Source organism: Corynebacterium glyciniphilum AJ 3170 (assembly GCF_007673095.1).
GTDB lineage: Bacteria > Actinomycetota > Actinomycetes > Mycobacteriales > Mycobacteriaceae > Corynebacterium.
On the sequence record NZ_VDYZ01000009.1, the window covers coordinates 112,845 to 170,515 of the forward strand.

Here is a 57,671-nt window from a genome sequence, read left to right on the forward strand (position 1 = left end):
CCACCGACGCAGGACGCGTCGACGCAGGGGACCGGGATGCTCGACGAGTACGCCGACCGGGAGAACTGCCGAATCACTCCCGCCGACCGCGGACAGCACCCGTCGTGCCTGGTCGTCGAGCAGGTCAGCGTCCTCCCGGAGCAGCCGGGCCGAGCGCGCCAGCGCGTCACCGACATGCTCACCGAGGATCTCCCGCGCCAGGGGCAGCAGCTCGTTGCGGACCCGCGAACGCAGCACGGTGGCACTGGCGTTGTGCGGGTCGTGCCAGACGTCGATTCCGAGCTCGGCACAGCTGCCGAGGGTGTCGGCGCGGGTCGCGTGAAGCAGCGGACGTCCGAGCCACCCGGCTCCCGCCGAGACAACGGGGTGGTCACCGGCGACCTCCCGCAACCCGGCGAGGCTCCCCGTCCCCGACCCCCGCGCCAGCGCCAGCAGCAGCCCCTCAGCGTCATCGTCGGCGGTGTGTGCCACGAGGACGGGACGTCCTGCCGCGCACTCCCCCAACGCGCGGTACCGTGCGTCCCGGGCGGCCGCCTCCCCCGGACCTGTGACCTGTACCCGCACTGTCCGTGCCGTCGCCCCCAGCGCCCTGCAGGTCCGCGCCGCCTCGCGGGCCACCTGGGCAGAACCGTCCTGCAGGCCGTGGTCGACGGTCACGGTGGTCACGTCGAGCCCCGTATGCACACACGCCGCGGCCAGTGCCAGCGAGTCCCCTCCGCCCGACACTCCGCAGACGACGGCGTCTCCCCGGGACAGGCACGGAGCGTGTGCCGAGAGGAAACGCCGCAGGCTGTGACGGACCTCGAGGGTGTGGGGCGTGTCAATCATGCGCCGCTCTCCGGCTCATGTCGCCGAACGCAGGGCGGCCGCGAGCCGGTCCAACGCCGCCCGGCCCTCGTCGGCATCCGAGCCGTTCGACAGGAACGCGAAACTCAGGGTCCGGCCCGACTCGGTGGTCACCGTGCCCGCCAACGTGTTCACCCCGTCCAGGGTTCCGGTCTTCGCACGCACCCACCCGGCGCCACCGGTGGCACCGGAGCCGTCTCCGTACCGGTCGAGCAGGGTGCCGTTACCCGCGGCGACGGGTAGTCCGTCCAGCATCACCCGCAGATCGTCGTCCGTCCCGGCGGCCGTGATGATGCCGTCGAGGATGCGGGCGTTGAGCCGGTTGCTCTCGCTCATCCCGGAGTTGTCCCGCAACACCACCTTGCTGACGTCCAGCCCCTCCTCCGTCAATGCCGCGAGGGTCGCTTTCGTCGCCCCGTCGAACGTCGGATCCTCGCCACGCGCCTGCGCGACCTCCCGACCGACCGCCTCAGCGAGCAGGTTGTCACTGTGCAGGAGCATGTCGCGGATTCGCGTGCTCAGTGTCGCGGAGTACACCGTCGCCAGTGCCGACTCGTCGCTGACGTCGACTGCGCTGTCGGTCACCGAGACTGTCGCCCCGTCGGCCCCCAGCGCCGACGCCAGAGCATCGCCCACGTCAGAGGCCGGGGTCGTCGACCGCGGCGAGTAGGAGTCCGTGGGATCCAACCGCCCGGCGTCGAGCATCACCGCCGACAGCGGGGCCACGTTGCCGGCACCGATGTCGTCACGCGACCAGGTCCTGTTGAACAGCGACCCGGCGCGCGCCGAATTATCCACGACGATCTCGGTGATATCGGTGCCGCCCAACGCATCGGTGACCTGTGTAGCAAGGTCATCGATATTGGCCGGGGACGTGAAGAAGCCCGACCCCTCGGACCGTTCGAGGGTGATGTCCCCGTCGCCCTTCAGGACGATCTGGCCCGGCTTCGCCCCCGGGTACACCGTTGTCGCGACCCGTTCGTCCTCATCAAGGGTGACGAGGGCTGCGGTCGCCGTCGCCAGCTTCGTGGCGGAGGCGGGCACCAGCATGGTGTCCGGGTTCTCCGACCACACCTCCTCGCCTGTGGCGATGTCCGTGACGTGCCCGGACAACCGTCCCAAGGCGGGATCAGACGCCGGCCTCGCGAGCTCGTCGCTGACGTCCGGAGCGGGGCCGTCCGTCTGTGCCGGTGCCAGGACGGGCGACGGCTCGGGCAACGGTTGCGCATCCGCCACGGTGTAGGCGTTGCGCTGGTGGATCACCAGCGCGGCAACCACCACCACGATGACGGCCACGAGGAAAGCCAGGATGCCGTACAACCAACGGCGCGAGGCGGACTTGCTCATCGGGGCATCGATGCCTTCCTGCGAGGGAGCTGAATGCATGTAGGACCACACCAGAGTATCCGACGACCAGAGGAGTACCGAAGGACCGTCCGGTCCGTCCCCGGAGGTTCCCCTGTATTCTCCTGCGCCGACCGGGTGACGGACCGTAGTGTCAGAACCATGACGACCGAGCTGCTCACCACCACCCGCACGATCAACGCCACCCCCGAGAAGGTCTGGGCCGTTGTCTCCGACCTCACGGCCATGGGCGACCGCAGCCCCCAGTGCAAGAAGATGTTGGTCCTGGGCGGCACCCCCGGAGTCGGTACTACCACGCTGAACCTGAACCGCCGCGGCGTCCTGTTCTGGCCCACCTGGTCGAAGATCACCCGATGGTCGCCGAATGACGGTCTCGAGTGGCGCGTCCCCATCAACGGCTCGAGGTGGCGGTTCGAACTCACCGACAACGGCGACGGCACCACCGAGCTCACCGAGTCGCGCATCGTCGACGGTGACACATCCCTGATCTCGCGCGCCATGGTCGCGACCGCCCTGGGCGGAAACGAGACGTTCGAATCCGAGTTGAAGACGGGGATGGACCGGACCCTGGCGGCAATCGCCGACTCCGCTGAGCGGGCAGGGTAAACTCACGACCCATGAGCATCGAAGTCACCATCGAAATCCCCAAGGGTTCCCGCAACAAGTACGAGGTCGACCACAAGACCGGCAAGGTCTACCTGGACCGTTACCTCTTCACCCCGATGGCCTACCCGGCGGACTACGGGTTCATCGACGAGACCCTCGGCGAGGACGGCGACCCGTTGGACGCCCTGGTGATCCTGCCGGAGTCCGTCTTCCCGGGTGTCATCGTCGAGGCCCGCCCGGTCGGTGTCTTCAAGATGACCGACGAGGCCGGCGGCGACGACAAGCTGCTCTGCGTCGTCGACGACGTGCGCTACGAGAAGTTCCAGGACATCAACGACATCGCCCAGGACGTCAAGGACGAGATCGAGCACTTCTTCGTCCACTACAAGGACCTGGAGCCCGGCAAGGAAGTCAACGGCTCCGGCTGGGGCGACAAAGCCGAGGCCGAGCGGATCCTCGCCGAGGCCGTGGAGCGCCACAAGTAGGACAGGCGGGGACCGCAAGCACGTTTTATGACTCTTTATGAGTCGGGCAACTCATGAAGAGTCATAAAACGCAGTAGTCTCGGAGGTATGCAGCCGAGCCCCTTCACCCCAAGTTCCGTGAGTACGAGCGTGCCGGGACGACAGAAGAACATCGAGGACTTCCACCAGCAGCTCGCCTATACGTCACAGTTCCGCAAGCTGGGTGGCCAGATCAACGTCACCGTCGGCCCCCGGGGTATCGGCAAGACAAGTCTGCTTCGTTACCTGCAGACCACCGTTGGGACGGCAGGTTTCCAGACCGTGTGAGTCACCGCAGGCGACGGCCCGTTCCTCCAGTCGCTGAGTGAGTCCATCGACCGTTTGTCCTCCACGTGGCAGGAGGCGCTGCGTAAGCAACTCTCCGGGTTACTGCGTAGACTGTCTGTCACCATCGGCGGTATCGGTGTGACGGTCTCGTCCGATCCGTCTTCCGCGGCCACCCCTGCGAGTACCGGACGCGCACTTCAGGATGTCATTACCGCCGCGACCGACGGGTCGTAGACAACGGAGCGTCCGGGCTAGGTCCTGTTACGAAAGTCGTTGTTCTCAGCGTCGGCGTGTCTGACCACCACAAAGAAGGTTCCCCCATTCACGATTGTTGGTGTCGAATCAGCAACGTGAACAAGGAAACCTTCCATGGACACCCTACCCGCCAGCGCCAGACACGATCTCACCGACGACCAGTGGAACCTCCTGAAACCACTCCTGCCAGCACAACGGCACCTCGGCCGACCCCAGCACTGGTGTCGACGGCCACTGATCAACGGCATCTTGTTCCGGGTACGCACCGGTGTCCCGTGGCGTGATCTCCCCGAACGCTACGGCCCCTGGTGGCGGGTCTACGACCTGTTCACCTGCTACCAACGCAGTGGTGTCTGGTCGAAGATTCACACCCAGCTACTGTCGCAAGCACATCAGAATGACCGACTGTCGTGGGAGTTCAGCGTGGACTGACACCACCAGTCGAGGACACGTTCATGCCACTGGAGCTCGTCACGACAGTCACCACCGCCACCGTGATGAGCCCACTGATCACTGTTTCGGTCGGTCCCGGGGTGGGTGGTCAACGAAGATCCACCTCGCCGTCGATGCCGGAGTGGGTCCGGTCTCCTGCGTGCTGACCCCGGGGCAGGCCGGCGACGCCCCGCAGATGCCAGAGGTGCTTAACCGTGTCCGGGTACCGACACCGGGGCCCGGCAGACCCTGCACCACGCCGTCACAGGTGTTGGCTGACAAGGCGTACTCGTCGCGCAGAAACCGCAGCTACCTGCGGGGCAGAGGAATCGCCGCGATGATTTCGCAACCTGTTGACCAGGTAGGGCACCGTCTACGCCGCGGCTCTGCCGGTGGGCGGCCGCCCGCATTCGATCCGGAGGTCTACGCCCGCCGCAATGTCGTTGAGCGTTGCATCGGGTTCCTCAAGCACAATCGGGGGTGTGCGATGCGGTTCGACAAGTTGGCTGTGCAGTTCTACGCCTCAGTGCAGGTCGGTTGTATCCGGCAGTGGCTGAAACGACTTTCGTAACAGGACCTAGTCCTGTTTATCGACGAGATTCAGGCAGCCGACATGGACGGCCTACGTGCCCTCGCCTACGCCTGGCAGCATCTTCAGTCGGAAGCGCCCGACCTGCCTGCGATCGCCGTCGCCGCAGGTCTGAGCCATTCCCAGGACGTCATCACCGACGCCGTGAGTTTCGCGGAGCGCTTCCGTTACCCGAGGCTGAAGGACCTCGATGATGTGGCTGCCCGCGCAGCCCTCACCGCTCCTGCAACGAGTGCCGGCGTCGATTGGCACGACTCGGCCTTGGCCTCAGTCCTCAATGAGGCTCGGGGATACCCTTACTTCATCCAGCTCCTCGGAGACGAGGTATGGAAGGCTGCCGGATATCCCGACGCGGGGAGCTCCCTGGGTGACGACGACGTCGGGGGTGGGTTAGAGGGATACCACGAGGCACAGCAGGACTTCTTCCGCGCCAGGTGGATGAAGGCGACCGACGCCGAGATCCGCATGCTGGTCGCCATGGCGTCACTCGGAGAGGCTGACCTGCGTCGTCGTGACATCGCATCACAGATGGGAAGGACGACGAACGAGATCAGCATGGTGCGCAGGTCCCTCATGGATAAGGGGCTGATCCAGTCAACCGGTTTCGGCCACCTGAGCTTCACTGCACCGGGTTTCGCCGATTTCGTCCGGACAGAAGCGGACAGTTTATGACTCTTTATGAGTTGCCCGACTCATAAAGAGTCATAAATCCGTTCGTCCCACTTCCCCGTGTCACCGCGGGTGAAGCGCCGGAGTCTGTCATCGGCAAGCCACACCGTGTGCCTGCCGTCCACCTGAACCTGGGCGCGCGAGCCACAGGGTTCGCTGAAGACGACCTCGAGCGTCTCAGGGTCGACCAGGGACATCCGCAGGCCAGGCGACTCCGGCCCGCTGTCGACCTGAGAGACGATGACCGACTGGACCGCCAACCACGGCCCTGCTGTGTCGACCTCCAGGTACTCAGAGCCCAGTTCAGACGGCAGCCGAGCCTCAGCGACCACCTTTAGTTCAGGATCCAAGAACTGCAGCACGTTGTTCTTCCAGGTCATGACTGCGTCGTCGGTGGAAAGTATCCGGGCACACCTGGTCGACCAGTTGGAGTCGTCCTTGTTCAGCCAGCTCAGAGACCCTTCGTCGCTGACACGCCCGAGATGCAGGAACCCCCGCTGTACCGGACCGTGCCAGGTGTCGTCCACCGCACCGGGCGCCTGCAGATCAGCTTCCTCATATCTGCCGACAATCCAACCGCCCCATGCCTCCGGCGCTTCGACAACCTGGTCCATCCTCTCAGAAAGCACCGACGGCACCGGCATCTCACTAACTGAAATACCGCTGCCATGGGCCCCGCCCTGGAGCAGGAGCCTACGGTGGCCCGTGAGTGCCACCAAGCAACCGTCTCCCTCGGGTCCCAGAATCACGCGCGGATACTGCTTGAATTCGCTGATCTTCACCGGGAGAGTCACCGTCTCTGACTCTCCACTGTGCAGGTCGGTCATCCAGACCAGGGGAAGCGACTCATCAACACGCCAGAGAGTCCCCGACAGCCCCGACATCTCGAACTGATCCACGGAGTTGTCTAGACTGACAGCGAACCCGTCGAACCAGGTAGGTGTCGCCTTCCAAGGCTCCGGCGCAGATGCCTCGTCGAGATCCAGTGTGAACCGTACTGACCGAACGCCGACATAGCGGCGTTTGGCCCTCCCGGACGGGAATGGCAGTCGCACAGCTCCGACATCGACCTCTACGTCGTCACCTGCCAGCTGGATACGGCATACCCGGCCCCTCGTCGGAGATATGTCGGGAAGACCGATCCGGTAAGGATCGTGGTGCAGACTGCCGGTCACTCTCACATAGCCGACCACGGGCCGCGGTGCCGCCCACTGCGCCGTCCACCCGTCGCCACGCAGAATCGTCCACCACTGCCACGTGCCACCCTGCTCGACGCGCCAGGTCGGCGAACGGACCTCCTCCGCCCAGGCATCCAGCGTCACGACATCGGCACCACCGTGGTCCCCGTCGGCAACCTCCGCGAACACCAGGAGAAACGGTTCAGTGTCACCGAGCGACGGCAGCGGATACCCGTCATCCTCGATCATCCAGGTCCACATCTGCACCGGCAGAATCCGATGGCGGGCAGGCGGGGGTTCAGGCTGAGGTACGGCCACCTTTTCCATCTCCGCCCGGAAAGAGGCGGCCGCACTCCTGCCAGCGTCCAAGACCTCGTCAGCGTCTGCCATAGGCCCGACCGTACCGTGCAACCGGTACCGGATGCCTCAGGTACCAGGGACGGCGTAATATGCGGCACCATGAGTGATTTCGAGACAGTGACACCGACCGAAGTCCCTGAGGGGGCACAGCTCATCGACATCCGCGAGCCGGACGAGTTCAACCAGTGGCACGCCGAGGGTGCCACCAACCTGCCGCTCTCCGAACTGCAGTCACGCTACGGTGAGTTCGACCTCGACCGCGACGTTTACCTGATCTGCCTTTCCGGCGGTCGGTCCGCCAAGGCCGCACAGTGGCTGGAGATGAACGGCATCGACACCATCAACGTGGGGTCCGGGACCATCGGCTGGCGCGACGCCGGACTGCCCATCGTCGGCACCGAGGGGTAGAAACATCACCTTCGCAATAGCGGGGGACCCCCATAGTTCGTGTATCCCATTCGGAAGACGATAGGGTGGGAGCATGCCAGAAACCGCGCATCTGCCCAGCGAGCTCCTGAAGTCGCCGTCGTTCCAGCTTGAGCGGCTCCGCCGTCGCACCCGCGTCTTCGTGGAGACCGCGTTGATGCAGGAAGGGTTCAATCTCCGGGAATACTGGGTGTTGACCTACCTGGTCGACGGAGATGCCGCCAGCCAGGCCGAACTCGGCGAGATCATCGGGGTGGACCGCTCTGACATGGTCCGACTCGTCGATTCCCTGGAGAAGCGCAAGTTGGCCAAGCGGGACAAAGACCCCAATGACCGGCGACGGCAGATCATCTCCGTCACCAAGAAGGGCAGGAAGGCTCAGCTGGTCCTGTCCCCCATCGTGCAGAGCGCGGAGGACGAGGCGCTTGACGAATCGACCTCCAAGCAGCTGAAGCACCTGAAGAAGCTGGCGAAGTCGATCATCGCAGCCGAGGAAGAGGGCGACGGGGTGGATGGCGACGGCACGGACAGTTTGCCGGTCTCGGATTCCCAGTAGTCGCTGAACGGGCGTTGCACCCCACAGGAGCCGCTGCGTCAACGAGCCATTCAGGTGACATTGAGCGGAGAGCTCTCTAGCAGCGGCACTATCTCCGAAAGCAGCCACTCCATACTCCTAGGACCAGCTGTGAGCGCCGCATCGATCACCGGCCGATCAACGAAGAACAATGAATCATTGCGGGAGGCCGGCAGTGATCTAAACCTGGCGTCGCTTTCCAATGCAGCGCGCCCCTCATCGTCCGCCTGAACGAACGCGATATCCCCTGCGAACTGACTCAAGTTTTCCCGGGCAAGGTTCTTCGCCTGTTCGCCCTCCCCAGGCTGATTATCAGCGTTTCTCAACCCAAGATCCTCGACCCAGTGGAACGCCGGAGGCATCCGGAGCCCTTCCGCGGTATACCACCCCAGGTTGAAGGTCCTTCCCTGAAGGCCCGCCAACGCGCCCCTGGCCTCAGAGAACCTGTCGTCCACGTCCGCGATGGCCTCTTCCGCGGCTTCCTCTTTGTCGGTGAGTGTACCGAGGTCCCGGAGGTCATCTGTCCAGTCACGATCTGGCGAGAAAACGCTGACGTACGTCGGGGCAATTGCTGAAAGTTGCTCGAAATGTTCTTCTTCGATGTAGTACGGCTGGCCAACGATGAGATCCGGTTCGTACTGTGCGATGACCTCTGGATCAACCTTGTAGTCCGCTGTCACTACCCGAGGGTCAAACTGTCCCGTCCGCAGGTCCGACATCCATGGGGTTGTCGACAACAGTTCTTCCTCATCCTGCTCCCCCGCTCCCGCGAAAGCCACTGGCTCTTCTTCTATTGCCGCCAACATATCAACATACTGAGCGCCGATGACGAGGATAGTTTCTGGCTTCTCATCAACGACTATCTCGCCGTACGCCGAATCCATCGTGACAGGGTAGTGCCCGGCACTAGAACGACCGTCGGAATCGACACCATCACTCGAGTCAGAGCTCTCCCCGCTACAGGCACTCATCACCACCGAGAATCCGAGAACAATCGCTAGAAACCACCATCGGTCACGTGTTCGATTGACATTCACCATGCAACATGAACCTTCCTCGTTACTCGCCTGCCTGCGTTACGCAGTTAAGGTTAGGTGAGGCAATGGCACGAAAGGGTGCGTAAAGTACCAACTACTTATCACCAGCCCACCTCCGGAGACGGCCCAGATCATGTCACAACCTCGACCCCCTACTTCTCCCCCGTCGATACCCTCGTGCAGCTTCCACGAATCTGGTGACACCGCCCAGCATCACCTGTTGTGGGTCCACACAGGGACGGCACACATTCACCTCCCCGATGAGGAGCGGCCTCGTGACCTGTCGCTCATCCGGGGCACCGGGGTCTGGATCCCGACCGGAACGCCGTATGCTGTCTGCACGGAGCCTGGCACCGTAGCTTTCCCGACTCTCGTGCCCCTGCACGTTGCCCCATCCTCATCACGAACGCTAGCTACCTTCGACGTGCAGGTCGAACACTACGACTGGCTCATCGCATATTTCGCTCACGCCTACACAACCTATAACCAGACCGTCCACGGCGATCTTTTCACTATTCTCGATGGCGCTACTGGTTCAACTGACATGGACGCCCCGGCTCTGCCGAGGAGCAAGGCGGGACGCAGAGTCGCCGAGGAACTGATCCGAAACCCCTCGATTGATCACAGTCTCGCCCACTGGGCTTCACTCGTGGCGTCAAGTCAGTCGACATTACGCCGTCAGTTTTCCGAAGAAACCGGACTGACATTCGCACAATGGCGCACTAAATGTCGAATATCAGCTGCGAAGGAGTTCCTGCGCGCAGGGTACAGCGTCACTCAAGTGGCTACACGTGTCGGGTTCAGAAGCCGGAATGGCTTTACTCGCGCTTTCCACGCAGAGACCGACCTGCCCCCTCGCGAATTCGCTAAATCTATTCTGGCAGCCCCGTCAGCTGCCTCCCGGCCGCGTATCGTTGCCGACCGTGAAGCCGCTCGCGTCGCGAGCTTGCGGCAAGGTCCATCCGGCCCCGCCCGGGCGCTTCCCTCGGGACGGTCCGGAGCGCGCCGCATCCCGTATCATGTACTGACGTGGATGTACCGCGGGACAGGTTCAGCACGTGTCGGAGACGATTTTGTCCAGCGGAAGAAGGGCGACACTCTCTGGCTCCCTGCACATGTCGAGCGTGACACCCACATCGACGGCGGGTCCCTGTCCCTGCCAATTGCTGTCCTCACCCCCGACGAAGCGCACATAGAAACCGCCGATGCAGCGACGTTTCCAGCGAACTGGGACCGGTACTTCCTCTACTGCTGCGTCAGCGCGAACAGCCCGCTACGCCCCTCAGACTACGACCCCCGCTTCATACTCAAGGTATTCCGCGAACAGGTCACCCTCGGCAACGGCCTCGCTGTACCTCAACCAGTCAGCGGTGCCGCACGTGAGTACAGCAGGCTCTTCCTGAACAGCATCAACGATGGGCTGCCTGAACCCCGCGTCTCTTCCCATAACGCGCTCCATCGTGACTTTCTCCAGCAGACGGGAATTGGACTGAACCAGTGGAAACTAGCTGTGCGAATGCACGTCGCCCGAAGACTCCTGGAAACCGGGATAAGGTCCGTACAAGTAGCCAGACGGCTCGGTTACTCGGCCCCCTCAAACTTCAGTAGGGCCTTCACTCGTTTTCACGGGCAGAATCCAACCTTTTTCCGAGTCAACAGCACTGATCCGGGAGGCCTTCCCGGCGCCAACTGATCAGTCGCCGATCTGGTCGCGTCCGCGCTTCACGATCTTCGGGTCCGGCTGGCCGACCACGTCGTAGTCTTTGCCTGTGTAGTTGAACTTGCTCAGCACATACCGCATGGCATTGAGCCTGGCACGCTTCTTGTCGTTCGACTTGATCGTGATCCACGGCGACTCATTGGTGTCGGTGTAGCGGAACTGCTCCTCCTTAGCACGGGTGTAGTCGTCCCACTTGTCAAGGGACGCCAGGTCCATGGGCGAGAGCTTCCACTGCCGAACCGGGTCAACCTGCCGGATGGCGAACCGGGTCCGCTGCTCCTTCTGCGTCACCGAGAACCACAACTTCGTCAAGCTGATGTCGGACCCCATGAGCATGTTCTCCAGCATCGGCACCTCCCGGAGGAACTCCGCGTGCTGGTCGTCGGTGCAGAAGCCCATCACACGCTCCACGCCGGAGCGGTTGTACCAGGACCGGTCGAAGAAGACGATTTCGCCGGCGCACGGGAAATTCTGGATGTAGCGCTGGAAATACCAGGACGTCGACTCCCGCGGACTCGGCTTCTCCAGGGCGACGGTCCTCGCACCACGGGGGTTGAGGTGTTCGTTGAACCGTTTGATCGTCCCGCCTTTGCCGGCGGCGTCGCGGCCCTCGAAGAGGATGATGTGCTTCTGACCGGTGTCTTTCGTCCAGTTCTGCCACTTCAGCAGCTCGATCTGGAGAGACCGTTTCGTGGTCTCGTATTCCTCGCGGCTGAGACGTTCCTCGTAGGGGTAGTTCTCCCGCCACGTGTCGACGCGGTGCCCGTCCGGCGTGATCAGGACCGGATCGTCCTCGTCCGAGTCGTCGACGATGTAGCCCTCAGTCGCCGCCAGGTCGACGATGTGGAAGTCCTGCTCGTCCGGTGCGCCCTGATCGCTACTGTCCTTGGTCATGCTCCCATGTTAATGGTTCTCCGACATCACCACACGGCACCTGGGACGAGTCACCCCCGCCCACGACGAGACGGGCGGGGGTGGACACAGGTCGACCCCGGCTCTCCCCACGGATGTCGCTGCGGGAGGAGCCGGGGTCAGACGACTGGACGAATCAGAGACGGATCAGAATCCGCCCATACCGCCCATGCCGGCCATCTCGTCGGCACCGGCGCCGGCAGCCTCAGGCTCCGGCTTGTCGGCGACGACAGCCTCAGTGGTGAGGAAGAGGCTGGCGATCGAGGCAGCGTTCTGCAGTGCGGAACGGGTGACCTTGACCGGGTCGGAGATGCCCGCGGACAGCAGGTCGACGTACTCGCCGGTGGCGGCGTTCAGGCCGTGGCCTGCATCCAGACCCGCGACCTTGTCGACGACGACGCCGGGCTCGAGGCCGGCGTTGAAGGCGATCTGCTTCAGCGGAGCGGACAGTGCGGCACGGACGATCTGGACGCCCGTGGCTTCGTCACCCTCGAGGCCGAGGTTGTCGTCCAGCACGTGGGCGACGTGCAGCAGCGAGGCGCCACCGCCGGCGACGATGCCCTCGTCAGCGGCAGCCTTGGCGTTGCGCACGGCGTCCTCGATGCGGTGCTTGCGCTCCTTGAGCTCGACCTCGGTGGCTGCACCGACCTGGAGGACCGCGACACCGCCGGCCAGCTTGGCCAGACGCTCCTGCAGCTTCTCCTTGTCGTAGTCGGAGTCGGCGTTGTCGATCTCCTGACGGATCTGACGGACGCGGCCGGCGAGCTGCTCGGAGGAACCGGCACCGTCGACGATGGTCGTGTCGTCCTTGGTGACGACGACCTTGCGTGCGGTACCCAGCAGGGGCAGGTCAGCAGTCTCGAGGGAGAGTCCGACCTCCTCGGCGATGACCTGGCCACCGGTGAGGATGGCGATGTCCTGCAGCTGGGCCTTGCGGCGGTCGCCGAAGCCCGGTGCCTTGACCGCGACGGACTTGAAGGTGCCGCGGATCTTGTTCAGCACCAGGGTGGACAGGGCCTCACCCTCGATGTCCTCGGCGATGATCAGCAGCGGCTTGCCGGACTGCATGATCTTCTCCAGCAGCGGCAGGAGATCCTTGACGTTGGAGATCTTGGAGGAGACCAGGAGGATGTAGGGGTCCTCCAGGACAGCCTCGCCGCGCTCGACGTCGGTGGCGAAGTACGCGGACAGGTAGCCCTTGTCGAAACGCATCCCCTCGGTGGTCTCGAGGGTGACGCCGAAGGCGTTGGACTCCTCGACGGTGATGACACCGTCCTTGTTGAGCTCACCGTCGCCGACGGCGTACATCGCCTCGGCGATCAGCTCACCGATCTTCTCGTCCGCGGCGGAGATGCCGGCGGTCGCGGCGATCTGCTCACGGGTCTCGATCTCCTTGGCTCCTGCGAGCAGTGCCTCGGTGACCTTCTCGACACCGGCCTGGATGCCGCGCTTGATGCCCATGGGGTTGGAGCCGGCCGCGACGTTGCGCAGGCCTTCCTTCACCAGGGAGTGCGCCAGGACGGTGGCGGTGGTGGTGCCGTCGCCCGCGACGTCGTCGGTCTTCTTGGCGACCTCCTTGACGAGCTCCGCACCGATCTTCTCGTAGGGGTCCTCGAGGTCGATCTCCCGGGCGATGGTGACACCGTCGTTGGTGATCATCGGGGCACCCCACTTGCGCTCGAGCACAACGTTCCGGCCCTTCGGGCCGAGGGTGACCTTCACCGCGTCGGCGAGGGTGTTGAGACCCTTCTCCAGGCCGCGGCGAGCTTCCTCGTCGAATGCAATCATCTTTGCCATGTGGCTCTTGATCCTCCGTTGTAGAGATAGGAGCGACACGTTCGGATCAGATCCAGCGCCCGCGACGGCACGGATGGACGCATGCCGCGACGTCCACCCTCACTGCACCTGAGTGAGACTTCATTTCTGTTGTTCGTTCTGGCACTCAGCATGAGCAAGTGCTAACCCCGTTTCTAGCAGTCTCCCCCGCCGAGTGCAAGGTGCCGGACAGGGCTACGCTGTAGCACATGACCGAGAACAACACTCTCACCGCAGAATCCGCACGCGCGGCGGTCGCTGAACAGATGCCGTGGCTGCAGCAGGCACTCACCGACCTCGTCGCCTTCCGCTCCGTGCACTCGACACCGGGCCTGGAGCAGGACAACGCCGGAGCGGCTCAATGGGTCACCGACGCATTCCGCGCCGAAGGGGTCCCCGTGGAACCGCACACGACCACCGACGGCTCGGTGTCGGTCATCGGGGTCCGCGAGGCCGCCGAAGGCTGGCCCACCGTGCTGCTCTACTCCCACTACGACGTGCAGCCCGCCAGCGACGTCGACAACTGGACGTCCTCCCCGTGGTCGCTCACCGAACGCGACGGACGCTGGTACGGGCGCGGCGCCGCGGACTGCAAGGGCCACGTCGTGATGCACCTCGCCGTCCTGCGTGCACTCAATGCGCTCATCGACTCCGGCGACCTGGACGACGAGACGACGACCGCCCTGTCGAGCATCGGTATCCGTGTCGTCGTCGAAGGCTCCGAGGAGCGTGGCGGCTACGGCCTCGAGGACCTGCTGTCGTCGAACCCTGAGCTGTTCGCCGCCGACACCTTCCTCATCGCCGACTCCGGCAACGACGCCCTCGGCGTCCCGGCCGTCTGCACCGCCCTGCGCGGCACGGCGCCGGTCACCGTCCGACTGCAGACTCTCGAGCAGCCCATGCACTCCGGGCAGTTCGGCGGCGCGGCACCGGATGCACTGCTGTCCCTGATCCGCCTGCTGTCCACCCTGCACGACGATGACGGGCTCGTCGCCGTCGACGGGTTGACCTCCGAGGCCCGCTGGGAGGGACGCGGGCCCGACGAAGCCACCTTCCGCGCCGATGCCGGCGTCCTCGACGGCGTGGACGTCCTCGGCTCCGCGCAGGGGCTCAGCCCCAACGACCTCACCATCTCCCGTCCGTCGATCACCGTCACCGGCCTGGACTCCCTCTCCGTCGCCGACTCCGTCAACGCGGTCGTCGCCGAAGCCGGCGCCGTGGTCAGCCTCCGCATCCCGCCGGGAATGGACCCGAAGGACGGGCAGGACGCCCTGGTCCGGCACCTGGAGGCCCACGTGCCGAACAACGCCCGGATCAGCATCGAACGTGAGTCCCTCGCCTCCCCGTTCTCCGCCGACACGTCCGGGCCCGCGCTGAAACTGCTGTCGCAGGCGCTCGCCGACGCCTACGGGGCGGACGAGACCGCCGAGATCGGGTCCGGCGGGTCAATCCCTCTGAGCAATGCACTCCTCGAGAAGTACCCGGACGCCGAGCTCGCCCTGTTCGGTATCGAGGAACCGTCCTGCCGGATCCACTCCGCCGACGAGTCCGTCGACCCCACGGAGATCGCCGCGATCGGCACCGCCGAACTGCTGTTTCTCGCCCGCTCGGGAGCACTGGCCACCTAAAGTTCACCCCGAGGTTGCCTGTCTGCAGTGATACAGATAACATCATCGGCATGATCAACACCCTTAAGCGAGTAGCCCACCCGGGTGGAGGCGCGGACTGACCCCTCCACCACGGGGAAGTCACGCTACTCGCAAGCGGTTGCGTCGGTCCACATCCCACCGACGGTAACCAGCACAAGGGAAGACCCACTCATGTTCGAGTCACAGGACAACCGGATGCCCACCACCACGATGATTCGCTTCGCCCGCCCCGAAGAGGCCCGCGACGAGCGACTCGCCCCCGTCTACACCGACCGCCCCGGCCTGCGCCGCTCCACGGCCGTCACCTACCGGGAAGGCAACCAGTCCCGGCTCGAGAAGCGTCGCAGCCGCACGCGGGTCTTCGCCGAGGATCCCTTCCGCGCCCGTTTCGGCCACCGTCTGCCCGCCGGGATGCGCGAGGAAGCGCGTGGTATGGAGTGGCGGAAGTTCATCACCACCTACGCCCCCTCCACCTACCGTGTCGAGTCGATGTCCACCACGCGACGCACGGCCGGCCGGCGGGACTTCGACATGACGATCTCCGGGCTCCGCGAGGATGCCGGCACGCAGGTCTCGATCACCTCGATGGGCGCGGCATCGGCGATGACGCAGATCCTCGCCGACCATGGACGCCGGGTCGAGATCCTCGAGTTCCACCAGTACGACATCTTCGAGGCGACCGTCACCTTCGTCTTCGCCCAGCACCAGACGAAGAAGGTCTGGGCCATCGGCTTCGGCGCCGACCGTGACCTCTCCATCGCCAGCGCACTGGCCTCTGCTGCGGGTCGGCTGCACGGGTAATTCCGGACCGGTCACGCCCGTAGGACGCCCGGAGGACGCCCGGAGGACAACTCCAGGGTGGAATTTCCGGTCGCCGCCACCCTGGAACGTCCGTGTCAGCCCGGCCGTGGTGAGGCCACACGCGCCAGGGCCCGGTCAATCGCATTGAGCACCCGCTCCCGGACAGCCCCGGGCGACCGGAGCGACTCCTTGTTGAACCGGAGCACTTCCCAGCCCAGGTCCCGCAGCGCATGGAACTGGTCGAAATCAACGTCCGTCTGCCCGGCGGCGTCGTGGTGGGCACCGTCGTAGTAGATGGCCAGCTTCAGCTCTTCATGCCCCAGGTCCGGCAACGTGCGCGGTGACCACTCCGAGGATGCCCCGGGTGCGAGGTCCACCCTGATCTGTGACTGCCACCGGAACGGCTGCGGCAGCAGGTCATGGACGATCAGCCGCAGAATGGTCTCCATCGGTGACTGCGCCCCGTCGTCCTCCAGCGCGAGAAGATGTTCCATGACACCGCGGTCGACCTTTCCCCTCGTCTCCTCCAGGATCTGTGCCCGCGTTACCCACGTGCACTGGCAGAATGCGTCGAGGAACTGCACGGCCCGCACCTCCTCCCTGGTCATTCCCGGAACATCATGGACCCACCAGGTGTGGCGCCCGGTGAGTATCGTCCACAGGCAGTGCGCCGCGGCCGCCTCTGGTGCGACGACGCGCAACCGCGGGAACCGCGCACTCGGGTACCGGATATCCGGTGTGGCGCTCAGCGGCCTGATCACCGGGCGTAACGGGTGTCTCGCCGCCACCGTCGAGCGGGTCGACCCACTCGACGTCCCCTGGCAGAGCAGCAGCACCGGGGCGGAATCACACCAGTCCGGCCGCAGTCCGTAGACACCGGCCGCGGCCCAGCCTGCCAGCACCGCGTCCGGTCGCAGGAGATGATTGGCCCACGCCCTTGTCACACAGTCCACACCGAATCCCCCGAAGGCCGCGGGGTCGTGCTCCTCCGGCGTCGGGATGACCACGCCGGGCGCAACCTGGGTGTAGTCGCGTCTGAGCTTCCAGTCGGTCACCGTCCCCGTTGCCGCGAGATCCCTCCTGACCACCGGCACTGCCAGAGGCATCCGCCTCCACGTGTATGACGGCCCCCGCCCCTGTGCGTTCGCGTTCTTCCCCATGACATCCCCCTCGACTCCGGCATCCCCCTGCGCGAAGTACACCAGAACTGTTCCGTCTCTGTCCATCCCCTCCCCGGTGCTTGTGGATAACCCTGGACTCCTCTATCTCACAGGTTGGAACGGAGACTCCAGGGTGACAGCACCAGGATTTTCCATCCCCTGATGCCCGTCCCAGCCCGGCATCGGCGCCGGGAAGGCAGCTGGCTGACTAGGACACCGACCTTTTCAAGGTGTCGACCGTGAGATCCACCGCGGCAATCCAGGACTCGGGCTGGGTGAACCCCTCCTCGGCACCGACGTCACCCCGGGTGCGCGTCCCCGGCTCCAACGCGGCCCCGGCTTCACGTGCCGCAGCCCGCTGCAGTGCGTAGTCTCCACCGCGTTCCATGATGTCGCGCACCCCCTGCAGTGCCTCGGCGCAGCCGAACTCCTCGGAGATCGGTGCAAGGATGTCCAGCCAGTCGGAGATGTCCTGGGTGACCCACCGTTCCGTGGTGTCCCGGTCGGTGATGATCAGAGCTTCCAGGCCGTAGCGCGCAGCCCGCCACTTGTTCTCGGCGACGTGCCAGTGCTGGAGGGTCGGCAGCTCCCGGCCCGCCTCCCACTCACGTTCGTAGTAGACGACGAGGCAGTGGATGAAGGCGCTGATGGCGGCGACTTCGCGGATGTCCATCGTGGCGTCGGCGAACCGGACCTCCACGGTGCCGTACTTCGACGGCCGGACGTCGAAGTGCATGGATCCGGTGTGGTTGATCACCCCGGAACGGTCCTGGTCCTTGTTGAACGCCTCCCACTCGTCCCAGTCGGCGAACTGGTACGGCATGCCGGCGGTCGGCAGCTGCTGGTACAGCAGCGTCCTGTTCGAGGCGTAGCCGGTGTCGAGTCCTTCCCAGGCCGGGGAGGACGCCGACAGGGCCAGGACGTGCGGGTACTGCGTCATGACGGCGTTGATGATGGGCCAGACGCGGTCGCGTCCTCCGACGCCGACGTGGACGTGGATGCCCCAGATCAGCATCTGGCGTCCCCAGTACTGGGTCCGCTGGATGATCTCCTGGTAGCTGCTCTTGTCGCTGAGGAGCTGGTCACCCCAGTGCGCGAAGGGGTGCGTCCCGGCGGAGAAGACGTTCACGCCGAGGTCGTCGGCGACGGCGAGGATCTGGGTCAGCTGTTCACGCAGGTCCTCCACCGCGTCCGGGATGGTCTTGTGGACACCCGTGACCATCTCGACGGTGTTCGCGAGGAACTCACGGGTGACCCGGTGTCCCGGGAAACGCTCGTCGAGGGCGTCGACGAGTTCGGGGGCACGCGGAACGAGGTCCCTCGTCTCCGGGTCGACAAGGGCCACCTCCCACTCGATACCGACCGTCGGGGCGGAGGACGGAAATTCCATGGGGAGGATGTTACTGCATCAGTGTCACAGTGGACCGGTCAGCACAACGACCACTCCGTCGGCACGGGGGCCGTTGCGGACATCCGCTTCGCTGAAGCGGTCATAGTAGTCCGGGTTGCCGGCGGCGGCTGTGATCCCCAGGTCGCTCGCGACCTGTTCGGCCGCTGCCTGGGACTGCGCGTTGCCCTCGGGGTAGTACACCCGCGACTCTTCGCTGATGCCGTCGATCCGACCGCGGAGGTTGCCGTAGCCGATGTTCGTCCACTGTTCCCCCCGCAGCCGGTCTGCGGTGCTCTGGGCGACGGGCTCACCACTGTTGTTCAGGACGGTGACCGCGGTGGCTCCCCGGTCAACGCCGGGCGCCGCTGGTTCACCGCCCCCGGCGTCCCCTGCTGCGGTTCCACCGTCGGGACTGCCCTCCCCGTCCCCTGCGGGGTCGTCGGCGGCTGCGTCCCCGTCACTGGCGGACGGGGAGGCGTCATCCCCGGCGGCGTCGGTGCCGTCCTGCGGTGAGGCAGGTGAGGCCCCACCCTGGGGTGTGGTACCCGCGCCGGCCCCGCCCTGGCCGGTGGTGGTGTCCTGGGCGGTGTCCTCGGTATCGTCCCCGTCGCCACCGACAAAGGAGTAGACACCCCAGGCGATGAGCACCACGGCGACCGCAGTGAGCACCATGGCCAGGCCCCGGAGAGGCGGGCCTCCGGTGCCGTTTGCGCCGTCCGGCCCGTCGGCCCCGGCAGCGGCCCCTGAGGCGGCTCCGGCGGTTCCTCCTGCGGCGGCCGCGCCCATGGCGGGGTCGATGGCGTACTCGTCATCGTAGGCCGTGTCCGGGTTCGGGTCGTAGACGGAGTCGTCTCCGTGGCGGGGTCCGTTCTGATCAGTCACGCCCCAATACTAACTACAGTCACACCAGTCACGTCCACATGACACCCCGGGAGAACGCGATCAATCAGCCTTCCCGTCGCCGCAGCAGCGCCCCCACCACCACCGGGGCGACGTCCAACGCCTCCGGTCGCGAGATCAACGCATTGAGTTGCTGGTAGTACCGGACCGGGCTCACCCCGAAGCGACGTCGGATCTCCTCCCCTTTCGCACCTTCGTCGCGCCACCACAGGGCCTCGAAGTCGAGCATCTCCCGGTCCCGCTCGGAGAGGCCCGCTCCCGCCCCGTCAGTCAGTTCATCCACGGTGAATCAGTTTAGCCGACCCAAGATGGTAGTTTCGCTCCATCACGGCACCACCGTTGCGTAGAGTACTGCTGCCCGGACGATTTCCTTTTCCACCTTCCCACCCTTTCACCGGTGGATCGTCCCCTCATCCCGGAGAGACCCAGAGAGACACACATGAGCACCTCCCCGTCCACGACATCGACGCCGAACCCGCCGCCTTCGACGGCCCCGTCCGACTCCCCGAAACAGACCCCTGAGCAGAGGCGTGTCCTGGCGGGCACTCTCGTCGGGACGACCATCGAGTGGTACGACTTCTTCATCTACGCGCAGGCCGCCGCATTCGTCTTCGCGCCCCTTTTCTTCGCGCCACTGGGTGATTCTCCTCTCGCCCAGGTGATCTCCTGGGCCACCATCGGCATCAGCTTCCTCTTCCGTCCGCTCGGCGCCGTGGTCGCCGGACACCTCGGTGACCGCTACGGGCGCAAGATGGTCCTGGTGGTCACCCTGTTCGGCATGGGTGTGGCCACCGCGCTCATCGGCCTGCTGCCCACCTACGAGACGATCGGTGTCGCGGCGCCGCTGCTGCTGATCCTGCTGCGCATCCTCCAGGGCCTCTCCGCCGGCGGCGAGTGGGGCGGCGCGGCCCTGATGGCCGTGGAGCACGCTCCCCGCGACAAGCGCGGCATGTTCGGCTCCTACCCGCAGATCGGCGTGCCACTGGGTCTGATCCTGGCGTCCTCGTTCATGTTCCTGCTCACCAACGGCCTGTCCGACGAGGCCTTCCAGAGCTGGGGCTGGCGTATCCCGTTCATCTCCTCGGTGGTGCTCATCGCCGTGGGCTACCTGATCCGCCGCGCCGTGGACGAGTCCCCCGTGTTCCTCGAGATGCAGAAGCGTCGCAAGGAGGCCTCTGCACCGCTGGGCAGCCTGTTCAAGAACCACTGGCGCCGCGTGCTGCTCGCCGCCCTGATCTTCGCCGGCAACAACGCCGCCGGCTACATGATCATCGCCTTCTTCTCGTCGTACAGCTCGAACGAGCTCGGTATGGCGAAGTCACAGACGCTCATCGCCACACTCATCGGTGGCGTGTCCTGGCTGGTGCTGACCATCTGGTCCGGGCGTATCTCCGACAAGATCGGACGACGCGAGACGTTCATCATCGGCTACCTGCTCATCGCGGTGTGGGCCGTGCCCATGTGGTTCTTCGTCGACAAGGGCGAGCTGCTCTGGCTGGTCCTGGTGATCGTCGTGCTCACGATCGGGCTGGCCCCGTCCTACGCCCCGCAGTCGGCCCTCTACGCCGAGATGTTCCCCGCAGAGGTCCGGTACTCCGGCACGTCCATCGGTTACGCCCTCGGCTCGATCCTCGGCGGAGCCTTCGCCCCGATGATCGCCCAGCTGCTGCTGGACTCCACCGGGAAGTCCTGGACGATCGGCCTCTACCTGGCCGCCATCGCCATCATCTCCGCCATCGCCGTGTGGCTGGTGCCGAAGTCCGTGGAAAAGTCCGACCTCCACGTGTAGTTCCGCACCCGGCGGTTATTCTGGAGGGCATGTCAGTTCTCCCCGTCGTCATCTGCGGCGACCCCGTCCTCCACCACCCCACCGAACCCGTCGCCGAGGCGGAGGTCGGCACCGAACAGCTCGGCGACCTCATCGCCGACATGTACGAGACCCTCGACCTCGCCCACGGTGTCGGCCTGGCGGCGAACCAGGTCGGCGTCTCCAAGCGCCTGTTCGTGTACAACTGCCCCGACATCGACGGGCCGGACGGCACCCGTAAACCCGGCGCCGACATCGACGCCCAGGGCGGCCCCATGCGCCGCGGGTGCCTGATCAATCCTGTCCTGGAGACCTCCGAGATCCCGGAGACCATGCCGGACGAGGAGGACGACGTGGAAGGTTGTCTCTCCGTCCCCGGCTACGACTTCCCGACCGGACGTGCCGACTGGGCCAGGGTCTCCGGTCTGGACGAACACGGCGAGTCCGTCACGGTCGAAGGCTACGGCTTCTTCGCCCGGTGCCTGCAGCACGAGGTCGGCCACCTGGACGGCTACCTCTACATCGACACCCTCATCGGCCGCAACAAGCGTGCCGCGAAGAAGGTCGTGAAGCGTGAGGGATGGACTGTCGCAGGCAACTCCTGGACACCCGGCGTCGATCCCGACCCCTTCGGCCACGATGAGTGACGTCTCACCTGAACCGTCCCCCGACACCTCGTGGTCGGCTGCGCATGCCGGGGCACTGGCGCCGGAGACCACCGGGCTCCCCTTCCCGGTGTCCCGCCGCACCGACCCTCTCGGCGTGCGGGTGGGGGTGCGTGCGACGGTCCGTTGCCTCGTCACCGGCGGGGATCCCGGAGGCCCGGTGATGAACCCCTCGACAGGGCGGCCCCTGGTCACCGACCTCATCGGTGTCATCGACTCAGTGGAACCGTTGCAGATCCGCACGACGGACGGGGTCGTGCACACGGTCCCTGCCGACCGAGTCGTCGTCCTCAAGACTCTCGCCGACCGTCCGGTGCGCACCTCCGACATTCGCGCGGTGGAACAGGCCACCGCCGCCGCCTTCCCCGGTATCACCAACGACACGGTCGCCGGCTGGCTGATGCGCGCGGGGGACGGGATCACCGAACGGTCGAACTCAGCCGTCCCGCTGGGGCCGGAGACCGGCACCACCCCGGTGCCGCTGGAGGCCATCCACGCGTTCTACCGGCAGCATGGGCTCCCCACCCGGATCCTGCTCCCCGACCGGGTCGCACGGCCTGCCGAGCATCTTCTCGGGCTACCCGGTGCTCAGGCGGGCCCGGAGATCATCGTGATGACCCGTTCGCTGGGAGGCGAACTTCCACCGGTCCCGGAGGGGCCTCCGAACGTCGAGTTCTCCGTCTCTGAGGAACCCGACGACGAGTGGCTGAGTCTCTACCATTTCCGTGGAGAACCCCTGCCCGAGCACGCACTCCGGCTTCTCGCCGGACGGATCGACGGCACGCTGGGCTTCGCCCGCCTCACCGTCGACGGTGTGCTCGTCGCGGTCACGCGTGGCACGGTCACCACTGGCGGACGTGAGCAGTACCTCGGGTACTCCGCCGTCGAGGTCGCGCCCGCTTGGCGGCGCCGGGGGCTCGGACGGCTGATGGGCACCGCAATGCTCCACTGGGGGCGCCGGCATGGCGCGACACGCAGTTACCTGCAGGTCATCACCACCAACGAGGCAGGGCTGGGACTCTACCGTTCCCTCGGTTTCACCGAGCATCACCGACACCGTTGCCTGACACTGCCCGACGATGCCGGGGCCGGCGCCTGAGGCCGCGGTCTCACCGGTGATCTCACTGAGGTGCGATCGTCGCGGAGTGGATATGGTGTAGGGCATGAGGATCGCCACCTGGAACATCAACTCCGTGCGTAACCGGGAACAACGTGTCCGGGACTTCCTGGAACGCTCGGACGTCGACGTGCTGTGCCTTCAGGAGACCAAATGCACCGACGACCAGTTCCCGGATTTCTCCGACACCGGGTACCGGCACGCCCACGTCGGCGAGAACTCCTGGAACGGAGTGGCGATCCTGTCCCGGGTGGGCGTCGAGGACGTGCGCTCGGATTTCGGTCAGCCCCGCTTCGACAAGGATCCGGCCGCGGAACCCTCCCTGGAGCCCCGGGCGGTCGGTGCCCGCTGCGGCGGGGTCGAGGTGTGGAGCCTCTACGTCCCCAACGGCCGGGAGATCTCCGACCGGCACTTCACCTACAAGATCGACTTCCTCGACAGCATGGCGTCCTACCTGGAAAAGGGGAAGGACGCGAGCGACCCGGTGGTTGTCGTCGGTGACTTCAACATCGTCCCCACCGACAGGGACCTGTGGGACCGCTCCTGGTTCGAGGGCAAGACGCATGTCACCCCGCGGGAGCGTGCAGCTCTGGAAGGTCTCGTGCAGCGGGGCGGCATGACCGAGTCCACTGCGCCGCTCGAAGGTACGTACACCTACTGGGACTACCAGGCGATGCGGTTCCAGAAGAACCAGGGGATCCGGATCGACCTGCAGTATTCACGGGGGCTCACCCCCTCCTCCCCGGTGGTTGACAGGGAAGAACGGTCCGGGAAGGGGGCCTCCGACCACGCCCCCGTCATCGTGGACTACGAGCTGTGACCGCCACAGTGGCCGCATCGGATTTCTGGTCGTTCATCACCCCCGACAACTTCGGTTTCCCCCTGTTCGGCAATGTCGTCGGCGGTGGGCTCGAATGGTGGCAGTGGGTCCTGGTCCTGCTGGACTACACCCTGAAGATCATCGCGCTCGGATACGTTCCCTCCCAGCGCAAACCCACCAGCGCCATGGCATGGCTGCTGGCCATCTTCCTCATCCCCTTCGCCGGGGTGATCCTCTTCCTGTTCATGGGGTCGCCGTACATCAACCGGCGCCGCCACAACATCCAGAACCAGGCCAATGAGCTCATCCGCACCGTCAGCGAGGACGAGCCTGACGTCCCCCCCGGTTTCGAGGTCTCCGACGAGATCATCAGCATGATGCATCTCAACCGGCACCTGACGTCGATGCCTGCCGCCACCGGCCGCCTGGTGGCGCTGCACTCCGACTACGGGCAGTCGATCCAGGCGATGGCGGACGCCGTCGACCACGCCGAGAACTACGTCAACGTCCAGATCTACATCACCGCCTGGGACGACACCACCGGGGTCTTCTTCGATGCCCTGGAGCGCGCGGTGAAACGCGGGGTCACGGTACGCCTGATGTTCGACCACGTCGGCAGCTGGAAGTATCCCGGCTACCTCAAACTCGGAAAGCGGTTGACGGCGATCGGCGTCGACTGGATGGTCATGCTGCCACTGAAGCCGTGGCAGTGGCGTTTCAGACGCCCGGACCTGCGCAACCACCGCAAGATCGTGGTCGTGGACGGTCACACCGCGTTCATGGGCAGCCAGAACATGATCGACCCGAGCTACCTGCTCTCCAAGAACCAGAAGAAAGGACGGCACTGGATCGACGTCATGGTCGAGGTCACCGGACCGATCGTGATGAGCCTGGACACCGTCTTCGCCGTCGACTGGTTCACCGAGTCCAAGGAGGAACTCGATCTACTTTCTCCGTCGCAGGCGACCCACTGGCTCAACGCCGACACCGCCCCGCAGGTCCCGGACTCCGGTAACGAGATCCTGCAGGTGGTCCCGTCCGGCCCCGGCTTCACCACCGAACCGAACCTGCGTCTGTTTACGTCGGTGGCCCACCACGCCAAGGAACACCTGGCACTGGTCAGCCCCTACTTCGTGCCGGATGAGTCCCTTCTGGACGCTGTCACCACCGCCGCATACCGTGGGGTGGAGGTCGAACTCTTCGTCTCGGAGAAGGCTGACCACACCATCGTCGACTTCGCCCAGTCCTCCTATTACGCGGAACTGCTTGCAGCCGGTGTGCGGATCCACCGGTACCCCTACCCTGCCGTCCTGCACACCAAGCTGGTCATCGCCGACGATGAGGTCGCGGTGATCGGGTCGTCCAACATGGACATGCGGTCCTTCGGCCTGAACTACGAGGTGACCATGCTCTCCGGGCACGGCGACCTACTGGATTCGATGACCGAACTGACCGACAGCTACCGTTCCGCCTGCACCGAGTTGACCGAGGAGGAGTGGGGGAACCGGCCGTTGATGCGACGATATGTCGAGAATGTTGCCCGGCTTACGTCCGCGCTGCAGTAAATGGCTTACAATGGCATAAACAATAGGTCGAAGAAACTACCACGGGTCGACTACCGTGTTAGCTGACGGGACCGATACACCAGTCAGAAGCTAGTCAGTAGCAGACAAGGAGCCCACCATGGCCAAAGACATCCGGGACACCACGGACTCCACAGAGTCTGCCGACGATTTCGCCGATCTCATCAATGACCTGGGCTCCGACCCGGTCCAGGACCAGATCCGCGGACACCGTGCACCGGAGATCCTGCCCGAGATCGATGTCGCGGAGATCGCGACCGCCGTCTACGACTTCCTCTCCGCCCTGCGTCGTCTGATGGATCGACCGAATCACAAACTGGCGATCTCCCAGTCCGAGATCGAGGTTCTGCACTTCATCGCCCAGCACCCGGGGTGCGGCGTGTCGGACATCGCCCGCCTCCGGTTCCTGCGCGCATCGAACGTCTCCGCCACCGTACGTCGCCTGATCAACTCCGGGCTGGTGCTGCGACAGGCCAATGACCAGGACCGACGCGCGCAGGACCTGTACCTGTCCGACGAAGGTATCGAGATGCTGAACTCGATCACCGACGAGTGGGCGATGCTGATCGCCCGCGCGGCACGTCGTATGGACGGGCGCGACCTGGCGAAGCTCCGCCGCGGCGTACCCGCGTTGCGCAACCTGTCCATCGCCGCGGAGAGCCTCATCGAGGACATCCAGCGGAGCCGCAACTAGCCGCAACTAATCTGCTGCTCTGCTCAGTTGCCCGGCGTTTCAGGGGAACAGGTACGCCGGGCGCCACGGCGGCCGTAGAGACCGCTGAGGACGGCGACGGCGGCACAGGACGCCATGACCGTCGCCATGGTCAGCAGACCGTCCTCCCCCAACCCGACGATCGGGGCGACGATGCCGGCCGCGAGAAACTGTCCGGCGCCGAGCAGTGCCGACGCAGCTCCGGCACGACCGGGTGCGAGGTCCATCGCCAAGGCCGTGGTGTTGCCCAGGTTCAGACCGGTTCCGATCGTCGCAACGAAGGTGAACAGGATCACCGGGACCAGACTGTGCGCGGTCAGGGCGATAACCAGCAGACTCAGCCCGCCGACGAAGAGCAGCCCCTGGCCGATGGCCTGCATCCGCGCGGGACCGACTTTCTTGACGACGCGTGCATTCACCATGTTCGCCAGCACGAGTGCGACCGCATTACCGGCGAACACCAGACTGAACTGGGACGCGGTGAGGCCGAACTGTTCCTGCATCACGAAGGACGAGCCGGAGACGAAGGCGAAGAATCCACCGAATCCGATCGCGAACGCCACGAGATGTCCGACGTAGGGGCCGACGCGAAAAAGCCCTGCCATGCGCCGGTACACCACGAGCATCGCGCCCTCGGTGCGCCTCTCTGCAGGATGGGTCTCCGGAAGTGCGAGGGCGACGATCACCTGGGCGACGGCGATGGCGGCCAGCGTCCAGAACACCGCCCGCCATCCAGCGAGACCTGCGACGGCGCCGCCGACCACGGGTGCGACGATGGGGGCGACGGAGGTGAAGATCATCATCGTCGACAGGGCTGCCGCTGCTGCGGCACCGTTGAGCCGGTCGGCGATCATGGAGCGTCCCAGTGTCACTCCGGCACCACCGGCGGCGCCCTGGAAGAAGCGCACGACGATGAAGAGCCAGATCGACGGTGCGAGTGCGCAGATCACGGAGGCCAGTAGCCCGACGACGGTCGCGGCGACAAGCAGTCGATGGCGTCCTGCACGGTCGGAGAGTGGGCCGACGACGAGCTGTCCGACGGCCATACCGACCATGAAGGCGGTGATCGTTAGCTGGGTGAGCGATGCCGTGGTGCCGAGATCGTCGGTGATCTCCGGCAGGGACGGCAGGTACATGTCCGTACCGAACGGCCCACCGGTGGAGAGCAGTGCGATGCCTGCGAGCATCGCGAGGGATACTGTCGCGGTCGACGTGCCCTGGACCCGGGAGGGTCGGTCACGCATCACGACGACGCAGTATGACCGTGCCGAGGATGAAGATCACCAGGCAGATGACAGCGAAGTAGATCACTGAACCGGTCTGACCCCACGGGGCATTGGCGAGATCGTCAAGGTTCACCGCAGAGTTCATGTTCTTGAACGGAAGGTACTGCGGTATCCAGTCCTGAGCCTTCGGAATCATCGCGACTATGTCTTCGAGTACCAGGACCCACAGCAGTACTACAGCCATCGCGCCCGCGGTCCGCCGCAGCAGATAAGCGACACCGATTGCCAGAGCAACGGCTCCGAACGCGTAAATCACCATGCGCAGGATGACCATCCAGGCATCGTCCGCGGAGAGCGAGATACCGGACAACACAGCGTCATCGTCGACCTGGGTACCAGCCGCCCATTTCGTCACCACGACGCTGAACACACTCGCGATGAGAGTTGCGACCGCGGCGATAACACCGTAGACGACGAACTTGGCCACCGGCAGCTGCCAGCGTTTCGGAACAGCCAGGACATTCGACTTCGCGGTGTTGTTGCCGTATTCACCGGTGACCAGTAACACGCCCTGGATCAGGATGATCATCACACCGAAAGCCTGCATACCCATCAGTGCGTTCGGGACGTCAAAACCGTCGACGCTGAGGGCCATAAGCTCTGCGTTGTTGTCGTCGACGGCCAACTTGTAGTTCATCCCGTTCGCCCATCCCATGAACGCGCCGAAGGCGACCGAGAACACGATGATGAGCGCCGAGGTCCAGTAGACCGCCTTGGTGGTGCGGATCTTGATCCACTCGGCGTTGATAGCGTGTGCGAGCATTACTTCTCCCCCTCGGTGGTCGGCTGGGCGTCGGTCTGTGCCTGCGCCTGCTGGTCCGGCAGTTCGCCCAGATCCGGAATGTCACCGAGATCCCCGCCCAGGTTCGCGTGGTAGTCCACCGCGTGCCCGGTCATCCGCATGAAAGCGTCTTCCAACGAGGCCCGGCGCTCACTGAGCTCGCGCAGCAGAAGCCCGTAGGTGTAGGCGATGCCGCCGATCTCGTCGGGTTCGGTGTCCTCCATGACCAGGATGTCCCGGCCGTCGTCGTCAGTACTCTGGCTGAAGGACACGGACTGCTCGGTCAGCGCATTCTTCATCTCCTCGAGATGATCCGTGCGCACCACCGTCGTCGCCGTGGAGGCGTTCTTGATGAAGTCGTGGGTCGAGGTATTCGCCACCAGACGCCCCCGTCCGATGACCACCAGGTGATCAGCGGTGAGGGCCATCTCGCTGAGCAGGTGTGAGCTGATCATCACCGTGCGGCCCTCGGTCGCGAGATGCCGGACGAAGTCACGCACCCAGCGGATTCCCTCCGGGTCCAGTCCGTTGACCGGCTCGTCCAGGATCAGGACCTCCGGGTCACCCAGCAGTGCGACCGCCAGTCCGAGCCGCTGGCCCATACCGAGAGAGAAGTTTCCGGCCTTCTTACCCGCGACGTCGCTGAGACCGACGAGATCAAGCACCTCGTCAACGCGTTTACGGGAGATGCCGTTGGCCGCCGCCAACCACTTCAGGTGGTTGGCCGCGGTGCGGTTGGGGTGGACCCACTTCGCGTCGAGCAGCGTCCCCACCTTGTGCAGCGGTTTCGTGTACTGGTCGTAGCGTTTGCCGTCAATCGTGGCGGTGCCGGCCGACGCACGGTCAAGACCGACGATCATGCGCATGGTCGTGGACTTACCTGCACCATTCGGCCCGAGGAATCCTGTGACGATTCCCGGCTGAACAGAAAAGTTCAGGTCGTCCACGACGGTCGCGGAACCGTACCGCTTGGTCAGGGATTCGACTTCAATCATTCCCCCATGGTGCCATATGCCCCTGCAGCCAGGGCACTGCCACTTCTTGCCTCGACGAATGTAGGATGTCCTACATGCCCGTGCCGACACGAGATTCAAGTGACGGGGCCGCCGATCCGGCCTCGACCGGCACGTTCACGACCCCCGACGCGGAATCCTCGGCCACCACGGAATCCACTGTCGGCCCCGGGGGACGCCGCCAGGACACCGACCGGTGGATGGATGATGCTCCCACTGACGGCACCGGGTCGCGTCGACTGAGTGTCTTCACCCCGGCGCTCGAGATCCCCCGCAGGTTCCGCCGGTTCGTCTCCACCACCCCGGGTCTGCTCACGGTCGTATCGGTGATCCTGGTCCTGGCCATCCTCGCCGCCGGTGGCGCCATGGCCGCACAGTCCTCCAAACAGCAGGGGGACCTCAACACACTGGTCAACCGGACCGAACCGGTCTCCTTCGCCGCACAGGAACTGTACAACTCCCTGTCGGTGGCGGACTCGGTGGCCACCACCGGATTCGTCGAGGACGCCGCCGGCGGTGCCGACACCGACTCGTCCTACCGGGAGGCCGTCGACATCGCGTCACGCGCGATCATCCGGGCAGCCAACGGCATCGACGACCCGTCCACCCGGGAGATGGCGCTGATTCTGGAGATCCAGGAGAAACTGCCGATCTACACCAGTCTCATCACCGAGGCCGGAGTGAACAACCGGCAGGGACATCCCGTCGGTGCGGCGTATGTGACGCAGGCCAGCACGATGATGCAGGACGAGATTCTCCCCGCCGCCGGGGAACTGTACTCCAACACCAGTTCCGAGGTCGGTGAGCAGCAGCTCGCGCTGACCAAACCCGGCTGGTTCGCCCTGTCCGGACTGGTCGCCGCCGTCGTACTGCTGGTCATCGCGCAGTTCTGGCTGGCGGCACACACGAACCGCCGCATCAACGGCGGGTACGCCACTGCCACCGTGCTGATGACGGTGGCTCTGCTGTGGGCCAGTGGATCGGCGCTCACCACCTGGACCGACGGTACCCGCGGGCTCGACGGCACCGCCCAGCCGTTGGAGACCCTGACCTCGCTGCGCATCAACGTGCAACAGACACGCACCACCGAGGCACTCAGCCTCGTGGAACGGGAGTACTCCGACGACACCCAGAACGACTTCTCCGACCAGGTGACCCGCATCGACAGCGAACTCGAGACACTCCGTTCCACAGTCGGTGACCGCGACGTGCTGGACGACGCCCGGGAGAACCTACGCGCCTGGGACAACGCCCACGCCGAGATGCTCGTCTACGTTCAGCAGGGCGACTACTCTGCGGCGATCGGTGCCACGATCGGCGATTCGGACCTTCACCCCTACCAGCGGCTCGACGAGAACCTGCGCTCCCTCATCGATGACACCCGTGAACAGCTCCGGACCTACCTGGCGGATTCCCGGGTGTCGGCACAGCAGGTGTCGGCCCTGGTGATCCTGCTCGGTGTCATCTCGGCCCTGTGCATCGTCTACGGAACCCGCCCACGGCTCCAGGAGTACCTGTGAACACCCGCTCACGCATTCTCACCCGTGTCGCCGCCGCCGTCGTGGCGGCCGTCAGCGCCACAGCCCTGGCGGCCTGCGTCTCCAATGAACAGAGCCTGCAGCAGTGGCCCGCGGCGCCGAACCCGACGCTCGCGCTGCCGAACGGGTCGAAACTGTCCGACAACGTCGACGACCTCACGTCCCGGACAACCCGCGACACCATGGCCGGAGCACGCGACGCCTACGGTTCCCTCCGCCCCGACACAGACCCACGCACCGGCGAGGAGGTCCCCCCGGCGCGGCGGGTCCCGGCCATCGTCGAACGAGGTCGACTGGTGGTGGGGGTTGCGCAGTCCCTCAACCAGCTGGGCTTCCGGGACCCGGTCACCGGCGAACTCGCCGGATTCGAGATCGACCTGGCGCGGGAGATCGCCCGTGACATCTTCGGCGACCCCAACCGTATCGAGTACCGCTACGTCGAAGGTAACGATCTCGAGGACGTCCTTTCGGTGGGCACGGTCGACCTGGTCATCCGCACGTTCACCATCACCAGACCACGACAGGAACAGGTCGAGTTCTCGGTCCCCTATCTCACGACCTACCCGCGCATCCTTGCCATGCGGGACTCCGGCATCACCGGTGAGGAGGATCTCGGTGACAAGACCGTCTGTGTCACGCACGACTCCACCAATCTTCAGGAACTCCGCGACGAGGTTCCCCACCAGGACATTCTCGCCACGCAGACCTGGTCAGACTGCCTGATGGCAATTCAACGTCAGCAGGCTGACGCCATCTACTCGGACTCCGCGATCCTCTCGGGACTCCAGGCACAGGACCCCTACACGGAGATCATCGGCGACAGCACCGACGGGACCGACTACGGTGTCGCCGCCGCACTCCCCGAAGACCGTGACACGGCCGGACTCGTGCGCCAGGTCAACTCGACGATGGACCGCATACGCACCGACGGGACCTGGGACGACATCTACGACACCTGGTTGGAAGGCTACCTCGGCGATGCCAGCCAGCCCTCCGCCGAATACCGGTCCGCTGACGACAACCGAGAGCTCACCGCCCTACGTGAACGCACGCGGGACAACGGGAACGCTGAGAGGGAGGACGACCAGTGACGAACCCCAACGAGTCCGACTCCGAGACCACTGACCGTCGGGACGGCACGAACGACACCAGTCAGGCGACGGAAGCGACCTTCTTCGACCCCTTCGCCGACGATGACGCCGACAGCGACGCATACGGCTCTGACGGTGACGACGAGGACACCGGGGGCCAGTCGACACAGGCCACGCCCTTCGACCCGTTCGCCGACGACAGTGACGGGGAGGAGCCCCACGACGACACCGCGGTCACCGGTCCGGCCACCGACCCCGACGGCATGCCGAAGGCAGTCGACACCGAACGCCAGCCCACCGTCGACTCCGGTGAACGTAGCCGACGTGAAGCTCTGTCGACCTTCCGTCGTCGACGGGGCACGTCCCGGGCCGGTGCGGAGGTCGCCGGCGGCATGGTCCGTCTGCCGTTCATCCCTCCCACGAATCCGCAGGACGCGGTCATCAGTGACGATGCCGTCGAGAAGGCCGTCTCCGAAGGCACGGAGAGGCCCGTCCTGCAACCGGGCGACATGGTCGCAGCCCAGTACGAGGTGCTGGGGCCGATCGCCCACGGTGGGCTGGGCTGGATCTACCTCGCCGTCGACCACAACGTGTCCGACCGGTGGGTCGTCCTCAAGGGCATGATGGCCACCACCACCGCCCATGAACGGGCGGTCGCGGAGTCCGAGCGCGCCTTCCTCGCCGACATCACCCACCCCGGGATCGTGAAGATCTTCAACTTCATCGATGACCCGCGCAGTCCGGGCGGATTCATCATCATGGAGTACGTCGGTGGCCCGTCCCTGCGGCACCGCCGTCGTCGGCAACCAGGCAACACACTGCCCATCGACATCGCCATCGGCTACATCCTCGAGGTCCTGCCCGCACTGGACTACCTGCACTCCCGCGGTGTGGTCTACAACGACCTCAAACCAGACAACATCATCATCACCGAAGACCAGGTCAAGCTCATCGACCTGGGTGCGGTCTCCGGCATCGGCGCGTTCGGGCACATCTTCGGCACCCGCGGTTTCCAGGCCCCCGAGATCGCGCGCACCGGGCCGACGATCGCCAGCGACATCTACACCGTCGGCCGGACGCTGGCCAGCCTCATCGTGAAACTGCCCGTCACCGACGGGGTCTACGACCACGGGCTGCCGACACCGAACGACGAACCGTTGTTCCGCAAGTACCTGTCGCTCTACCGGCTGCTGCTGCGCGCCACCGACGAGAATCCCGAGCGCCGTTTCAGCTCTGCCGGCGCCATGGCCAACCAGATCATCGGTGTTCTCCGTGAGGTCCTGGCCATTCGAGACGGCCGGCAGTACCCGCACCTCGACACCCGTTTCACCGCCCAGCGGTCCACGTTCGGAACCAAGCACCTGCTCTTCCGCACGGACCAGCTCATCGACGGTATCGAACGGTCCGTGGAGACCACCGCCCCTGAAGTGGTCGCCGCGCTGCCGACTCCGCTGACGGATCCGAACGATCCCGGCGCGTCGCTGCTCTCCGCCGCCAGTCTCACCGAACCCAGCGAAGTCCTCGACACCCTGAAGGCGGCGCTGAAACAGCCGGACATGTCGTCGTCCACCGAGATCCCGCTGACCATCGTCCGGGCCCAGCTCGACCTCGGCATGACCACCGAAGCCGTCCTGACCCTGCGGGAGATGGACGACCGGCTGCAGCGGGATTGGCGCCACCAGTGGCTGTCGGGCGTTTCCAACCTTCTGACCAGTGACTATGTCGCCGCGCAAGCATGTTTCAACGAAGTGCTCAACACCTTGCCCGGTGAGCCGGCGCCTAAACTCGCCCTGGCGGCGACCGATGAACTGATGCTGCAGCACCAGGGGATGAACACCACCCGACTACTGGACGCCAATGTGCAGAAGGCAGCCCTGGCATTGACGTACACCCAGGGTGCGCAGCAGTCCCCCGACTACAGCGAGGTGCCCGGATGGACACACCTGTCCCAGGACCCCGTCGCGCTGCGTTTCCACACGATCCGTCTCTACGGGCTCGTGTGGGCCACGAATGCCTCGACGGTGTCCGCGGCCTTCGGGCTGGCCCGCCAACTGCACGCCGAGGGTCTGGTGGATGCCGCCGTCGCCGCGCTCGACCGGCTCCCCCAGTCGTCCCGGCACCACCGGACCGCCCGGCTGACGACGGTCCTGATGCTCATCACAGACCAGTCGTCGCTCAATGAGGCACGCCTGCGGCGCGCGGCACGGCGCCTCGAAATCCTGCCCACCAACGAGCCCCGGATCCCCCAGGTCAGGCTGGCTGTATTGGCCGCCGCCCTGGAATGGTTGCGCGCGGAGCAGGACAAGACTGACGGGCCTGTCCGCGTGGCGAAGGCACCGTTGTTCGACGTGGAGTTCACCGAACGGGGCCTGCGTACCGGGATTGAACAGGGGCTCCGCGACATCGCCCGGCAGTCCCCCTTCGCCCGCCACCGCTTCCGGTTGGTGGACATGGCCAACCGGATCCGGCCCCGGACCTGGTTCTGAGCTGATCCGGTCTGATCCGGTCTCGAGCCGCTCCATCGGCGGTCACCGATTACGCCTCGGCTCGGAACCAGGCAATAAACCACCAGGTCACCGCCCATCGTCTCGCCGAGGAAGCGTAATCGGTGACATGCGCCCCAGCCTGGTGCACGCGACACCAGGGGCCGTCACCGTAGCCGACGCCGGGCCAGCATGATCCCGTCAACGAGCGTGCGACGCAACAGTTCCGGATCCTTCAGGTGACCGTAGGTCAACCGCAGTACATGCCATCCCAGATTCGCCAGTTCAGCACCGATCCGCGAGTCGGTGTCCCGCCTGTTCCGTGCAAGATGGTCGGCGCCGTCATACTGCAGAGCCAGCTTCCACTCTGCACATCCCAGGTCGACCCTCGCGGCGACCCGTCCCGTAACCCTCTCCCCCGTATGCACGGGATCCGAGGTCGTCCCGTCAGAGCACACGACCAGTTGAGGGATGAACCGGTCAGCCACCTCGCGGCCGAACAGCCCGTATATCTGGAGACGCAGTAGTGTCTCCATAGGGGATTCTCCCCCGCGATCGGCGAGGGAGACCATCCTCCGCAGGTCGCGACCTGGGTACAGGCCGGCACACGCGTCCACCAACACCACCGGATCGATACTGAACAGCTGGCAGGCCGCGTCGATGAACTGCACCGACCGCACCGTCACGTCGTCTTTCCCCGTGCCTGGCAGAACAGACCAGGAATGCTCGCCGGAGCGGAGGGACCGGAGGCAGTGAATGATCGTCAGCACGGGTGACGTCACCGGCAGCCGGGGAAACTCCGGGTCAACATTGACGACCGACGGCAGATCCGTCATCCAACCCGCGCGACGGTGCCGGGTGGTCTCTCCGGCATGCGTCGCGATCCTACGGTCGCCTCCGGAGAGAACACACGTGTCCGCGTCATCGCAGAAGTACGGCATCCCCCAGACCGAGGCTGCGCTCCACGCGGCGCCGGTCCATCCGGGGTGGGCAATGTGGGTCAGCCGTGCCCTGGTCAGTGCCTCCAGGTCATAGGCTATTCCCCTCGGATGCTCACGAGCGCCGAGTTTCACGACACCGGCATCCCGAACCGCCGTCGTCGGGATCCAGAAGCCACCGACGTCAGTGAAGGCATCGGCACGAACACCACGGGCCCGACCACAGTGATTCTCCAGGGTATCCGGACGGATTGTGCGGTGTACCCGCGTGGGAACAGACCACTGACGGATAATGTCGCTGTCGAGCGCGTGCCCCTGATACCCCATGAACTCCCCCGTCGTCCCCCGCGGATAACGGTGACGAGTCTACAACCCCCACAGCGCGATGTCGCCGATTACGCCTCCTCGCAGCATAGAAAGCCGACGACCTGCGGTTTTATCGCCCGCAACCGCAGACGAGGCGTAATCGGTGGCACTCGTCGGCTGTCACCGCCTACATCTCGGACAGTTCCTTCGCCGCGCGGGCGATCGCCAGCTCCTCGTTCGTCGGCACCACGAGCACCTTCACTGCCGAATCGTCGGAGGAGATCACGCGCGGACCTTCGACGCCCTCGTCGTTGTTGTTGCGTGACTCGTCGATGACGATGCCGAAGTTCTCCAGGTCCGCCATGGTGTCACGGCGGATACCCGTGTGGTTCTCCCCCACACCAGCGGTGAACACCACCGCGTCGAGGCGCCCCAGCTGCAGCATGAACGCGCCGACGTAGCGGCGTACGCGGTGCACGTAGATGTCGTAGGCGTCCTGGGCGTTCTGGTCGCCCTCGTTGATCAGTTCCTGGAGGAGGCGGAAGTCGTTCGCACCCGCCAGGCCCTTGAGCCCGGAACGCTTGTTGAACAGGGTGTCGATCTCGTCGATGGTCATCTTGCCCTCGCGGTAGAGGTGGAAGATGATACCGGCGTCGATGTCACCGGTACGCGTGCCCATGACCAGGCCCTCGAGCGGGGTCAGTCCCATGGTGGTGTCGACGGGGTTGCCGCCACGGATCGCGGCCATCGAGGCACCGTTGCCCAGGTGCAGGGTGATCTGGTTGATGTCCTCGGCGTCCTTGCCCAGGATCCTCGGCACAAGGCCGGAGACATACTGGTGGCTGGTGCCGTGGAAACCGTAGCGCCGGATGTGGTACTGGTCGGCGACCTCACGGTTGAGGCCGTACCGGGACGCCGCCTCCGGAAGGCAGTGGAAGAACGCCGTGTCGAACACGGCGACGTGCTTGACGTCCGGCAGCAGGGTCCGGGCGTTCTCGATCCCGTCGATGTTCGCCGGGTTGTGCAACGGTGCCAGCGGAACCAGGGAACGGATCTCGTCAACGACCTGGTCTGTGATGACCACCGGTTCGGAGAATTTGTTGCCGCCGTGGACGACACGGTGCCCGACTGCGGAGATGTCGAGGTCCTGGGGACCTGCACCGAGCAGCGACATCATGCCGAATGCACGCTCCAGGCCGACGGAGTGGCTCAGGATTGAGCGGCGGTCCTCGATGGTCTGGTCTTCGGTGACCAGCTTGATGTGTCCGCGGTTCTCGCCGATCTGTTCAACGAGGCCGGACAGGAACGGGGGATCCTGCGGGTCTGCGTTCAGGTCGAGGACCTGGAACTTGATGGACGAGGAACCGGAGTTGAGGACGAGGACATAGTTGGTCATGTTGTGGTGGCCTTTCGGTTAGTTTCCGGCCTGGATGGCGGTGATGGCGACGGTGTTGACGATGTCGGGGACGGTCGCCCCACGGGACAGGTCGTTGACCGGCTTGTTCAGTCCCTGCAGGATCGGGCCGACGGCGAGTGCGTCTGCCGTACGCTGCACGGCCTTGTAGGTGATGTTGCCGGCGTTGAGGTCGGGGAAGACGAAGACGGTGGCCTTGCCCGCGACATCGGAACCGGGCATCTTCTTCTGACCGACGGACTCGACGACGGCGGCGTCGAACTGCAACGGGCCGTCGATACCCAGCTCGGGTGCCTGCTCCCGGGCGATGGTCACGGCCTCCGCCACGGCCTCGACGTCCTCACCCGCACCGGAGGTGCCGGTGGAGTAGGACAGCATCGCGACCTTGGCGTCGATACCGAACTGGCCGGCGGTCTTGGCCGAGACGACCGCGATCTCGGCGAGCTGTTCCGGAGTCGGGTTGGGGTTCACCGCACAGTCGCCGAACGCCCAGAGCACCCCGTCCATGACCATGAGGAAGATCGAGGAGACGATGGAGGCGTCCGGGGAGGTCTTGATGATCTGGAAGCTGGGCTTGATGGTGTGGGCGGTGGTGTGGGCGGCACCGGAGACCATGCCGTCGGCCATGCCGAGGTGGATCATCATCGTGGCGTAGTAGGAGATGTCCTTCATCGTCTCACGGGCGTCGTCGATGCTGACCCCCTTGGACTTGCGCAGCTCGGCGAATTCCTCGGCGAACCGTTCCAGGTCGTCCCCGCTGGTCGGGTCGGTGAGGGTGGCGGAGCTCAGGTCGTAGCCGAGTTCATGTGCCCGGGCGGCGATGGCCTTCGGGTCACCGAGGATCGTCAGGTCACACACCCGGCGTGCGAGCAGCTGGTGCGCCGCCTCAAGGATGCGGTCGTCATCGCCCTCGGGCAGGACGATGTGCGCCTTGGCTGCCCGGGCCTGGATGATCAGGTTGCGCTCGAAGAATTCCGGACCGATGACGGGTGTGCCGGGTTCAGCGGCGCTGACGGAGTCCAGGGCGACGAACGGTACCGCCGTCCCCTCTGATTCCAGCGCAGAGGACGAGGCCTGGGGTCGGTCGAGCAGGGAGATACCACGCGGTTCGCGTCCCGAGCGCACCAGCTGGCCGGACACCTGCTGGAGCTGGAGGTGATCCTGCTCCCCTGCCGCGATGAGGAAGTGGGCGACTCCGGCGGCAGCTGCCAACCGGGAGTCGAACATGGGCTCACCGGTGGCGACGAGGACGTCCACGTCGCTGGACAGTGCGGTCTCGAGGGCGGCACCGAAATCCGGCGCCGCAGGACGGAGAGTCTCGAAGATGTCGGTCACCTGGCCTGACAGGCTGGTGATCAGTTCGTCTCGGCGTCCTGCGGCGGTGGCTATCGGGCTGAGCACTGCTCGAACGGTCACGGGGTCTCCTTACATGGTTGACGGTCCCCGTCACGTCCGGTGCCTGGTGACGCTCCCGGAGCGTGGGGATGTTCCTCCCCCATTGTGCCGTGAATCACTGACACCGACCAAGGTGGAACTGTCTCGACAGTCTCAGTACCCCCGACACTGTGTCTCACCCCACTCAGGCGGGGGTGAAATCGACGTTCTCCGTCGGCGGCGGCTCACCGGGGTGCATCTACAGTGATAACTACCGTGTCGGAGGAGTCGGACGTCTCTCCCTGCGGGTCGTCGTTCCCGGCGGGGTACGCTGCTGCCCGTCGCCCACGGCGCCCACGGAAACCACGGAGCCCACGGAGCCCACGGATCACGGCGACCAGGCACACGACCACGACCACCGAGGTCAGCACACCGCCGAACCATCCGAGTGAGACGCTGACCCGGGCACCGTTGAGCCCCACCAGCACGGCCCCGACGATGCCGCCGAGAATGTCGGGTTTGATGACCGTCACGATCCAGGCGGCGATCGGTGCCCCGATCAGTCCGCCGATGAGGAGGCCGAGGACGGGCTGCCAGGACTCGTGCACGCGGTCGAGACCGATGATGAATCCGGCGGAGGCCGCCACCGCGACGAGGAACTCGGCGGTGTTGACCGTGCCGATGATCTTGCGGGGTTCGCTGCGCCCCACACTCATCAGTGTCGAGGTGGTGACCGGACCCCACCCGCCGCCACCGGAGGCATCGAGGAAACCTCCCCCGAGCCCCAGGGTGACCAGGCCGAGACGGGACCGACGGGTAGGCGACGCCGGCGCGCCGTCCGCCGCCGCGGTCTTCTTCCACGGCACGAGGATGCTGCGGATCAGGACGTAGGCCCCGAGCAGGAGCAGCAGTGTCGAGACAACAGGCTCGGCCGATTCCGCGGACAGTCCCGCGAGCACCGTCGCGCCGATGAACGCACCGACCGCCCCGGGGATTCCGAGGAAGATCACCGTGGGCCAGTGGACGTTGTTGAGGCGCCAGTGGGCGATCCCGGAGAACAGTGTCGTCCCGACCTCGGCGAAGTGCACCGCCGCGCTGGCCTGGGCCGGCGCGGTACCCGACAGGATCAGCATCGTCGTGGCGGTCACGCCGAACGCCATGCCGAGCGCTCCGTCGACCAGCTGGGCCATCAGACCGGCGACGGCGAACAAGAGCAGCTTCATCGGGTCATCCCTTCGTCCTGTGGCGGGTGGGCAGTGAGTCGTGCGGCGATGAGGGGGGCGACATCGGTCGCCAGCGGCTCCCCGACGGCCACGGAGCGGGCGACGGAGGAGGCGTGGAGTGCCCGGACGGCGTTGTCCCAGAGCGTGCCGGGACAGATGAACAGGGGTTCCACCGCGATCCGGTCGGCACCCCGCCGGACGACGTCCTCCACGTGGGTCACCAGGGCATCCGCCCCGGTTCCGGGGCCGCCGGTGGCGACCAGTGCGCGGGCACCCACGCCGAGTCGTCGGCCGACGGCGTCCGCCAGGTCGGCGACGCGGTCGTTGGCACCGGTGACACTGGACCCCACCGAGTAGAGGACGAGATGGTCGGCCGCACCACCGTCTCTGCGGGCACGGATCCGGGAGGCCAGCAGATCGGCGAGGTCGTCGCCGGTACCGATCCCCGCCGCCTGCCGCAGTTCCACCCCCGTCTCCGCGGTGGCCTGTGCCAACGCCTCGGGGACGTCGGTGGTCATGTGGAATGCCGTGGTGAACAGCAGTGGCACGACGACGGCCTCGGGCCACCCCTCCGCAGCGAGCAGTCCGGCGACCGTCGTCGGCGTCAACGGGGAGAAGTCCAGGTACGCCGCCCTGCTGTCGCGTCCGGTCAGGTCAGCGACGGTCCGGGCGATGTTCACCACCGTCCGGTCCGCCTCCGGGTGCCGGGAGCCGTGCGCCAGGCACACGACGGGGGGCAGGGAGTTGGACGGGACGGTGGTGGACATCAGTCTTCCGGGTCTCAGGCCTGGGTATCCCCGGTGACCAGCCCTGCGGTGAGCGTGTCACCGGTACCGGGGTTGATCAGCAGGAAGGACCCGACGCGCCCGCCACGGCGGTAGGCCTCGAACGGGAGCGGCTCGGCGACCGTCACGCGCACCTCGGCGATGTCGTTGAGCGCGAGTTCGGTACCCAGGTCCCCGTCCTCGCCGGTCTCGTTCTCGTCGAGGATGTGGACGCGGCTGATGATCTCGTCGACCCGCGCACGCACGGTGGCGGACCCGTAGCGCAGCAGGACGTTACCCCGCAGTTTCACCGGGGTCTCGGCAAGCTGGAACACCAGCGCGGTGGCCGAGGTGGACGGGACGGGAGCCGGATCACCCTCCACCTCGGAGGCGATGAGGTCGCCACGGGAGATGTCGATGTCGTCGGCCAGCCGTAGCGTCACGGACTCACCGCGCTCGGCTCGGCCCTGTTCACCGGCCGGGCCGTCGATGCCGACGACCGTGGTCGTCCGACCGTCCCGGCCACCGACGGTGACCTGGTCACCGACGGCGATCGAACCGGAGGTCAACCGTCCTGCGTAGCCGCGGTAGTCCGTGGCGTGGTCGCGGATGACGACCTGCACGGGGAAACGCAGTCCGCGGACCTTGCCGGCGTTGATACGGGCCGGGCGGGCGTTCTCCAGGATGTCGAGGACGGTCGGCCCGCCGTACCAGGGGGTGTTCTCCGACGGTGAGACGACGTTGTCCCCGAGCAGCGCGGAGGTCGGCACGACGTCGATCTTCGGCAGGCCGAGTTCCTCGGCCAGGGTCCGGACCTCGGAGGTGATCGAGCGGAAGACCCCCTCGTCGAAGTCGACGGCGTCGATCTTGTTCACGGCGACGACGACGTGCGAGGTCTTCATCATCGCGGCGACGGTGAGGTGACGACGGGTCTGTTCGATGACGCCGTTCCGGGCGTCGATGAGCACGATGACCAGGTCAGAGGTCGACAGGCCGGTGACGGTGTTCCGGGTGTACTGGACATGGCCCGGGCAGTCGGCGAGGATGAAGGACCGCTTGTCCGTGGCGAAGTAGCGGTAGGCCACGTCAATGGTGATGCCCTGTTCCCGCTCCGCGCGCAATCCGTCGACCAGCAGGGAGAGGTCCGGGTTCTCCAGGCCTTTGGCGGTCGAGACCCGTTCCACCGCCTCATACTGGTCGGCGAGGATGGACTTGGTGTCGTACAGCAGGCGTCCGACGAAGGTGGACTTTCCGTCGTCGACGGAACCGGCGGTGCACAGCCGCAGGGTGGGGACGGTGCCCGGAGTCTCTGCGTCGCTCACGGGAGCCTCCAGTGTGGCAGTCGGTGCAGTCGGTGCAGTCGGTGCAGTCATCAGAAGTAGCCTTCCTTCTTGCGGTCCTCCATCGAGGACTCGGAGAGTTTGTCGTCGGCACGGGTGGCGCCACGTTCGGTGGTGGTGGACAGGCGGATCTCGTCGATGACCTCGTCGATGGTGGCCGCGTCCGAGAGGACTGCACCGGTGCAGGACATGTCGCCGACGGTGCGGTAGCGCACCGTCTTCGTCTCGACGGTCTCGCCCTCGGCCGGCCCACCCCACTCACCGGCGGTCAGCCACATGCCGCCGCGGTTGAAGACCTCACGGTCGTGGGAGTAGTAGATCCCGGGGATCTCGACGTCACGGTCCCGTAGGTAGTCCCAGATGTCTGCCTCGGTCCAGTTCGAGATCGGGAACACGCGGATGTTCTCACCGGCCTGGTGACGTCCGTTGTAGAGACCCCACAGTTCCGGACGCTGCCGTCGCGGGTTCCATCCGCCGAAGGAGTCGCGCACGGAGAAGACGCGCTCCTTGGCGCGGGCCTTCTCCTCGTCGCGGCGGGCCCCGCCGAGGACGGCGTCGTACCCGCGGTCCTGGATCGTCTCGACCAGCGGGACGGTCTGCAGCGGGTTACGGGTCCCGTCGGGACGCTCCTGGATCGCGCCGGAGTCGATCCAGTCCTGCACGTGGGCGACGTGCAGGCTGATGCGGGGGTCCGCGGCGACTCGGTCACGGAACTCGATGACCTCCGGGAAGTTGTGGCCCGTGTCGACGTGCACCAGCTCGAACGGCACGGCGGCGGGCGCGAAGGCGCGCTTGGCCAGTTCCAGGACGACGACCGAGTCCTTCCCGCCGGAGAACAGCAGGGCAGGACGTTCGAACTGGCCGGCGACCTCACGGAGGATCTCGATGGCCTCCGCCTCGAGGCTGGCCAGGTGGGGGCTGAGCTGGGCGCTGGGTGTGGGGCGTTCTGTCGCAGTAGTCACAGGTGGAGTCCGCATTCTGTCTTGGAGGAGTTGGCCCAACGGCCGGAACGGGGGTCTTCGCCGGGGGCGACCGGCATCGTGCAGGTGGCACAGCCGATGGACGGGTAGCCCTGCGTGGTCAGCGGGTGGATGATCAGGTCGTGGTCGTGGATGTAGTCCTCGACGTCCTGGTCGGTCCACGCGGCGATGGGGTTGATCTTCAGTCGACCGGTGCGGTCGACGTCGAGGATCGGGGTGTCCTTGCGCAGCTCGCTGTCGACCCGCTTCACACCCGAGATCCATGCCTCGTAGGGGTTGAGCATCCGGGCGAGGGGCTCGACCTTGCGCATACGGCAGCAGGCCGTGGGGTTGCGCTTGTACAGGTCGCGGCCGTAGACCTCGTCCTGCTTCTTCACCGGGTAGACGGGTTCGACGGTGCGTAGCGGCAGGGTGTACCGCTCGTCGACGTCGCGGGCCACGTCGAGGGTCTCGTCGAAGTGGTAGCCGGTGTCGAGGAAGACCATCTCGGCGTCGTGGACACGGCCTTCGGTCAGTTCCGCCAGGACGGTGTCCTGCATCGACATCGTCACCGCGACGGTGCCGGTGACGTGCTGGTTGACCCAGTCGAGGATCTCTTCGGCACTGGCGCCCTCAAGCTTGCCGTTCCATTCGTCGACGAGGGCGCGGTGCGCCGCGGTCTGTTCTTCACTGAGCGGTGTCGTGGTCGTCGGCGCGTCAGGGGGGCTCACCTCGGGGTCGGTGAGGTCCGGGGCGTCCTGTGTTCCCGAGACGCCGGAGACGCCGGAAGCGCCGATCAGGCCGGTGAGCGTCGCGAATCCGACGTCTGGTCCTGTGTTCGTCATTCCTGCTCTTCTTCAGTCGGGGATTACGGTGTCGGGCTGTCGTCGTCACGTTCCGACCGGCGCCCAACAGACCGGTCGGTCTGCGGTATGAGTCACCAGACTAGAGCAGAGACCACCCCTGAGCAACCAGAATATCGTGTATGGACACAAACTATGTTTGTCTATGCTGGTGGTGGCGCATTTATTCTCTAGACCGAGAGGTCTGCAACGACCCCTCGGGCGCACCCCGGCACCACGCGGCACCGGGTTCCATTCGCGGTGAAAGCTGCGGTGCATGGGCGCGTACCGGAATCAGTGATCTGCCGTCACTGATGCGGCCGATCCGGTACGCGCGCACGCATCCCGGCCCACCTCACCCCCGCCGTCGAGGTATCTACCTCCCGCGCGACCAGACCTCCCACAGCCGTGCATAGCGTCCCCCGGCGTCGACGAGGTCATCGTGGGTCCCCTGCTCCACGATCCTGCCGTCCTCCATGACCAGCACCTCGTCGGCGAGGCGTGCCTGGTCCAGACGGTGCGCCACCGTCAGTGCCGTCCTCCCCTCCGTCAGGCGACGGGCCGCCGCCTCCAGCGCCTGGGCGCCCGCCGACCCGGCCTCCGCCGTCGCCTCATCGAGGACGACGACCCGCGGATCCCGCAGCAGGACCCGGGCCAACGCGATCTGCTGGGCGACCACCGGGTCCGGCACCAACCCCCGCGCACCGACCACGGTGTCCAGGCCGTCCGGCAGCCGCCGGAACCAGTCGAGCGCCCCGACATCGCCGAGTGCCTCGACCAGCTCACCGTCGGAGATCTCTGAGTCCACCGCGAGGCCAAGATCGTCCCGCAGTGTGCCGGAGAAGGTGTGCACCTCCTGCGACACCAGGGCCAGCCGGGCGGCACGCTCATCGTCGGACAGGGCGGTCACCGGGACCCCGTCCACCGTCACCGTCCCGGCGGTGGGTTCCCGGAGCCCGGCGAGCAGCGTCGCCACCGTGGTCTTGCCCGCGCCGGACGACCCGACGAGGGCGACGGTCCGCCCCGGCTCGATGGTGAAACTGACGTTCTCCACCGCCCAGGAGTCGTCCCCGTAGCGGAAGTCCACCCCGTCCAGGCGTACCTCGCCACGTGGCTCAGGTGCCCCGGCGTCCGGCACCGGTCGGGGCGGATCCACCGTGACACCCACGATGCGGGCCAGGGAGGCGTAACCGGACTGCGCGACGTCGAGCACCCGCATGATCTGCTGCAACGGTCCGCGCACCCGGATGAGCATCAGCGTCGCGGCCGTCACCGCACCGACGCGGAGGACACCGTTGTCGACCAGCACGAATCCGAGGACGATCGCCGTCGCCAGCATCACCAGCTCAGCGATGAGCATCTTGTTCATCAGCACGACCATGACCCGGTTGGCGTTGACCGCATTGGTCATGACCTGGCGGGAGGAGTCCGCGATGCGTTCGTGCATCTCGTCCTCCATACGGAAGGCCCGCACCGTGGCACGGCCGTGGATGGCCTCCAGGACGCGCCGTGCCCGCAACCCCATCGACGCCCGCTCCGCGGCGTACAGCGCCGGTGCGCGACGCAGGTAGGACCGGGCCGCCAGCCAGTACACCGGCGACACCACCAGGATGATCAGCAGGAAGCGCCAGTCCACCGTCACCAGGCTGACCGCCGTGGCCCCGATAACGAACACCGCGCCCGACAGGATCGGCAACGCCTCCATGATCGCCGCCGACACCTGGGCGACGTCATCGGTGGACCGGCTGACGACATCGCCGGTGCCGGCGTCCTCGACCGAGTGCATGGGCAGCCCGAGCGCGGTGCCGACCATCTCCTCACGCAGGTTCGCGATCAGCCGCTCGGACAGGCGGGCGAGGATGAAGTAGCCGGCACCGTTGAACACTCCGGCACTGACGGCGACGACGACCATCAGTCCGGCGGTACGCCAGAGGTCAGTCTCCGCCTGCGCCAGCTGCCCCGCTGCCTGCCCCGCTGCCGAGGACACGATGTCCACGATGCGTCCCAGCAGGCGGGGGACGGTCACGGTGCAGGTCGAGCCGACCGCCAGCAGCAGGAACGCGATGAGCGCCTGCCGACGGGCCCGCGGGACCTTCCGCGCCTGGGCCGCGACCTCCCGCCGGGCCTGGGCCCAGGTGGCCAGGGGGAAGGTCCGGACGGGGCCGTCCCCACCGTCGGTCTTCGGACTTGTCAGGGACGCGGCTCTCATCGCTGCTCCTCCCCGGTCGCGGCGGACGCGGGTGTCAGATCGACACGTCCGACGAGGGCGGCGAACTCGGCGTGGGTGAGTTCATGCTCCGCGGCGACATGCCAGGCAGGTGCGTCGCTGATGACCAGGACCCGGTGCCCGGGACGACCGTCCCCGGCGTAGAGCGCCGCGACACGCTCGGCGATGTGCTGTTCGGTGACCGAGTCCACCGCGGTGGTCGGATCGCTCAACACCAGCAGTTCCGGGTCCGCCGCGATGGCACGCGCCAGGGCGACACGCTGCCGCTGGCCACCGGACAACCGCCGTCCCCCCTCCCCCACGGACCGTTCCGGTCCCCCGGGGATGTCGGAGCAGTCGGCGACCTCGAGGGCGTGCACGGCCACCGTCGGGTCCGGGTGGACGTTGTCCCGCAACGGACCGTCGAAGAGGTCCGCCCCGTGCGGGGCCACGGTCACGCGGTGGCGCGGCAGCCGGAGCAGTGCCGACGTCAGGTCTGACGGGTCGCTCCCACCGCCGTTCCCCCGCACGACGGTGACCCCGGCAGGCAACGCCGCCAGCACCGCATCCGTCGTCGCGTCCGACGCTTCGTCCGGCGTGGCGTACGGAGAGGTGAGAACCTCCTGCACGCGGCGACCCGACGCCGACGAGATCGCCACACGGGTGGCGAAGTTGCGTCCCAGCATCGTCATCGGCACGACGACATACTGCGACAGGCCCACGACGGTGATCAGCTGGCCCACGCTCAGACCGTCGTGCAGGGCGATCCATCCGGCTGTCACACCGATGGCGACAACGTAGATCGCCCCCACGGACTCGGTGACCATCGTCAACCGTGCTTCGGCGGCGTTGGCCCGAACCGTCGCGTCCAGGGCCCTGGACGAGTAGCCGTGGTACCGGCGGCGCATGGTGCGCACCACACCGAGGCCCTTGACGATCCGCAGGCCCTGGACCGCGTCCGCGGCGACGGCCGCCGCCTGTGCCAGAGCCTGCTGGCGAGCCTGGGCCCGGCCACGCAGCGGGCGTGCGGCGCGCACCGACAGGGCCACGACCAGAGGTGCCCCGACCAGCACGGCGAGACCGAGCTGCCAGTGGATCGACAGCACCACGACGGCGACGTAGAGGATCGAGCCGAGTTCGGCGATCGGGAAGACCGTCATCACCACGATCTCCGCGGCCTTGTTCGCGTCGGTGCTCGCGATCGACAGCAGCCCGCCGGCGGTACGTTCCCGTCCGTCGGCACTGCTGATCCCCCGCGGGTCCTGGATCCGGTCGGTGACCGTGGTGCGCAGGTCATGGCTGAGCTGTTGGAGGGTGATCTCCGTGTACCGCCGCGCCAGCCAGACCGCCACGGCATTGAGCAGGAACAGTCCTGCCAGCAGGGCGACCCACAGTGCCAGCCGGTTCCACCGCCCGGTGGCGACGGCGTCGTCGATGGCACGTCCCACCACGATGGATGTGGTGGCGTTGCAGATGAACCCCACCAGCATCCCGATAGAGGCGATGAGCTGGACCGGACGCTGGGCGACGGCGAGCTTCAGCAGCCAGCGGCGGTCGGCGGGGTCCGGGAGTTTCGAGGGGAAGCTGCGGAGGAGACCGGATCTGATCGTGTCGCGCCCGGTACCGTCTGTCTCCGCATCTCCCGCCATGACGGTTGAGCCTACAGGACGGGCAAGGGTGCCCTATATCTGCTCGGTGTGACCTGGAGACCGGCTCAGACGCCGCGGTCGATGTGCCCGTGCAGCTTCACCGAGAAGACCCGGCAGCAGTCACGGCACTGCCAGGCGTTGTCGGTCTCACTGTCCGGGAACAGGTTCTCTGACGTGCAGTAGGGGCAGTTCATGACGGTGGCCCTCCTCGGGTTGGGGTGTGCGCTCTTCCCGGGGATCCGGGAGTTCGTGTCATCCATTTGTCTCGTCCATGGTGTGCCCGCCTACTGCAGGACGGCCTCGTCGGCACGCAGCACCCAGTCACGGAACTGCTCGCCCTCGGCCCGCTGGTCCTTGTAGTTCTCCACCACGCGGACGATGTAGTCGTCCAGCTCGGCGGAGGTGACCTTGTGGCCGCGCAGCTTCTTGCCGAAGTCCGGGTGCATGCCGACGGCGCCGCCGAGGTGGACCTGGAAGCCCTCCACCCGGTTGCCGTCGTCGTCCGTGACGATCTGGCCCTTCAGCCCGATGTCGGCGACCTGGGTCCGCGCGCACGCGTTCGGGCAGCCGTTGAGACTGATCTTCAACGGGACGTCCAGGTCCCCCAGACGCTCCTCCAGCTGGTCGGTCAGGGTGATCGCACGCTGCTTGGTGGTCACCAGGGCCAGCTTGCAGAACTCCAGGCCGGTGCAGGAGATGATGTCGCGGCGGAAGGACGAGGGCCGGGCGGACATCCCCTCGGCGTCGAGGGCGTCGAGCAGGCCGTCGACGGCGTCGGCCTCCACGTTGAGGAAGATCAGCTCCTTGTCCGGGGTGGTACGCAGGTCGGTGACACCGTGGGCCTCTGCCAGGTCAGCGAGCCGCTGCAGCTGGTCGCCCTCGGTGTGCCCGACGGTGGGCTTCACACCGACGTAGAACCGTCCGTCCCGCTGCTCGTGCACGCCGACGTGGTCACGGTACCCGGGGAAGACCTCCGGCTCCGGACCGTCGGTGAGCTTCCGACCGAGGTAGTCGTCCTCCAGGATGCGACGGAACTTCTCGATGCCCCAGTCGGCGACGAGGAACTTCAACCGTGCCCGGTTGCGCAGTTTGCGGTAGCCGTAGTCACGGAAGATGCGGACCACCCCGCACCAGACCTCAGGGACCTCCTCGATCGACACCCAGGCGCCGAGACGCTGGGCGAGCATCGGGTTGGTGGACAGTCCACCGCCGACCCAGACGTCGAAGCCCGGGCCCTTCTCCGGGTGCTCGGAGCCGATGAAGGAGATGTCCTGGATCTCGTGGGTGATGTCCTGGCGGACCGACCCGGAGATGCCCGACTTGAACTTACGCGGCAGGTTCGCGAACTCGTCGCGGGTGAGCCAGTTCTCCTTGATCTCCCTGATCGCCGGGGACGCGTCGATGATCTCGTCCTTGGCGATACCGGCGACCGGTGAGCCGAGGATGACACGCGGCACGTCACCGCAGCCGAAGAAGGTGTCCAGGTTGACCGAGGCCAACCGGTCCCAGATCTCGGGGACGTCCTCGATCCGGATCCAGTGGAGCTGGATGTTCTGCCGGTCAGTGAAGTCCGCGGTGCCACGGGCGAAGTCGGACGAGATGCCGCCGATGACACGCATCTGCTCGCTGCTCATCATGCCGCCGTCCAACCGGATGCGCATCATGAAGTAACGGTCCTGGAGTTCAGCGTTGGACAGCAGGCTGGTCTGCTCGCCGTCCATGTCCTGGCGGCGCTGGGTGTACATGCCGATCCACTTGAAGCGCGGCGCGAGGTCCTCGGCGGGAATCGAGTCGAAGCCCTGCTTGGCGTAGATCTCGCGGACGCGGTCGGCGACGGCGAGGCCGGCGTCGTCCTGCTTGATGCGCTCGTCGTTGTTCAGCGGCTTCTTGCCGTCGATGAGCCACTGCCCCTGAGGCTTCGGGGCGGCGCGGTCCGCCTTCTCCTCGTCAGTGAGTTCCCGCGAGGGCGGCGGTGCGGCCTCCTCGGCCTCCTCCAGCGCCTTGGCCGCCTTCTGGACGGCCTTGCCTGCCTTGAGCTCATTCCAGCGGGCCTTCCGCGCCGCCGAGAACAGGTCCTTGTTGTCGGGGTCGGCGTCGGCCGCTGCTTCAGCGTCCTTGGTGGCGGCGGCGAGCTCCGCCTGCTCAGCCTCCACACGTGCCAGCTCCTCACGCGCGGCCGTCACGGCGGGGTCCTCCGGTGCCGCAGGCGTGTCGGCAGCTGCATCGGGCGCGGAGACTTCCTCCGTGGCCGGTGCGTCTGACCCGTCTGCGCTCTCGACCCCCAGGACGGACTCGACAGAACGCACCGCCTGTGCCGCCTGCTGCTCGGCCGAGCGGGTGTCCTTCGCCGCGTCGGCGAGCTTCGTGTCGCCGGGCTCGGCGGCAGCCGCCGCCTCCGCGGAACCTGCCGCCACCGCAAGTACGGAGGCGCCGGCACGGATCAACGACAGTGCGTCCTGCAGTGACGTCGGAGCCGCAGCAGCTGCAGTGCCCTCCGTACTGCCGGCGTCGGCGTTGGCGTTGGCGTCGGTTGTGACCTGAGGCTCCTGTGTGTCCTGTGTGTCCGCTGACTCGGCAGCCTCCCTGGCCTTCTTCAGGGCGCGTGCGGCCTTCTTCTGCGCCGCACGTGCGCGACGCGCCGCGGCGGCGAGTTTCTTGTCGTCGGGGGCCGCCTCTGCGGCAGCCTCCGCGGCCTCGGTGTCCGCAGTGGCCTCGTCGACCCTGGCCTGCGCGTCAGCCACCGGGTCGCCGGTGGTCGACTCGGCCGCTGTGGTCTCTGCGGTCTTCGCCGACGCGTCGGCGGGCGTACCTGCAGCTTCAGTAGTGATGGGCAGTTCGTCGGTCGCCGTGGTCATACCTTCTCTTCTCCTGATCTTCCTGGTCGTCGATGGTCCCGCGCCCGCTGTCGCGGGACCGAGGAACGCTGGAGCCGGTCAGGACACCGGCCGTACAGACCGCTTGGTCTGGTCCTGAGGTGTCGCCCCAGACTAGACCGGTCTGTCCGCAGACACAACGTAGGAGATACTCACCCACGCTGACGAGGGACTTCACCGTCGACCCCTTGCAGTTTCCAGACCGAGTGGTCTATAGTCTGTCCCTGACATTCGGTCACACGTGTGCGTGACCGTTCTCACCTGCGCCGTCCTGACACTTTCGGATCGACCCAGGGCAGACTAACGTACACAGGAGACCACCCCTGCCCGGCCGCCGAGCTGCCGCACGAAACCGCCAACCACGGATTGGACCAACGCATTCATGTCTGACAACCGCCCGCTGCGCGTCGCCGTCATCGGATCCGGCCCGGCCGGAATCTACGCCTCCGATGCCCTGATGAAGTCCGGCAAGGACGTCTCCATCGACCTCTACGAGAAGATGGCGGCCCCCTTCGGACTCATCCGGTACGGCGTCGCCCCCGACCACCCGCGGATCAAGGGCATCATCAAGGCCCTCCACAAGGTCATGGACAAGCCCCAGATTCGCCTGCTCGGCAACGTCAACGTCGGTGAGGACATCACCCTCGACGACCTCAAGAAGCACTACGACGCGGTCATCTACGCCACCGGCGCCACCGACGACCGGGACCTGAACATCCCCGGCGGCGAGCACACCCTCGGCGCCGGCAGGTTCGTGGGCTTCTACGACGCCAACCCGCATTTCGAGGACTCCTGGAACGTCGACGCCGAATCCGTCGCGGTCATCGGTGTCGGCAACGTCGGCCTCGACATCGCCCGCGTACTGGCGAAGACCGGTGATGAACTGCTCGTCACCGAGATCCCCGACAACGTCTACGAGTCCCTGAAGAACAACAAGGCCAAGGAAGTGCACGTCTTCGGACGCCGCGGTCCGGCCCAGGCGAAGTTCACCCCGCTGGAACTCAAGGAGCTCAACCACTCCGACACCATCGAGGTCGTCGTCAATCCGGAGGACATCGACTACGACGAGGGGTCCGAGAACGCCCGGCACAACTCCAAAATCACCGACCAGGTCTGCACCATCCTGGAGAACTACGCCGTCGCCGAGCCCAAGGACGCTCCCCACAAGCTCTACCTGCACTTCTTCGAGTCCCCCGTGGAAGTCCGCACCGACGACAACGGAAAGGTAACCGCCCTGGTCACCGAGCGCACCGAGCTCGACGGCAACGGCGGTGTCCGCTCCACCGGCGCACTGACCGAGTGGAACGTCGGTCAGGTGTACCGCGCCGTGGGCTACAAGTCCGACGAGCAGAACGACCTCCCCTGGGACAGCAGGGAGAACGTGCTGCCCAACGTCGGTGGCCGCGTCCTGACCGAGGGACCCACCGCCGACGGCATCGCCGGCGTCCCCGGCTCGGCGGACCCGGAGGCGGAGCTGCGCGAGACCCTGCCCGGGGTCTACGCCACCGGCTGGGTCCGTCGCGGTCCCGTCGGCCTGATCGGCAACACCAAGGGCGACGCGAACGAGGCCGTCGCCAACCTGTTGGCCGACTACGACGCCGGCATCGGCTTCGGCCCCGAGGCCCCGGGCGAGGACGACGTCATCGAACTCCTGCACTCCCGCGACATCGACTACACCACCTGGGAAGGTTGGTACAACCTCGACGCCCACGAGCGCAGCCTGGGCGAAGCCGAAGGACGCGAGCGCAAGAAGGTGCGCTCCCACGAGGAGATGGTGCACTACTCCTCCGGAGAAGCCCGCGTGAAAGCGTAGTGCTGAACTCGCGAATAGCGCCGTAATTCACACGGAGAAATTATAATTCGCGAGATACTTTTTCGAATGCCCCGGCAGAACCCCAGGTCGCCGGGGTTTTTTAAGTTCCCGGGTAAAAGTCGGAATTTTCTTCGCTTTTTGGTGATTCATTGCACTCATACCGTTATCCTTAGGGTCATGAGCGACACCACGAACACCGCAGGCCGCAACCCCGCCGCTGAAGCGCCCGAGGTCCATCTCACGGGCAAGCAGGTGCTGAACATGCAGCCCCAGCAGGTCCACGCCCTCTACAAACTGAGGGTGGACGTCTTCGTCAACGAGCAACGCGCCAGCTTCGCCGAGATCGACGACACCGACGTTGATCCGGGCACCCATCAGCTCCTGGCGTACGTCCACCCCGGTTCCGGCCCGGACTACCCGTGGGGCCTCCCGGACCCGGGTTCCCCGCTGCGACTGGTCGGCACCCTCCGCGTCTTCGGCCCGCCGGAGGAGCAGCACATCGGACGGCTCTGCGTCCACCCTGATTTCCGTGGTTTCGGCATCGCCTCGAAGCTGGTGGATGACGCTCTCGAGGTCATCCGCGGGCGGGCTGCGGCACTGGACCCCAACGTCCAGAAGACCACCGTGAAGATCGAGGCGCAGACCTACCTGATGCCCTTCTACAAGTCCTACGGCTTCGAGGCCACCGACGAGCCGTTCATGGTTGAAGGCATCGAGCACCAGGAAATGCACCTCACGCTCGACTGAGATCAGCCCAGAAGCAGGGGAAGGGGGCACGGAGGGCGCCGAGGGCGTTATCGGCGCCGGTGCCCGATAGAGTGTCCCGGGTGGGTACCAAGAGCACCAAAGGCACGAACTCAGAGACACGCATCCTCCTGTACTACCGCTTCACCCCGGTCGCGGACCCGACGGCGGTCATGCTGTGGCAACGCACCCTGTGCGAGTCCCTCGCTCTGCGCGGCCGGATCATCATCAGCCCCCACGGGATCAACGGCACCGTCGGCGGATCACTCACCGCGGTCAAGCAGTACATCCGCCGGACCCGCGAGTACCCCGGATTCCACGACATGGAGTTCAAGTGGTCCGCCGGTTCCGCGGCGGACTTCCCGAAACTGTCGGTGAAGGTCCGCGACGAGATCGTCAGCTTCGGTGCCGCAGAGGAACTCCGTGTCGATGAACACGGCGTCGTCGGCGGCGGCACCCACCTCTCCCCCACCGAGGTCAACGACCTTGTCGAGCAGAAGCGTGGCACAGGCGACGACGTCGTCTTCTTCGACGGACGCAACGCCATGGAAGCCCAGATCGGCAGGTTCAAGGGCGCGGTGGTCCCCGACGTCGACACCACCCACGACTTCCTGCACGAACTGGAGTCCGGCACGTACGACGACCTCAAGGACCGTACCGTGGTCACCTACTGCACCGGCGGCATCCGGTGCGAGGTCCTGAGCTCGTTGATGCGCAACCGGGGGTTCACCGACGTCTACCAGATCGACGGTGGCATCGTCCGTTACGGCGAACAGTTCGGCGACTCCGGGCTGTGGGAGGGTTCCCTGTACGTCTTCGACAAGAGGATGCACATGGAGTTCAGCGAGGACGCCACCACGCTCGGAACCTGCGTGCACTGCGGCACCGCCACCAGCACCTTCCACAACTGCGCCAACGGCGAGTGCCGGGAGATGATCCTGCTGTGCGAGACATGCGCGGACACACCGTCCACCGCCCACTGCGGAAAGCCGGCGTGCGCCACCGTCGTCTCCTGACGGGGCGTGTGCCCTCTCACAGTGACCGGACCGTAGAGTCGGTGCGAGAATACTTGTGCGCGACACATCGTGACCTTTCAGCAGGAGCATCCCCCCATGACCCGCATCCCCGTTTCCGCACGCGTCCGGAGCCGGACGAGCCGCGCCGTGCTGGCCGTCGGCGCCGGCACCTCGCTCCTGTTCGGAGCGTCGGCCTGCTCCTTCGAGACCGTGTTCACCACCACCGAGGACGACGGCACAGCGGACCGTGCTCTCGCACTCTCCGCACCGGGCAGCGCCGATCTGTGGCGGACGTCCGGTACCGGCCCGGACTCCCTCAATGACGACGCCGAGCCCGGCACCCCGATGGAGTTCGTCGACCCCGCACTGCTCGAGGACGGGGAGTTGCCCGAGCGTATGACGGTCACCGAGGCCCAGTCGCTCCAGGTCCTCCAGAAGCTCGCCGACATGGTGCAGGAGGAAGATCGCCGTATCTCCGAGGTCGCGACACTGCGGGTCTACCTCAGCCCCGAGGGCGGCACCGACGGTAACGCCGACGGAGCTGACTTCGACGGCTGGAATCGCGCCTACCGGACGTTCTTCGCCAACCTCGACCCCTTGACCGGGGACTCACTCCTGACGGGCACGTCGGCGGTCACGTTGACCGCGGAGACGAGCCCGGCCACCACCTCAACGACGTCCGAACCCTCATCCTCCGCAGCGCCCTCGGACAGCTCGGACAGTGACGCCCCTCCGTCGTCTCCGTCCGACGAGCCGACCGACACGACCGGCGAGCCCGGCGATGATTCCGAGGACGACTCCCGCTATTCCGGGGAAACCAACCCCACCAAGCCGACGGTGGTCACGGTGGGCGTGGCCGAGCAGCCCGTCGAGGGATGGCTGGTGCAGGTCGAGGCCGAAGTCATCTTCGACAACGAGTGACGCCCCTCAGGAGCGTCCCCACCTGCCACTGTCCGGAGTGACGGTCGGGGCGGCCGTGTCGTCGACACCGACCGTCACCGTCGACGCTGCCTCAGTGGCCCGTTCCCTCGCGATGTCCACGGTCTCGGCCGTCGAGAAGGCCACACCCATCCTGCGGCGTTCACGACTGACCGGTTTGCCGAAGATCCGGACCTCGGTCTCCGGCACCGTCAGCGCCTCCGCCAGTCCGGAGTAGGTCGGAGCCGCAGCGGACTCGCCGCTGTCCACACCGCCGTAGATCACCGCCGACGCACCCGGGGAAATCAGCGTGGTGTCGATCGGCAGCCCGAGGATCGCACGGGCGTGCAGGTCGAACTCGCTGAAGCGCTGGGAACCCATCGTCACCATGCCGGTGTCGTGCGGCCGGGGACTGACCTCGGAGAAGTACACGTCGTCACCCTTCACGAAGAGCTCCACCCCGAACACGCCACGTCCCCCCCAGGGCACCGGTGATACGCGCGGCGACCGAGCGTGCGGACTCGAGCGCCGCCGTCGTCATCTGCGCGGGCTGCCAGGACTCCACGTAGTCTCCCCGGTCCTGCCGGTGGCCGATGGGCTCACAGAACCAGGTCGCGTCCTCGCCGGAATCCGGGTCCACCGACCGCACGGTGAGCAGGGTGATCTCGTAGTCGAACGGCACGAACTGCTCGATGATCACCCGTCCCGACGACACCCGCCCACCGCTCATCGCATACTCCCAGGAACGGCGGAGGTCGTCCTCGGAACGGACGTAAGACTGCCCCTTCCCCGAGGAGCTCATCACCGGCTTGACCACGCAGGGCATGCCGATCCGGCGGACCCCCTCGAGGAACTCGTCGTAGGACGAGGCGAAGACGTGGCGGGAGTTCGGCAGTCCCAGATCACGGTCCGCCAGGGTACGGATGCCCTCACGGTTCATCGTCAACCGTGTGGCCCGCGCAGTGGGGATGACGGTGGCCAGGCCTTCGTCCTCCGCATCCTGCAGGGCGTCGGTAGCCAGTGCCTCGATCTCCGGGACGATGAAATCCGGACGGATCTCGTCAACCAGGGCACGCACGGCGGTGGGGTCGGTCATGTCGATGGTGTGGTGGACATCGGCGACATGGTGCGCCGGTGCCCCCTCGTAACGGTCCGCGGCATGGACCTCCACCCCGTAGCGCTGCAGGGCGATGGTCACCTCCCTGCCGAGCTCGCCGGATCCCAGCAACAGGACCTTCGTGGCATTGGGCGCAAGGGGTGTACCGATGACGTCAGGCGTGTACATGGGTCAAGACGCTACCAGCCTCCCCACGTCCGACAGACAGTCCAGTCAGGCAACCGCCAGGTTTCCCGGGTAGTTCGCCAGGCGACCGCCGTCGTCGACCACCGAATACGCCGAGGCGTCCCCGGTGATGACGCGCGAACGCTGGCCGGACACACTGACAGGGACCGGCCCGGCCACCGTGACACGGTGGTTCCTGCGGCGCTGGTCGCCGAAATCCGCCACACCGTAATGCTGGGTGGCGAGGTTGTCCCAGATGGCGACGTCCCCCTCCTCCCAGTGCCACCGTACGGTGTTGTCCGGGGACAGGATTCTGGCCTGGAACAGTCGGATCAGGTCCCGCGACTCGTCCTCACGCAGCCCGCTGATCCGGGACACGAACTGGCCGAGCAGCAGCGAACGCTCGCCCGTGGCGGGGTGCACGTGGACCACAGGGTGCTCGGTCTCGAACCGGACCCGGGTGAACTCCGCGTAGGAGAACCCACTGGAGTCGGTGACGTCCGGGGCTTCCGGCCGCTTGGCTGAGGCGTAGTCGTAGTCGTTGGTGTGGACGGCCCACAGGGCGTCCGCCAGGTCCCGCAACGGCTCGGGGAGGCGTTCATAGGCCGCGACGGTGTTCGCCCATTCGGTCGCCCCGCCGTAACCGGGGAGTTCCACGGCCCGCAGGACCGAGATCTTCGGGACACGGTCGACGAAGGACACGTCGGTGTGCCATGCATTCGCCGCTCCCTCGAGAATCAGGTTGTCTTGGCCGTGGGAGACCACGGTGGGGTGCGCGAGCGTCGGTGTACCCAGCAGGCTGGCGAAAGCGTACTGGTCGTCATCGGTGAGGTGCTGCTGTCCGCGGATGATGAGGACCTTGTGGAGCGCCAGCTCGGTGCGGATCCACTCGACGGTCTCCGGGGCCAGGTCTCCGCCCAGACGCAGGCCCTCGATTGTCGCGCCGACATTGTGGGAGAGGCGGCTGAGTTCAATAGACTGATCTGTCTGCTTCTGTGTCATGGCGACAGCGTCGCACACCACACCCCACTCCGCACCCTTTCCCTTCAGCGTGAGCCGAATGGGCAGGCCACCCGGCTCACCACCTGGGACTGTCCAGGTCCACCCCGTGACCGGCGGCGTTCGCACGGATCAGCTCCACGAGATAGTCCGTGTGGTCGTCACCGTCCACGGTCCAGTTCGTCCGGAACCTGTCGTCGCCGACATACATCGTCGACAGAATGACGTGCCGGTCGTGCGACACCTCGTACCACCGCGAGATCGATCGGCGTTGCCGCTCCGCCAACGCATTGCCCTCCTCCGAACCCGGCACGACGCCGCGCCCATGGGCTTCGGCGAGGGCCCGGGCGAAAGCATCACCCTCCGCACGGACCGCGCGCCAGTCGTCCTCCCCCATCTGCGAGATGATCTCCTGGGAGTGCGCCCACTCGGTGGTGTCACCCCAGCGCTCCTCGGCCTCGCGCTGGTAGTCCGGATCCCAGTCCGGACCGAGGATCTCCCGGACCCGGTCGGGTGGCACCGGGCCGGTGTACACCCCGGACTTCGCCTCGGCGAGCAGCTCCTCCACGGCAGTGAGCATGCGTTCCACCCCGTCGCGACGCTCCAGCAGCATCTCCCGCTGGCGCAGCAGGTGGGTGCG

51 protein-coding genes and 2 pseudogenes (2 of these 53 cut by a window edge) are annotated in these 57,671 nt (G+C 66.1%); 25 read left to right on the forward strand and 28 right to left on the reverse strand.

Going from position 1 to position 57,671, the window contains the following annotated elements:
- Both tilS and dacB read right to left on the reverse strand, forming a co-directional pair.
- On the reverse strand, positions 1 to 828 hold the 5' portion of the coding sequence (gene tilS, locus FS507_RS10270; protein WP_145942685.1) for a tRNA lysidine(34) synthetase TilS. Its footprint begins 231 nt before the window's first position; only the first 828 of its 1,059 coding nucleotides appear in the window; it begins with the start codon at positions 826 to 828; its stop codon lies beyond the left edge, outside the window.
- Between the two features lie 15 nt (positions 829 to 843).
- Positions 844 to 2,232 (reverse strand): D-alanyl-D-alanine carboxypeptidase/D-alanyl-D-alanine endopeptidase, encoded by a 1,389-nt coding sequence (gene dacB / locus FS507_RS10275; RefSeq protein WP_260853304.1) that lies wholly within the window; start codon positions 2,230 to 2,232, stop codon positions 844 to 846.
- Between the two features lie 120 nt (positions 2,233 to 2,352).
- On the opposite strand from dacB, the gene FS507_RS10280 reads away from it, so the two are divergent.
- From FS507_RS10280 to FS507_RS10305, 6 genes are all read left to right on the forward strand, one after another.
- Positions 2,353 to 2,817, forward strand: coding sequence for an SRPBCC family protein (locus FS507_RS10280; RefSeq protein ID WP_145942686.1), 465 nt, complete (start codon positions 2,353 to 2,355; stop codon positions 2,815 to 2,817).
- Between the two features lie 11 nt (positions 2,818 to 2,828).
- Complete coding sequence (locus tag FS507_RS10285; protein WP_038550181.1) at positions 2,829 to 3,302, forward strand: inorganic diphosphatase; 474 nt, start codon at positions 2,829 to 2,831, stop codon at positions 3,300 to 3,302.
- A 117-nt stretch (positions 3,303 to 3,419) separates the two neighbouring features.
- Entirely contained in the window at positions 3,420 to 3,608 is a 189-nt protein-coding gene (locus tag FS507_RS10290; RefSeq protein WP_145942687.1) for an ATP-binding protein, read from the forward strand.
- Positions 3,609 to 3,662: 54 nt separating this feature from the next.
- Positions 3,663 to 3,842 (forward strand): hypothetical protein, encoded by a 180-nt coding sequence (locus FS507_RS10295; RefSeq protein WP_145942688.1) that lies wholly within the window; start codon positions 3,663 to 3,665, stop codon positions 3,840 to 3,842.
- A 135-nt stretch (positions 3,843 to 3,977) separates the two neighbouring features.
- Positions 3,978 to 4,866 (forward strand): IS5 family transposase gene (locus FS507_RS10300; RefSeq protein WP_145942689.1). Its coding sequence is split into 2 segments (ribosomal slippage): positions 3,978 to 4,277 and positions 4,279 to 4,866, totalling 888 coding nucleotides; the frame shifts between segments, so codons are not numbered across the junction.
- Positions 4,867 to 4,908: 42 nt separating this feature from the next.
- Positions 4,909 to 5,556 carry a hypothetical protein gene (locus tag FS507_RS10305; protein WP_145942690.1) on the forward strand — a complete coding sequence of 216 codons (648 nt, stop codon included), beginning with the start codon at positions 4,909 to 4,911 and terminating at the stop codon, positions 5,554 to 5,556.
- Between the two features lie 20 nt (positions 5,557 to 5,576).
- Here FS507_RS10305 and FS507_RS10310 read toward each other — a convergent pair whose 3' ends face one another.
- Positions 5,577 to 7,121, reverse strand: a complete 1,545-nt coding sequence (locus tag FS507_RS10310; RefSeq protein ID WP_145942691.1) for a hypothetical protein — start codon at positions 7,119 to 7,121, stop codon at positions 5,577 to 5,579.
- Positions 7,122 to 7,190: 69 nt separating this feature from the next.
- Between FS507_RS10310 and FS507_RS10315 the strand changes: the two genes are divergently transcribed.
- Both FS507_RS10315 and FS507_RS10320 read left to right on the forward strand, forming a co-directional pair.
- Complete coding sequence (locus FS507_RS10315) at positions 7,191 to 7,499, forward strand: rhodanese-like domain-containing protein (RefSeq protein WP_145942692.1); 309 nt, start codon at positions 7,191 to 7,193, stop codon at positions 7,497 to 7,499.
- Positions 7,500 to 7,572: 73 nt separating this feature from the next.
- Positions 7,573 to 8,073: a MarR family winged helix-turn-helix transcriptional regulator gene (locus FS507_RS10320; protein ID WP_145942693.1), complete on the forward strand. Its 501-nt coding sequence runs from the start codon at positions 7,573 to 7,575 to the stop codon at positions 8,071 to 8,073.
- 50 nt (positions 8,074 to 8,123) lie between these two features.
- Here the strand turns inward: FS507_RS10320 and FS507_RS10325 are convergent, their stop codons facing one another.
- Complete coding sequence (locus FS507_RS10325; protein ID WP_186314640.1) at positions 8,124 to 8,975, reverse strand: ABC transporter substrate-binding protein; 852 nt, start codon at positions 8,973 to 8,975, stop codon at positions 8,124 to 8,126.
- Between the two features lie 697 nt (positions 8,976 to 9,672).
- On the opposite strand from FS507_RS10325, the pseudogene FS507_RS19085 reads away from it, so the two are divergent.
- Positions 9,673 to 9,987, forward strand: a pseudogene (locus FS507_RS19085) (helix-turn-helix transcriptional regulator); the annotation flags it as partial.
- A 174-nt stretch (positions 9,988 to 10,161) separates the two neighbouring features.
- Positions 10,162 to 10,821 (forward strand): helix-turn-helix transcriptional regulator, encoded by a 660-nt coding sequence (locus tag FS507_RS18500; RefSeq protein ID WP_260853306.1) that lies wholly within the window; start codon positions 10,162 to 10,164, stop codon positions 10,819 to 10,821.
- Here FS507_RS18500 and ppk2 read toward each other — a convergent pair whose 3' ends face one another.
- A complete protein-coding gene (gene ppk2, locus FS507_RS10335) occupies positions 10,822 to 11,742 on the reverse strand; it encodes a polyphosphate kinase 2 (protein ID WP_052540245.1) in 921 nt (306 codons plus the stop codon). It abuts the gene before it with no gap.
- A gap of 165 nt (positions 11,743 to 11,907) precedes the next feature.
- Positions 11,908 to 13,557: a chaperonin GroEL gene (gene groL / locus FS507_RS10340; RefSeq protein WP_145942696.1), complete on the reverse strand. Its 1,650-nt coding sequence runs from the start codon at positions 13,555 to 13,557 to the stop codon at positions 11,908 to 11,910.
- A 227-nt stretch (positions 13,558 to 13,784) separates the two neighbouring features.
- Between groL and FS507_RS10345 the strand changes: the two genes are divergently transcribed.
- Both FS507_RS10345 and FS507_RS10350 read left to right on the forward strand, forming a co-directional pair.
- Positions 13,785 to 15,203 carry a dipeptidase gene (locus FS507_RS10345; RefSeq protein ID WP_145942697.1) on the forward strand — a complete coding sequence of 473 codons (1,419 nt, stop codon included), beginning with the start codon at positions 13,785 to 13,787 and terminating at the stop codon, positions 15,201 to 15,203.
- 192 nt (positions 15,204 to 15,395) lie between these two features.
- Positions 15,396 to 16,025 carry a hypothetical protein gene (locus FS507_RS10350; RefSeq protein ID WP_145942698.1) on the forward strand — a complete coding sequence of 210 codons (630 nt, stop codon included), beginning with the start codon at positions 15,396 to 15,398 and terminating at the stop codon, positions 16,023 to 16,025.
- 95 nt (positions 16,026 to 16,120) lie between these two features.
- Here the strand turns inward: FS507_RS10350 and FS507_RS10355 are convergent, their stop codons facing one another.
- The 4 genes from FS507_RS10355 to FS507_RS10370 all read right to left on the reverse strand — a co-directional run bounded on the left by FS507_RS10355 (position 16,121) and on the right by FS507_RS10370 (position 19,758).
- A complete protein-coding gene (locus FS507_RS10355) occupies positions 16,121 to 17,251 on the reverse strand; it encodes a DUF559 domain-containing protein (protein ID WP_260853307.1) in 1,131 nt (376 codons plus the stop codon).
- 142 nt (positions 17,252 to 17,393) lie between these two features.
- Positions 17,394 to 18,575: a glutamate--cysteine ligase gene (locus FS507_RS10360; RefSeq protein WP_145942699.1), complete on the reverse strand. Its 1,182-nt coding sequence runs from the start codon at positions 18,573 to 18,575 to the stop codon at positions 17,394 to 17,396.
- A 24-nt stretch (positions 18,576 to 18,599) separates the two neighbouring features.
- Positions 18,600 to 19,457, reverse strand: coding sequence for a LytR C-terminal domain-containing protein (locus tag FS507_RS10365; RefSeq protein ID WP_145942700.1), 858 nt, complete (start codon positions 19,455 to 19,457; stop codon positions 18,600 to 18,602).
- Between the two features lie 64 nt (positions 19,458 to 19,521).
- The gene (locus FS507_RS10370) at positions 19,522 to 19,758 is read right to left on the reverse strand and encodes a DUF3263 domain-containing protein (RefSeq protein WP_255372735.1); all 237 of its coding nucleotides are present in this window, start codon (positions 19,756 to 19,758) and stop codon (positions 19,522 to 19,524) included.
- A gap of 156 nt (positions 19,759 to 19,914) precedes the next feature.
- Between FS507_RS10370 and FS507_RS10375 the strand changes: the two genes are divergently transcribed.
- The 6 genes from FS507_RS10375 to FS507_RS10400 all read left to right on the forward strand — a co-directional run bounded on the left by FS507_RS10375 (position 19,915) and on the right by FS507_RS10400 (position 26,161).
- On the forward strand, positions 19,915 to 21,264 hold the full coding sequence (locus FS507_RS10375; protein ID WP_145942701.1) for an MFS transporter: 1,350 nt from the start codon (positions 19,915 to 19,917) through the stop codon (positions 21,262 to 21,264).
- A gap of 29 nt (positions 21,265 to 21,293) precedes the next feature.
- Positions 21,294 to 21,929 carry a peptide deformylase gene (locus FS507_RS10380; protein WP_145942702.1) on the forward strand — a complete coding sequence of 212 codons (636 nt, stop codon included), beginning with the start codon at positions 21,294 to 21,296 and terminating at the stop codon, positions 21,927 to 21,929.
- Positions 21,922 to 23,046, forward strand: a complete 1,125-nt coding sequence (locus FS507_RS10385; protein WP_145942703.1) for an N-acetylglutamate synthase, CG3035 family — start codon at positions 21,922 to 21,924, stop codon at positions 23,044 to 23,046. The genes FS507_RS10380 and FS507_RS10385 overlap by 8 nt, the downstream gene beginning before the upstream one ends.
- Positions 23,047 to 23,110: 64 nt before the next feature.
- The gene (locus tag FS507_RS10390; RefSeq protein WP_145942704.1) at positions 23,111 to 23,884 is read left to right on the forward strand and encodes an exodeoxyribonuclease III; all 774 of its coding nucleotides are present in this window, start codon (positions 23,111 to 23,113) and stop codon (positions 23,882 to 23,884) included.
- 35 nt (positions 23,885 to 23,919) lie between these two features.
- The gene (gene cls, locus FS507_RS10395; protein ID WP_145942745.1) at positions 23,920 to 25,449 is read left to right on the forward strand and encodes a cardiolipin synthase; all 1,530 of its coding nucleotides are present in this window, start codon (positions 23,920 to 23,922) and stop codon (positions 25,447 to 25,449) included.
- A gap of 118 nt (positions 25,450 to 25,567) precedes the next feature.
- Positions 25,568 to 26,161, forward strand: coding sequence for a MarR family winged helix-turn-helix transcriptional regulator (locus FS507_RS10400; protein WP_145942705.1), 594 nt, complete (start codon positions 25,568 to 25,570; stop codon positions 26,159 to 26,161).
- Positions 26,162 to 26,184: 23 nt separating this feature from the next.
- Here FS507_RS10400 and FS507_RS10405 read toward each other — a convergent pair whose 3' ends face one another.
- From FS507_RS10405 to FS507_RS10415, 3 genes are read right to left on the reverse strand one after another with little or no spacing between them, the layout of a single operon-like run.
- Complete coding sequence (locus FS507_RS10405) at positions 26,185 to 27,423, reverse strand: multidrug effflux MFS transporter (protein WP_260853317.1); 1,239 nt, start codon at positions 27,421 to 27,423, stop codon at positions 26,185 to 26,187.
- Entirely contained in the window at positions 27,416 to 28,228 is an 813-nt protein-coding gene (locus FS507_RS10410) for an ABC transporter permease (RefSeq protein WP_145942706.1), read from the reverse strand. Before FS507_RS10410 ends, FS507_RS10405 begins: the two co-directional genes overlap by 8 nt.
- A complete protein-coding gene (locus FS507_RS10415; RefSeq protein ID WP_145942707.1) occupies positions 28,228 to 29,241 on the reverse strand; it encodes an ABC transporter ATP-binding protein in 1,014 nt (337 codons plus the stop codon). The genes FS507_RS10410 and FS507_RS10415 overlap by 1 nt, the downstream gene beginning before the upstream one ends.
- Positions 29,242 to 29,315: 74 nt before the next feature.
- On the opposite strand from FS507_RS10415, the gene FS507_RS10420 reads away from it, so the two are divergent.
- Genes FS507_RS10420 through FS507_RS10430 form a run of 3 tightly spaced genes read left to right on the forward strand, consistent with a single transcriptional unit; the run spans position 29,316 to position 34,374 of the window.
- Positions 29,316 to 30,779, forward strand: coding sequence for a hypothetical protein (locus FS507_RS10420; RefSeq protein ID WP_260853309.1), 1,464 nt, complete (start codon positions 29,316 to 29,318; stop codon positions 30,777 to 30,779).
- Positions 30,776 to 31,888, forward strand: a complete 1,113-nt coding sequence (locus FS507_RS10425; protein WP_260853311.1) for a transporter substrate-binding domain-containing protein — start codon at positions 30,776 to 30,778, stop codon at positions 31,886 to 31,888. The genes FS507_RS10420 and FS507_RS10425 overlap by 4 nt, the downstream gene beginning before the upstream one ends.
- Entirely contained in the window at positions 31,885 to 34,374 is a 2,490-nt protein-coding gene (locus tag FS507_RS10430; RefSeq protein ID WP_145942708.1) for a serine/threonine protein kinase, read from the forward strand. The genes FS507_RS10425 and FS507_RS10430 overlap by 4 nt, the downstream gene beginning before the upstream one ends.
- 164 nt (positions 34,375 to 34,538) lie before the next feature.
- Here FS507_RS10430 and FS507_RS10435 read toward each other — a convergent pair whose 3' ends face one another.
- The 12 genes from FS507_RS10435 to FS507_RS10490 form a co-directional block, all read right to left on the reverse strand.
- The gene (locus FS507_RS10435; protein WP_145942709.1) at positions 34,539 to 35,636 is read right to left on the reverse strand and encodes a hypothetical protein; all 1,098 of its coding nucleotides are present in this window, start codon (positions 35,634 to 35,636) and stop codon (positions 34,539 to 34,541) included.
- Between the two features lie 166 nt (positions 35,637 to 35,802).
- Positions 35,803 to 37,011, reverse strand: a complete 1,209-nt coding sequence (locus FS507_RS10440) for an acetate kinase (RefSeq protein WP_145942710.1) — start codon at positions 37,009 to 37,011, stop codon at positions 35,803 to 35,805.
- Positions 37,012 to 37,029: 18 nt separating this feature from the next.
- Complete coding sequence (pta, locus tag FS507_RS10445; RefSeq protein WP_145942711.1) at positions 37,030 to 38,445, reverse strand: phosphate acetyltransferase; 1,416 nt, start codon at positions 38,443 to 38,445, stop codon at positions 37,030 to 37,032.
- Positions 38,446 to 38,648: 203 nt separating this feature from the next.
- Positions 38,649 to 39,626 (reverse strand): sulfite exporter TauE/SafE family protein, encoded by a 978-nt coding sequence (locus FS507_RS10450; RefSeq protein ID WP_145942712.1) that lies wholly within the window; start codon positions 39,624 to 39,626, stop codon positions 38,649 to 38,651.
- Complete coding sequence (locus tag FS507_RS10455; RefSeq protein ID WP_145942713.1) at positions 39,623 to 40,393, reverse strand: sirohydrochlorin chelatase; 771 nt, start codon at positions 40,391 to 40,393, stop codon at positions 39,623 to 39,625. Before FS507_RS10455 ends, FS507_RS10450 begins: the two co-directional genes overlap by 4 nt.
- A gap of 14 nt (positions 40,394 to 40,407) precedes the next feature.
- Positions 40,408 to 41,763: a sulfate adenylyltransferase subunit 1 gene (locus tag FS507_RS10460; RefSeq protein ID WP_145942714.1), complete on the reverse strand. Its 1,356-nt coding sequence runs from the start codon at positions 41,761 to 41,763 to the stop codon at positions 40,408 to 40,410.
- Entirely contained in the window at positions 41,763 to 42,707 is a 945-nt protein-coding gene (gene cysD / locus FS507_RS10465) for a sulfate adenylyltransferase subunit CysD (RefSeq protein ID WP_186314642.1), read from the reverse strand. The genes FS507_RS10460 and cysD overlap by 1 nt, the downstream gene beginning before the upstream one ends.
- Positions 42,689 to 43,534, reverse strand: coding sequence for a phosphoadenylyl-sulfate reductase (locus FS507_RS10470; protein ID WP_145942716.1), 846 nt, complete (start codon positions 43,532 to 43,534; stop codon positions 42,689 to 42,691). Before FS507_RS10470 ends, cysD begins: the two co-directional genes overlap by 19 nt.
- A gap of 373 nt (positions 43,535 to 43,907) precedes the next feature.
- Complete coding sequence (locus FS507_RS10475) at positions 43,908 to 45,740, reverse strand: ABC transporter ATP-binding protein (protein WP_145942717.1); 1,833 nt, start codon at positions 45,738 to 45,740, stop codon at positions 43,908 to 43,910.
- The gene (locus tag FS507_RS10480; RefSeq protein ID WP_145942718.1) at positions 45,737 to 47,386 is read right to left on the reverse strand and encodes an ABC transporter transmembrane domain-containing protein; all 1,650 of its coding nucleotides are present in this window, start codon (positions 47,384 to 47,386) and stop codon (positions 45,737 to 45,739) included. Before FS507_RS10480 ends, FS507_RS10475 begins: the two co-directional genes overlap by 4 nt.
- Positions 47,387 to 47,451: 65 nt before the next feature.
- The gene (locus FS507_RS10485) at positions 47,452 to 47,646 is read right to left on the reverse strand and encodes a hypothetical protein (RefSeq protein WP_075816335.1); all 195 of its coding nucleotides are present in this window, start codon (positions 47,644 to 47,646) and stop codon (positions 47,452 to 47,454) included.
- A gap of 24 nt (positions 47,647 to 47,670) precedes the next feature.
- Complete coding sequence (locus FS507_RS10490; RefSeq protein ID WP_145942749.1) at positions 47,671 to 49,383, reverse strand: nitrite/sulfite reductase; 1,713 nt, start codon at positions 49,381 to 49,383, stop codon at positions 47,671 to 47,673.
- 1,258 nt (positions 49,384 to 50,641) lie between these two features.
- Between FS507_RS10490 and FS507_RS10500 the strand changes: the two genes are divergently transcribed.
- From FS507_RS10500 to FS507_RS10515, 4 genes are all read left to right on the forward strand, one after another.
- On the forward strand, positions 50,642 to 52,072 hold the full coding sequence (locus tag FS507_RS10500) for an FAD-dependent oxidoreductase (RefSeq protein WP_145942719.1): 1,431 nt from the start codon (positions 50,642 to 50,644) through the stop codon (positions 52,070 to 52,072).
- Positions 52,073 to 52,249: 177 nt separating this feature from the next.
- Positions 52,250 to 52,819: a GNAT family N-acetyltransferase gene (locus FS507_RS10505; protein WP_145942720.1), complete on the forward strand. Its 570-nt coding sequence runs from the start codon at positions 52,250 to 52,252 to the stop codon at positions 52,817 to 52,819.
- Positions 52,820 to 52,899: 80 nt separating this feature from the next.
- Positions 52,900 to 53,832: an oxygen-dependent tRNA uridine(34) hydroxylase TrhO gene (trhO, locus tag FS507_RS10510; RefSeq protein WP_145942721.1), complete on the forward strand. Its 933-nt coding sequence runs from the start codon at positions 52,900 to 52,902 to the stop codon at positions 53,830 to 53,832.
- Between the two features lie 96 nt (positions 53,833 to 53,928).
- A complete protein-coding gene (locus FS507_RS10515; RefSeq protein WP_260853312.1) occupies positions 53,929 to 54,753 on the forward strand; it encodes a hypothetical protein in 825 nt (274 codons plus the stop codon).
- Between the two features lie 6 nt (positions 54,754 to 54,759).
- Here FS507_RS10515 and purT read toward each other — a convergent pair.
- From purT to FS507_RS10530, 3 genes and pseudogenes are all read right to left on the reverse strand, one after another.
- Positions 54,760 to 56,035: pseudogene (gene purT / locus FS507_RS10520) on the reverse strand (formate-dependent phosphoribosylglycinamide formyltransferase).
- Positions 56,036 to 56,080: 45 nt separating this feature from the next.
- Positions 56,081 to 57,034 carry a TauD/TfdA dioxygenase family protein gene (locus FS507_RS10525; protein WP_145942722.1) on the reverse strand — a complete coding sequence of 318 codons (954 nt, stop codon included), beginning with the start codon at positions 57,032 to 57,034 and terminating at the stop codon, positions 56,081 to 56,083.
- A gap of 76 nt (positions 57,035 to 57,110) precedes the next feature.
- The coding region annotated (locus FS507_RS10530) for a MerR family transcriptional regulator (protein WP_145942723.1) crosses the window boundary (this coding region is incomplete at its 5' end): on the reverse strand, positions 57,111 to 57,671 show 561 of its 849 nt. Its footprint extends 288 nt past the window's final position.

Coding starts and splice junctions, on each gene's coding strand:
- FS507_RS10350 (WP_145942698.1), top strand. CDS start 15,396: ATGTTCGAGTCACAGGACAACCGGATGCCCACCACCACGATGATTCGC.
- FS507_RS10455 (WP_145942713.1), bottom strand. CDS start 40,393: ATGTCCACCACCGTCCCGTCCAACTCCCTGCCCCCCGTCGTGTGCCTG.
- FS507_RS10320 (WP_145942693.1), top strand. CDS start 7,573: ATGCCAGAAACCGCGCATCTGCCCAGCGAGCTCCTGAAGTCGCCGTCG.
- ppk2 (WP_052540245.1), bottom strand. CDS start 11,742: ATGACCAAGGACAGTAGCGATCAGGGCGCACCGGACGAGCAGGACTTC.
- FS507_RS10385 (WP_145942703.1), top strand. CDS start 21,922: ATGAGTGACGTCTCACCTGAACCGTCCCCCGACACCTCGTGGTCGGCT.
- FS507_RS10310 (WP_145942691.1), bottom strand. CDS start 7,121: ATGGCAGACGCTGACGAGGTCTTGGACGCTGGCAGGAGTGCGGCCGCC.
- FS507_RS10375 (WP_145942701.1), top strand. CDS start 19,915: ATGAGCACCTCCCCGTCCACGACATCGACGCCGAACCCGCCGCCTTCG.
- FS507_RS10460 (WP_145942714.1), bottom strand. CDS start 41,763: ATGACTGCACCGACTGCACCGACTGCACCGACTGCCACACTGGAGGCT.
- FS507_RS10485 (WP_075816335.1), bottom strand. CDS start 47,646: ATGGATGACACGAACTCCCGGATCCCCGGGAAGAGCGCACACCCCAAC.
- FS507_RS10480 (WP_145942718.1), bottom strand. CDS start 47,386: ATGGCGGGAGATGCGGAGACAGACGGTACCGGGCGCGACACGATCAGA.
- FS507_RS10505 (WP_145942720.1), top strand. CDS start 52,250: ATGAGCGACACCACGAACACCGCAGGCCGCAACCCCGCCGCTGAAGCG.
- FS507_RS10440 (WP_145942710.1), bottom strand. CDS start 37,011: ATGACCAACTATGTCCTCGTCCTCAACTCCGGTTCCTCGTCCATCAAG.
- dacB (WP_260853304.1), bottom strand. CDS start 2,232: ATGCATTCAGCTCCCTCGCAGGAAGGCATCGATGCCCCGATGAGCAAG.
- FS507_RS10525 (WP_145942722.1), bottom strand. CDS start 57,034: ATGACACAGAAGCAGACAGATCAGTCTATTGAACTCAGCCGCCTCTCC.
- groL (WP_145942696.1), bottom strand. CDS start 13,557: ATGGCAAAGATGATTGCATTCGACGAGGAAGCTCGCCGCGGCCTGGAG.
- FS507_RS10415 (WP_145942707.1), bottom strand. CDS start 29,241: ATGATTGAAGTCGAATCCCTGACCAAGCGGTACGGTTCCGCGACCGTC.
- FS507_RS10345 (WP_145942697.1), top strand. CDS start 13,785: ATGACCGAGAACAACACTCTCACCGCAGAATCCGCACGCGCGGCGGTC.
- FS507_RS10390 (WP_145942704.1), top strand. CDS start 23,111: ATGAGGATCGCCACCTGGAACATCAACTCCGTGCGTAACCGGGAACAA.
- FS507_RS10380 (WP_145942702.1), top strand. CDS start 21,294: ATGTCAGTTCTCCCCGTCGTCATCTGCGGCGACCCCGTCCTCCACCAC.
- FS507_RS10500 (WP_145942719.1), top strand. CDS start 50,642: ATGTCTGACAACCGCCCGCTGCGCGTCGCCGTCATCGGATCCGGCCCG.
- FS507_RS10475 (WP_145942717.1), bottom strand. CDS start 45,740: ATGAGAGCCGCGTCCCTGACAAGTCCGAAGACCGACGGTGGGGACGGC.
- FS507_RS10360 (WP_145942699.1), bottom strand. CDS start 18,575: ATGGAATTTCCGTCCTCCGCCCCGACGGTCGGTATCGAGTGGGAGGTG.
- FS507_RS10305 (WP_145942690.1), top strand. CDS start 4,909: ATGGACGGCCTACGTGCCCTCGCCTACGCCTGGCAGCATCTTCAGTCG.
- FS507_RS10420 (WP_260853309.1), top strand. CDS start 29,316: ATGCCCGTGCCGACACGAGATTCAAGTGACGGGGCCGCCGATCCGGCC.
- FS507_RS10325 (WP_186314640.1), bottom strand. CDS start 8,975: ATGGATTCGGCGTACGGCGAGATAGTCGTTGATGAGAAGCCAGAAACT.
- FS507_RS18500 (WP_260853306.1), top strand. CDS start 10,162: ATGTACCGCGGGACAGGTTCAGCACGTGTCGGAGACGATTTTGTCCAG.
- FS507_RS10315 (WP_145942692.1), top strand. CDS start 7,191: ATGAGTGATTTCGAGACAGTGACACCGACCGAAGTCCCTGAGGGGGCA.
- FS507_RS10355 (WP_260853307.1), bottom strand. CDS start 17,251: ATGGACAGAGACGGAACAGTTCTGGTGTACTTCGCGCAGGGGGATGCC.
- cysD (WP_186314642.1), bottom strand. CDS start 42,707: ATGCGGACTCCACCTGTGACTACTGCGACAGAACGCCCCACACCCAGC.
- FS507_RS10515 (WP_260853312.1), top strand. CDS start 53,929: ATGACCCGCATCCCCGTTTCCGCACGCGTCCGGAGCCGGACGAGCCGC.
- FS507_RS10450 (WP_145942712.1), bottom strand. CDS start 39,626: ATGAAGCTGCTCTTGTTCGCCGTCGCCGGTCTGATGGCCCAGCTGGTC.
- FS507_RS10410 (WP_145942706.1), bottom strand. CDS start 28,228: ATGCTCGCACACGCTATCAACGCCGAGTGGATCAAGATCCGCACCACC.
- FS507_RS10400 (WP_145942705.1), top strand. CDS start 25,568: ATGGCCAAAGACATCCGGGACACCACGGACTCCACAGAGTCTGCCGAC.
- FS507_RS10435 (WP_145942709.1), bottom strand. CDS start 35,636: ATGGGGTATCAGGGGCACGCGCTCGACAGCGACATTATCCGTCAGTGG.
- FS507_RS10470 (WP_145942716.1), bottom strand. CDS start 43,534: ATGACGAACACAGGACCAGACGTCGGATTCGCGACGCTCACCGGCCTG.
- FS507_RS10285 (WP_038550181.1), top strand. CDS start 2,829: ATGAGCATCGAAGTCACCATCGAAATCCCCAAGGGTTCCCGCAACAAG.
- FS507_RS10405 (WP_260853317.1), bottom strand. CDS start 27,423: ATGCGTGACCGACCCTCCCGGGTCCAGGGCACGTCGACCGCGACAGTA.
- FS507_RS10280 (WP_145942686.1), top strand. CDS start 2,353: ATGACGACCGAGCTGCTCACCACCACCCGCACGATCAACGCCACCCCC.